Source organism: Candidatus Hydrogenedentota bacterium, assembly GCA_016791475.1.
Taxonomy (GTDB): Bacteria; Hydrogenedentota; Hydrogenedentia; order Hydrogenedentales; family JAEUWI01; genus JAEUWI01.
The window spans coordinates 1-57,671 of the sequence record JAEUWI010000023.1 but is presented as its reverse complement, the minus strand read 5'-3'; the positions used below and the strand labels follow the sequence as shown (position 1 = coordinate 57,671).

Sequence of the window (57,671 nt, the reverse complement as noted above, 5' to 3'; positions counted from 1 at the left end):
TCGCGCCGGCGTGGATTTGAATCGCAAAGCGGAAGACTGGCGTTTGAATCTCTACGTCAAAGGACAGTACGCCGAGACCAACAGCGAGCAGTCGGCCAATGAGGTGCTGGGCGGCACGCGGGCGGAGTGGGACATCAGCGAGCGCACCTATGTATTTGGAAAGCTCGATCTGGAGCACGATGAGTTCGAAGATCTCGATGTTCGGGCAACGGCCACGACGGGTCTCGGACATTTTTTCGTGAAGCGTGAAAAGCTCGAACTGAAAGGCTGGCTGGGCGCGGGTTACGAGCACGAAACCTTCAAGAAGGATCCGGAACCCGTGCCGGAGGACCTGCCCACGCCCACCACGCTGGAAGAGTCCATCCGCCAGATCCTACTGATCACACGGCAGAACGAGACCATCACGACCACGACGGACGAGGTGGTGGCCGAAGCCGGCTACAGTTACCAGCAGGAGCTCCGAAAAAATTTCCGATTGAAGCACGGGATCACCTACTATCCTTCCGTGGACGATCCCTTCGAGCAGTACCGCGTCACGGCGGACACCTCGATGGAGTTCCCGGTGGGGAAGGAACCCGACTGGTCCGTTCGCGCGGGGGTGCGCAACGAGTTTGACGCCGCGCCCCAGGAAGACGTGGACAAGCTCGACACGACGTATTATCTGAATCTCGGTTACAACTTCTAGGCGTAGCGCCTTCGGAGAAGACATCATGGATACGACCGATCCCCTTTTCGGCATTCTGCAGACCCTTATCGACATCCTCATCGAGCTTATCCGCGCCCAGTTCGCTGACTTCGTCGCGCTCTTCGAGATTCTTCAGGAACTGGGTATCATCATGCCGCTATGATGGATCCGGCGGCCCGATTTTCCAACCGGGTCTCGGATTATGTGCGGTTTCGGCCGCGCTATCCCGAATCCCTCATCGACGTGCTGCGTGGCCGCTGCGGATTGAAACCGGGCCACGTCATCGCCGATGTGGGTTCGGGCACCGGCTTCCTGGCGGAGCTTTTTCTGCGCCACGGCAACACCGTCTTCGCCGTGGAGCCCAACGGCCCCATGCGCGAAGCCGCCGAGTCCCTCTACGGCGCCGCGCCGGGCTTCTACAGCGTGGCGGGCAGCGCCGAGGCCACAGGACTGGCCGAAGCGTCGGTGGATCTGGTCACGGCGGGCCAGGCCTTTCACTGGTTCGACGCCGAGGCCGCGCGGCGGGAATTCGCGCGTATCCTCCGCCCTGGGGGATGGGTGGCGCTCGTTTGGAATGAACGCACTGCCGCCGAATCGGGCTTTCTCGCCGACTACGAAGCCCTCCTTCAACGCCACGGCACCGACTACGCCCTCGTAGATCACCGGAATGTGGACGAGACGAGACTGGTCGCCTTCTACGGCGGGAAATTCGAACGCGCGGTGCTCGACAACGTCCAGTGGCTCGACCGCGAAGGTCTCGCGGGCCGGGTCCGCTCCTGCTCCTACGTGCCCGCACCGGGCGAGGCGGGCTACGACGCGATGATGGCCGAGTTGGAAGGGGTTTTCGACATGCACCAGAAAGACGGGCGCGTCGCCATGACCTACGATACCAAGATCTATTTCGGGAGGCTGGGGAGCTGAGATTCAGTCTGAGAAGCGTCCGTTCCGTGGGTAGTGCCGCCTTGGTGCCGCCACCCGTCAGGGGCAGATTGGTTTGTCAAGACAGTTCAGCTTTGCCTGTCACTCGGGCAATGCTTCAAGCGTCGAAACCCACTCGTTGAATAGCGGGCACTCCTTCCGGATGACATCCAATCCCATCTCCATCGCAGCCAGTGAGCCGAACAAAGGCTTGTCATATGCCGGATACAATCTCGAAATTCGTTTGCTGGGAGCTGTTTCATCACCGTCATTGATATCTTCTGGCGTATCAAACAACTTGCGAATGTTCTGGAGACCCGACACGAGTTGAGGCTGGCCTATTCCCGTAGCGAACGCAACGGGACTGCTGAACAGAATTCCCTCGAACTCGTGCATTTGAACATAGGGGACAAAACGGCGCACGGCATCCTCCCCCAAGGCTTGTCGAAGGTATTCAGTCAAACCGCTGCATATACACCGCGCTCTGTCTCGAGTATTCTGTCCCCGCAATGCCTCCTCCCTGCCTGGAAATCCTTTTGGCAACCGGTAATAGTCAAAAAGCGTCGTACAGTATGCAGTCGTATCTCCGAGGAGTCGTGTTCGAATATCCCCCAGAAGGCGTTGCGGCGTCAGCGCTCCTCCCTTATGGCCGGGTTTACCCACGAGTGCCGGCAATAGGTGAATGGCTCTTCCACGAAGCCCCCTGGACAAGACCTCCTTGATAAAAGTCTCCTCGGTTTGCCCTTCACAGATTACATGCACCCGAACCATTGGCCCGGCCTTCCGCCAAGTACATTCTTCTCCCAGAGTTCTCCGAGCGAATACTTCTCCAGCCATGCGTCCAATTCAGTCCCTTCCAGACGATTGAATACCGTTGCATCGTTCTCGCGCTCAACTATTACGAGGTCCTCGGGTGCGAATTCATTGACCAAAGGAACCGACTGCGTGGAAACAATAACCTGCATTCGCTTAGACGCCGATCGGAGCAGGGACCCGAGCAACGTGATGGCGAACGGATGAAGGCCGAGTTCCGGCTCGTCTATTATTATCGTCGATGGTGGATCAGGCTGCAGGAGAGCGGCGGTCAGGCAGATGAAACGTAGAGAGCCATCCGACAACTGGCTGGGCCAGAAGGGATAGTCGCTATCCTTCTGGCGCCACAAGAGGGCAATCTGATCCTCACCAGACTCAAGCCGCTGTGGCCGCAAATCAAAATCGTCGAAAAACGGTATGGCAAGCTGCACGGTTTTTCGCACCTGCGCGTATGACTCGGGATATTCAGTTCTAAGGCGATACAAGAACGCCGCAAGATTCGATGCGTCGGTTCTCAGGCTCTGGTTATCGTGTACGGCCCCGGGCCGCTTTACCCCCGCCGTCGTACTGGTATCGTGAAAGTGATAGACTTTCCAACCGGAAATCGATTGGTAACAGTAGCCATGAATGCTCTCGTTCCCGATTGAAAGCACACTTTCCTTGAGTCGGGACTCCGCTTGGCCGGAACCCAGAAACGGATTAGAGTTTCGATAATCTCCACGATAAAATAACGATTCAGATGCGAAGCTGAATCCCCCTTCAACGGTAGGCTCCAGGACGAATCGATAACCGTTTCTTCCGAAATCAATGGAAGATTCAAGTTGTAGAGTTGACTTTACGCCAAAACTTAGGATCCTGTCGGCAGAACCCTGGTTTCGGGTCCAGAGCTGCAAGCGCCCCTCGACTAACTCCCCAAGCATTCGAAAATAGCTGACCAGATTGCTTTTTCCTGTGCCGTTCGCACCAATCAATACGTTGAGCTCACGGAGGGGGAAATCGACTATGTTTCGTAGCGATTTGAATCCTCGAATCGTCAATGTATCAACTTTTCGCATCGGGCCTGTTCCTGTCACGCTGTGGGGCGACCGTCTTGGTCACACGAAGATTGTAATACAAATGGCCCCGTGGTTGTAAGCAGTCGAATCACCCCGGCGAAGCCGGGAGATTATCCAGGCTGGCGAGACTTAGGTGCGGGATCAGGACCCGGATAAAACTTTTCCAGCTCCGGAGTCCGGTGAGAAGTTCCCGCTTGATGATGGTCATCGTTAGGGAGGGTGCGCGTTCCTTCATTCGGGCTTGTGCTCCCATCCCTCTGGCCGGTAGGGCACATAGCCGGTATCGAAGACTTCATCGAAGCGCGTCTGGGCGAACAGCAGGGGAACCAGTGAGAAGAGCAGGACTATGCCGGTGACGCCCAGACTGGTATAAAGCGTTTCCATGGCCGCCAGCTCCCCCGTAGAATCCATCACGAATCGAAGCACGACATCGCCCACGGCAATCATCACGTAGATGGCGGTCAGCGATACGGCGAAGTCCGTCGTGCTTGGCTCCCGAAAGCGAACGCACATGAGGCTGATTACAATGACGAAAATCGTTCTGGGAGCCAGAAGCACGACCTTGTAGATGACGGCATCTGGATCGGCGCCTCGCGCAAGGACTGCGGTGAATGCCTCCTGGCCCGGGAGCATGCGGGGAAGTCCGCCGCCCACCATGAACCCGACTATGACCGGTAACAGCGAGACAAACATGGCCGCCGCAAGGCCATTCAAGACTCTATCCGATCCCTCGATGGTCATCCTGAGGTGGCGGAGCGTCTCCGGGTCCATTTCCCGGCCACAACGTTCCACCACGATAAGGGGAACAAGCAGATAGAGCAAGGCCGCGCCAGCGTCGAAGGAATCCACAGTCCAGCCCATTCGGACGAGTGACCACCGGTCAAAACATGCGGCGAAGGCGGCGCAGAGAAAGAAAGCGGCCAGCGCCGAAGCGGGACGGTTCAGCCGGGCGCGGCGGCGTTCGCGATGATACATGGGGCTTCCCCAGTCTGGGATCGGGCCGTGGGTCAGGCGATTCTTTCCCCTGGCAGCGGCCATTTTGAACACGGGCAGCCGCGCAAGCCTTCCTGCGACGAGACTGGCGACGACAACAAGAAGGACGCCCGTCGTCTGGAACCTGGCGAGGGCCAGGCAGTCCCACCAGTCGGCGTCGCTGGAGACTATCCCCATCAGCAGGGTGACGGGATTGGCGGGCGGCACGGGGACGCCGGTCCACACGTAGCGTAGCGCGGGTACCGCATAGATCAGCGCGACGCAGGTGTAGGATGCCACGATGGTGCGGCTGGGACTTTCCATGACATGGGAGAGGGAGATACCAATCAGGGCGTGGGCTAGAGCGGTTCCATAGAGCATCAGCGTGGACTGATAGATGCTGCGCAGCTCGATGCCCGCGAAGAAGTACACAAACGCGCCCAGAGGCAGCAGGGCGACGTGAAAGAACACGAAGACGGCGAGGACGGCCAGGAGCTTTCCCGCGACCACCGTGGCGGGGTGGAAAAGGGCGGTGCGGAGGAGGTCATCGGTCTGCTGGTGCCGTTCCGCGGCCAGGCTCATGGCGGCCAGGGCGGGGACAACCAGGAAGACCACGAGCAGCAGCGTGCTGAATTGAACGGTAAGCACGGTGGCGATGGCGACGACCGGTGTCGATTTGTGTTCCGCCAACGAAAGCAGGGCGCCGAAGGCAACCATGAGCTCAGTTGCCGCGGCGGTGATCAGCAGGTAACCGTAACGCCGCTGGCGAAGCGTCGTCAGAAGCTCGCGCCACACAATCGCGGTCATGGGCGTAGTCGCCCAGTCCAACAGGGAAAATTGGATGACGGGACGGCCCATGAAGCTTATCCGACTCCCTTCTGGAGGTGCCGCGCGAGGCGGCGTCCGGCGAAGCGGAAGAGCGCCAGGGTCACGAGGGCGAAGAAGAGGCTGTTCGCGAGCCAGTACAGGCTGAACATCGAGTTGTTGTTGTAGTAGCCGGTGTTTTCCAGATTGGCGAGCTGTGCCGAGAGTGGCGAGGTGAAGGAAATCAAGTGCTCTTCGAAATCTCCGATGACATTGAAATTTCGCGTGTAGGTCCGACCCGCATAGAGAAACACCAGCAGCGTCAGGGGAAGGAGCACCAGCGCGCCGATGCTGGCGCCATAGCCCAGCAGCAGCGCCGTCACGCCGCGCTTGCAGGTTGCCGTGGCCGTGAGCGTGATGGCGAGAACGTACAACACACAGATGATCATCGTGCCGAAACCCGTTATGCCGGCGGCCCAGGCCTCGCCCGAGTGCCAACCGAATACCCCCAGCGGGATGCTCCCGAGCACGGCGGCCGTCACGGGAATCAGCGCGGTATACATGCCCGTGCGAAATTTTCCATTGATGATCTGCCGCGGTTCCAGCAGCGTCATACGGAGCATGTCCAGATTGCCCCACTCGTGCTCCTTCGACATGCCCATGGCGACGAGCGACGGGGTCAGGATGAGGATGAGGAGGGTGTCGATCAGTATGGGCCACCCGATGAAGGCGGAAATATCGCGAATGCCGAAATCGCCGCCGACGACGGCAAAGATCGACACGACGAGACAGAAGATGGTAAAGCCATAGAAGATGCGCACACTGAAGGTGCCCTTGCCCAGGAGGCCGGTCTGCAGTTCCTTGTGGTAGAGCGGATTGGCGCCATCGGGGATCATCGCACGGCGTCGGCGCGGATCGATGAGGTAGTACGGGAAACTCTTACGCCGCGCCTGAAGCACCGCCTGATCGTCGATGGGCTTTTCCTGGTCCACCTTCATGGGTTCGGCGGGTCTGCGCAGGATGCTCAGGGCGATCCTCAGGCCGACGACGATGATGGCGAACTGATAGAAGATACTCGCCCCAAGAATTACGACGGATAGTCGACCCTCCGCCAGGACGACGAGCGCGAACATGGGGCAGAGCGTGGCCACAATCTCCTCCCCGAAGCGATTGAAAAGGGAACTGAGCCAGGTATAGGGCCAGAGCACCTCGGTCACGAGGGCAAAGAGCAGAAGAATGCCGCCCTGGAGCAGAAATCCGATGGCGTAGGTCGTCATGATGGCGGGCAGGGTGCGATAGAACTTCGCGGAGCAGGCGAGCCCGATGACGGCGGAGGACAGGGCCGAAAGGGCGATAATCAGCGCCGATTGGACGAACTGGGGCCAGTCGATGCCCACGAGAAAGAAGAAAACGCCGACCAGGGGCAGGGTGGCGATGGCGACCAGGCTGTAGATGCCGAGGACGTTGAAGAGCTTGGCCAGGGCCAGGGCAAAGGGGCTGATATAGGTCATCCGCAGCAGGTCGTAGCTGTCCTGCTGCTTCTCCACGCAGATGGACACGGCGGCCATGGGCGGCACCAGCAGCATGGCGCTAAAATAGAGGCCGAAGGAGAAGACCATGAAAAGGCTGCGGACATCCCGGATGGAAATGCTTCCCCCATAGCGGACCATTTCCTGCGCCACGATGCCGAGCATGAAAACGAGGGCCGAGATCATGATCAGCAGCAGCACCGCCAGGAAGAGAAAAGGCTTGGGACTGCGCAGGCCCGTGAGGAGTTCGCGCTTGATTACGGCCAGGGCGGGGGAAGCGGTCATGCTCAGATCCCGCCCTTGGTCACATGGAGGAAGACATCTTCCAGCGTTCCCTCCTGCTCGCTGAAGGACAGCACGCGCACGCCTTCCTGCACCAGCTTCGTGAGGACGCCTGCGAGCTCTTCGTTGCTCATGGCGGTCTCCATCTGGAATTCGTTCCCCGCGTGCTCTACGTTGTCGATGCCGGGAAACTCCGCGAGGACGGCCGCGGCCTTGTCCGCGCCGTCGAGAACCTGAAGGCGCACCTCCTTGTTCTGGCGCATGCTGCGAAGAATCTCTTTGTGATTGCCGAAGGCCAGAAGTGTTCCCCGCTCGATGATGCCGATCTTCGTGCACATGTCGCCCAGTTCCGAGAGGATATGGGAGGAGATGAGGATGGTTTTGCCCATGTCGCGCAGGGCCTTGAGGAGTTCCTTGATCTCGATGCGGGCGCGGGGGTCGAGGCCGCTCGCGGGTTCATCGAGGAGGAGCACCTGGGGATCGTGAATCAGCGTCTTCGCCAGGCAGCAACGCTGCTTCATGCCCCGGGAGAAGGCGCTCACGTAGTCGTCGGCGCGGCTCGTCATGTCGGTGAGGGTAAGCACGTCGTCAATAATCGCGCGGCGCTGCTTGCTCGGAATCTTGTAGGCCGCACCGAAGAAATCAAGGTATTCGCGGAGACGCATGCCGTCGTATACGCCGAAGGAATCGGGCATATAGCCGATGATCTTCTTGATCTCATACGGGTTCCGCATCACGTCGATGCCGTTAATCGTGGCCCGGCCCGCCGTGGGCGTTAACAGCGTGGAGAGGATGCGGATGGTCGTCGTTTTTCCCGCCCCGTTGGGCCCGATGAAGCCGAAGATGTCGCCCTTTTCGATCTGCAGATTGAGGCCCTTGAGCGCCTCAAACTTGTTGTAGTTTTTGGTCAGGTTGATGGTTTCAATCATGGCCATGGGTATTATTCTCCAACCGTTGAGGGTGTGCGCTTGACAAGGCGGGCGGCGATGTAGGCGTGATAGTGTGCGTTCTGAGCCGTCGCGCGCGTCCGGGTGAGCTCAACCGGATCGGTGCCGCCGTCCAGGGTGGTGGCCTGGGCTTTCAGGGCGATGGTTGACGAACGGGGCTGTAACCACGCCTTCCAATCGTCGACCGTATAGGTCTCTCTCGTCAGAACAACGTTGTTCTCCAGCGGGGTTGTGGTGGCCGCCGGACCGGGCATTTCCAGCTCCTGATTTTCCATATCGCTCAGACGCAGCGTCACCGTGCGCTGGCCGGAGGTGGTTGTCGTCGCTTCGCAGGCTGCGTGGGGGTATTCCTCAATCCCCAGGTTGGAGCGGCGACGCCCTCCGGTCTCCGAAGCATACGAGGCATTCGCCGTCACGATTTCGAATTGGAGCAGGTAGTCGTCCGACGCGCGGACCCAGGTGGGAAGGGTAACGTTGACCGTCCAGAATTCGCCGAGGTTGATGGCCCGGGCCTTCCGACTCCAGTCGTCGGGCGTAAGGGGCAATCCGTCGGGAAAAGCGGTATCCGTCATTCCCCGCCCGCCCATCGTCTGCATCATGGGATAATAATTCGCCTGCGCGAACTGCGGGTCCCGCAATTCCACGGCCAGACTCACTTCCCCATTCGCGCTTTCCGGCCGCACATTGAGCCACATCACGGCCAGGGTCGCGCCGAGGTCATCGTCGGCGGACGTGCCGAGATCGATGCTCCCCACGGGTGGGGCGTTCACCCACGCGACCAGACAGGGAGGCGGGGACGAGCCATTGCCGGAGAAGAGCCATTGGGGTATCTCAGAGAGAAACTGGGAGAATTGGCTGCGCTCCTGAAGCTCGAAAAGAGCCGGGACGGTCATCGCATCGTTGGGGGAGAGCTGCCAAACTGCAGATCGAGGACCGCGAAACTCCTTCAGATTGAAATCGACGTTCTTCGTGCCGTCCGGCAATGTGAGGGCCATTCCCCGACCATTGTAGACCAGCATGGCGGGGCCGAGGAGCAGTCCCGTCTTGTTCTGAATCGTGCCCCTGAGCTTGCCATCCGCCTCTTCGAGGTCCGCCTCCAGCGTTCCGGACAGGTCGAGGGGCGCCTGGGTCTGGAGGAAGCGCATTTCACTCGCGCCCACGGCGACATTCTGAACCGTGCCCGGTTCTCCCTGAACAAATTGAAAGGGCGACTGGCTCTGAGAGCCAAAGGTGACGCCGTCGGGCGTGTACACGGTGGACACGACGTCGGACGCGAGGGTCTGGGGATGTATGAGGGTACCTTCAAAGCGTCCACTGCCCTTGGCGAGGAGGCCCGTGACGCCATGGAGAGTCGCGCGGGTGGAATTGGCGCTGACTTCGAGAATCTCCAGTTGCTCCAGTTTCGTGCTCCGCGCGCGGCCCTGGGTGCCGAAGATCATCGCGTAGCTCGTGAACGCGAGCGAGAAGAAGACCAGGCAGACCCAGGCCATCTCGCGACGCTTCATCCAGTTCCAGAAGAACCAATTGCCGACGATGGCGATGAAGAAATACAGGAGGAGGTAGGTGATGACCGAGGAAACGGGAAAGAGCTTCACACCGGCGAGGGCGGGGAGGCGTTGTACCGCGGCATCAATCACTGCGGGAAGGTTCAGTGGCCGGTCCATGATGCTTCGGCTCAGGAGGTCATTCCAGACGCGGAGGAAGTCCGGATCATTGTGCATCAGTCCGCTGACGGTATCGATGGTGAAGGTGGCGACGCGTCCGTTACCCACCGGGTTCAAGGCGCCGAGGGTGAAGTTGCTTCCGATGGCTTGAACCTTTTCCCCCGCGGGCGAGAGGGCGGTGACCATGCCTTCGCGCTTTGCCACGCCCGCTCTGCCGAAGGCCTGGCTGGCCAGCGTATCCTCGGGGGTGAAAGTGTTCTCGCCGATGACGACGCCCATGAGCGGCTCAAGCCACGAGCCCTTGTAGCGCGCGGCGTTCTCCCCCAGGCTGATGGCCAGGGTGCCGCCCAGTTCCACGTACTGCTGGAGCAGCGCGCGGTGCTCCGGGGCGATGCGCTCCGGGTCGATATCGCCCATCACGATCAGATCGAAGGCCGTGTAGCAGGGCAGGCGATCCGCCAGCAGGCCAAGCTGATCGGTGTTCAACCCCTCACGGTGAAAGCGCACCTCGGTCTTGCCAATAACCTGCTCGCTGCTGAGAAACCCGTAATCGTGGTGGTTGTTGTCGAGCACCAGGCCCAGATAGTCCCTTCGCTCGATGGGCGCCACATTGACCCAGGTGGGCACGGGAACCGCCGCGCGGTTGCCGTGGTAAAGCTGGACCTCGACGCGGCTGGCCTGTTGGAGCTTGCAGTAGAGCCGGAAATGTTTGCGGGAGCCCTTCGGAGAAAGGGCCGGAACGCGGTAGACGGGGCTGAGGCGCTCGCTGCTGAAGTCGTAGGTGGTGACTTCGACGAAGCCCTCGATATCGCGCTCGGTGTTGTTGATGAACACATCCACCGGCACCCAGGTGCCCTCGCGGTAGGCCACGCCATGGTTGATCGTAAGGTCGATGAGGATGGTCTCGTCCGGCGTGTCGTCCTGGGCCGCGGCGGGCACGAGGGCGAGGAGGGGAGTGAGGAAGAGAATAGCTTGAAGCAGGGAAAATCCGACAGGGCAGGGAGAAATTGATTTGACCACGGAGCACACGGAGGCACGGAGAAGAGAAGAGAGAGGGGGGGTACCCGGCGACACGGAGTTCCATGGCGACTTGGCAGCGGACTCCGAGAGGAGACCTTCATGTGGGAGATTGTTGGGAGGTTGCTGCATTGTTGTCTGGCTCCACGGGACGTTTCTGGTGCTGTATGGGTATGGAATGTGCTGCATTGCTTGTGTCTAGAGTACGAAGCGCCTGATGCCGTCCTTCAGTACCGCCACATTGAAATTGATAAGGAGGCCCACACGACATTTTGTGAGCCGCATATACGACAATATTTGTGCATCATGTTTGGGCATGAGCTCCGTCACGACCTTCAGTTCAAGAATGACTCGCCGCTCAACCCAGAGGTCGAGCTTGAGTTCGTCTCCCACCGTCTCCCCTTTGTATACCAGGGGACAATGAAGTTGCTGTTCGTACTTCAATCCGCGAAGCTGCAACTCCCGGCAAAGACTTCTTTCGTAGATCTGCTCGTAAAGTCCAGGCCCCCAGTACTTGTGAACCTCAATGGCACCGCCGATAATGTTTTCCGTAAGTTCCTCTTCCAACATGTCATCGCTCCTCTGTTCGATGGTCACTCTCCAGTACTACCTGACTTACTTTAGGGGTTGTTCCTATTGTGCACACACACACACACTCTCTCTCTCTCTCTCTCTCTCTCTCTCTCTCCTTCTTCTCCGTGCTTCCGTGTCTCCGTGGTCAAATCCGTTCTGTCCAGCTCATCATCAAAACTCCGCGCGGCGGGTGTACACCCACCATTCGAGTGCGAGTACGGCGAGGGCTCCCAGGAGCAGCCAGCGCCACAGTTCTTTGTTGAAGGTAACAGGTCCCTCGGCGACGGCAACTTGGAGGTCGCCCAGTGCGAGAGTTTCGGCGGGGTGAATGGTGGATTCTTCGCGGCTGAGTAGGTTCAGGGCGTAATGTCGGTGGTTCTCGCCGCGCTCCACCTCATAGGGTCCTGCGGTGTTGGTGGCGGCGAAGTAGACCGGACGGAGCGGGTCGAGGGCGATGGACTGTTCGGTACCGCCCGGTGTGTGGACGTGGGCCTCGGCCACTTCGGGCAATGCGTGGATTTCGATGGCGCTGCCCGTCGCCAGCGTGGGTTCGCCACCGCTTCCGGTCGCGGGCACCCACGCGAGTACGTTCTGCATGAAGAGGGGAAAGGAGAGATGCAGCGGCCAGTTGGAGTCGCCGATGTCGAAGGCAATGAACAGCATGGGTTGGAGGGCCTGGCTGATGTCCGCCACCAGTGGGCCGCCGTCCGTAGAGACCAGGGTCCGCGCGCCTTCCGGCAGGGTGACTTTGAGCGCTTTGCCGATGGATACGTTGCTGGGATTGGTGAATCGCATCACGGGGTGGTCTTTGTCCAGGGCCATGATGGGCGGATTGGTGAGCTCGCCCACGGAGACGAGACCCGGAAGCGACGGCAGAGTATTGATAAATATCAGGGCGCCCGCCGGAAGGGTGGGGGGCGACCAGCCGTCGAAAACATACAGATCGAAGGAATCGGTGAGGCCCGCGTATTGATCCGGCGTGGTGACGGAAAGGCGTACGCGCGGCTCGAGCGAGAATACATGACGCAGCATGGCGCCGCCGATGCTGTCCGCGCCGCCCGCGATGAGCACATCGATGTAGGTGTCCTGCTGGAGGGCGAGCCAGGCCCGATTGTCCACCGCCAGCGCGTCCTCGTGATCCAGCTCCGCGCGGAGGATTCCATCTTGCAACTCGGGCAGGACGAACACGGCCTCATCGGTGTCGCCGGGCGGGATGGACAATTCGTCGACCCCGAGAATCTCTTCGCCGAAATAGAGCGTGAGGGTGGTGTCCAGTGGGGTGCCCGCATCGTTGTACACCTGCACGAAGCATTGGCGCCCTTCGCCCTCACCGTCCGCGTCGCGGGTGCTGAAATTGATGATGCCCGCGTTGTATCGGGTTTCGCCAATGCGGATGTACTGGATGGGCACGCTCAGGGCCGCCAGGCGGTCGCCTTCGGTGATGTTGCCATCGCTGAACATCAGGACTTCCAGGTTGGATACGACAGCGGTCACATCGGGGTTGATGGGGGCGATGGAGCGAATGATTTGGGCCGCATCCTCCACGTTGCTCCGGGTGTCGTGGGCCGTCAGGCTTTTGATCGCGTTGCGGAGGTGAAAACGGTCGTTCGTGAGTTCGGCCTGGACGCTGGCGGACTCGGCGAAGCCGATGACCATGGCGCGGTCGCCGCTCTCCATGGACTCCACAATCTTGAGCGCTTCCTCTTTGGCCAGATCGAGACGACTCTTGTCGTTTTCTCTGGTTTGCATGCTCGCGGAGTGGTCGACTAGAAGGCAGAGGTTGCGTCCTTCGATGCCGCTGGTCTGAATAAAGGGTCGGGTCAAGGCGAATACGATCAGGAGCAGGATGATAATCTGCAGCAGCAGCAGGAGATTGCGCCGGAGCTTCTGAAAGGGCGCGTTGGCCGTGAGGTCCTGGAGGCTCTTCATCCACAGCATGGTGCTGGGGATGATCACCTCGGATCGGCGCAGCTTGAGAATGTAGAGCAGCACGAGCAGGGGAATCAGCCCCAGAAACCAGAAGGCCTGGGGCGCAATGAAGCTGTTCGCGATGGCGTTGATCCAGTTCATCGGATGAGGCCTCCACGGCGCAGCACGTCGAGGAGAACATTCTCCACCGGCGTCTGACTGGACACGAGAAAGTGACTCATGCCGTGGCCCAGGCAATAGGTGCGCACTTGCTCGATGAAGGCATCGCGGTTCTGGAAGTAACGCTTCATGAGCGCGCGGCTGACGGAAATCTCCGTGGCGCTTTCGGACTCGCTGTCGATGAGTTTGAGATCGCCGCTGAGCTGGGGCGTAATCTCCTCCGGTGCGAGGACCTGGATCACATAGATGTCCGAGCGTGTTGCGCAGAGCCGCCTTAAGGGGCCCTCGAAACCCTGTTCGTCCATGAAATCGGAGATGATGACGTAGACGCCGCGACTGCGCTGGCGCAGGGCATAAGTGCGCACCGCTTCGTCGAGGCTGGTGCTTCCTTCCGGGGCGATATCCTGAAGGAAGGCGAGCATTTTATTGGCCGAGGCCTTGCCGCGCACGGGCGTCAGCGCTTCCACGCGCCCGCCCATCAACAGGCCGATGGACACCCGGTCGTAGCCCGCGAGTCCGATATATCCCAGGGCCGCGAGGAGCTTGCGGCCGAACTCGAATTTTCGCGGCGTGCCAAAATTCATGGAAAGGCTTGCGTCGAGCAGCAGGTGCAGCGTGATATCTTCGAATTCCTGAAACAGCTTCAGACAGAGTTCGTCGAGGCGGCTATAGATATTCCAGTCCACATGGCGCAGGTCGTCGCCCTGAACATAGCCCCGATAGTCGGCAAACTCCATGCTCGTGCCCTTGCGCTTGCTCCGGCGCTCGCCCTTGGCCGCGCCCAGGTGCACTTTTTTCACGGAAATGGCCATGCGCTCGAGGCGACGCAGAAAAGCCGCATCGAGGATGGGGCCCGTATCGGGGGCGACGAGACTCACGCAACGAGCTCCGCGGTCTTTACGCCGTCCAGGATGCCTTTGACGATCTGATCCGAGGTGATGCCTTCCGCGTCGGCCTCGAAATTGACCAGCACACGATGGCGCAGGGCATGAAGCGCCACCTGCTGGATGTCTTTGAAACTCACGTTGAAGCGCCCCGCGCGGAGGGCCTGCACCTTTGCGGCGAGGAGGAGGGCCTGGGCGCCGCGGGGGCTGGATCCGTAGCGCGCGTACTTGTTCACCATTTCGGTGGCATAGGCGCTGCCCGGCTGCGTGGCCAGCACGAGGCGCACGGCATAGTCCGTCACTTGCGGCGCGGCGACCACATCGCGAACAAAGCCCTGCCACTTCAGAATCTCCGTGCCATCCATGACGATATTGCCTGTGGCGATATCGCGGTTGGTCGTGCGGTCGAGGATCTTCGTGAGTTCCTCGCGACTGGGGTAGTCCACCGTGACCTTGAGCAGGAAACGGTCGAGCTGGGCCTCCGGCAGGGGATAGGTACCGTCCATTTCGATGGGGTTCTGCGTGGCCAGCACGAAGAAGGGCTCCTGCAGCTTGTGGACGGTACGCGCCACCGAAACCGTATGCTCCTGCATCGCTTCCAGCAGGGCCGACTGGGTCTTCGGCGTGGCGCGGTTAATCTCGTCCGCCAGAATGATATTGGCAAAGATGGGGCCGGCGCGGAATTCCATTTGCCGGTGCCCGTGGGCATCCTCCACGAGCATGTTGGTGCCGATGATATCGGCCGGCATCAGATCGGGCGTGAACTGGATGCGGCTGAAGTGGAGGTGGAGCGCTTCGCTGATAGTGCGCACGAGCATCGTCTTGCCCAGGCCCGGCACGCCTTCGAGGAGGCAGTGGCCGCCTGCGAAGATGCACGTGAGCACAGCCTCGACCGTGCCGGTGCTGCCAACGATGACCCTTCCGATCTCGTCCTTCAGCTTGTCGAAGACCTCGCGGAATTCGGCGGCCTGTTTTTCGACGTCCATGGTTTACTCTCCTTTGTTCTTGTCGGTCTTCTTCTGCGCCCGGTCCTTGGCGGCGAGAAGGCGGCTGGTGTAGTCGGTCTTACCCCGCGATTCTTCCTGCAGCACGGCGTCGGGCACCGTGCGGATCGCGGTAGGGGCAACAGTCTCCGTCGGCGCGCTGATGGTGCCGAAGGATTGAATTTCTGTCGGAGCTCCGAAGTCGTGTTCCTGCGCCGCCGCGCGATAGGTTCCCGTGACGGGTTGAGCCCGCTTCGGCGGCTTTGGGATGAATCGTTTGAGCCCGGGCAGGGCATGGACAAGGCGCCAGGCGGGGGCGATCACCATCAAGGGCGAAATCATCACGCGCCGGAGGAACACTTCGACAAGCAACAGGCACGCCGCGATCGCCGCGAGCCAGTGCCAGATGGGGAAGATGTTGGCCGACGCCGCCAGGTTGTGCTCGAAGGGATTCATCGTTTCGTCGAGAATGCGCCCGTTCCCGGCCAGTGCAAGATTCTCCAGCAGGGGCATGTTCGTGGTGTTGTACTCATACTCCGCCGAGTAGTCCACGGCCAGCCCGGTTGGGATCATGCGCTGTGTGCCATCGGCGTCGGCGTAAGCGAGGTTCACCATGTAGACCCCCGTGTCCGCGATGGGAAAGCGGCCTTCGTAGATGCCGGGTCCCTCCTGGGTCAACGTGATGTTCTGGGACTTGAAGTCGGGCGACGTCACCACACCGGTGGGCCGGAGGAAATTGACAAACTTGCCCTCGCTATCCACCGCGTCGATTCGGACCACGCCGTAGCCGTCCTCGCGGCGGGTTTCCACGCGGAACTCGGAAGGCGTGATCTCGCGGAGGCTCCAGCGGACCGCCTGGGACCAGAAGCGGTCGTAGCCCTCCCAGTTCATCCAGTTTGCGCCCCAGCGGCTTGTGGAATCGGAGGTAAAGGCCACCGCCTTGCCCAGCCCATAGCGCCAGTGGGCCAGCACCGGATCACCCTCATCCGAAACGAGGGGCACCGTGGCCGTATCTTTGGGGAAGGTGACTACATAGCCCTTGAGCGACGGGAGCGCCGCTGTCGCCACACCGGCGAGCACTTCCGAACTGTGGAGCGTCTGAGGCACGAACTCAACCTCGCGGAAGACGCCCATCTTCACCACGGACGCCTCTTTGGTAAAAATCTGGGGCAGCTTGCGGGGATCGTTGACGAAGTAATACTCGCCGCCGGTCGCCCTGGCGATGTCGCGCAGCATGTTCTGGTCGCTGTTGCTGTGGGGGTTAATGCAGATCGTGCTGATGGAGATGCCCGCGCTGGCGTAGGCAGCGAGTAGGCTCGCGGCGGGGGCGGCCGGGTCGCCGTCGGATATGAGGATGGCGCGCTTCACGCCGGCATCGGCATTCTTCAGGGCGTTGAAGGCCATTTGAAGGGTGGGTCCGGTATCGGGCATGTCGCCCAGTTTCCGGCTCTGGGCGTCGATGGTATTGCGCATCATGGACTTGTCGCCCACGGGCTGGAGATCGAAGATCCAGGAATCGCCCCCCTGAAGGTAGCCCAGGGTCCCCATGAGATCGCGGGAGGACAGCACCTCCAGGGAGGCTTTGGCGATCTCGGCGGCCCAGGCGTTACCGTCGGCGAATTCGCAGGTATGGAGAATGGCCGCAAGCGCGCCACGGGGCAGAACCTTCTTCTCTTTAATATCCATGGAGACGGGCAGGGCTTTCTCCACGGGCGTGTTGAGGTAGCCGCCCGCGCCGAAGCTGTTCGGCCCGCCGATCATGGTGAGCCCGATGCCGTGATCGCGCACCATGGTCTCCAGCGTGTTGAGCTGCTCCGGGCTCAGTTCGGTGCTGCTGACGTTGGCGAGAATGACCCCGTCATAGCTCTGCATCTGGGCGAGGTCCGGTGGAACATTGCCGGGATGGGTGTATTCAACATGGATGCCCTCCCGGGCCAGGGCCTCGCGGAGGTTGGCGCCCTCGACTTCGTCGGAGTCCACGTACAGCACCCGGGGCTCGCCGTGGACCGTGGTGAAGGCGCGACCGACATTATTTTCCCGGATCGTGTCAGATTCACTCTCGAGGCTGACTTCGTATTCGAAGAAGCCCGCCTGATCCGCCTCCTGCGTAAGCAGGAAGACATTGTCGCCCGGCTGGAGCTGGACTTCCTGCGGCGCGAGCATCTGGCGCTGACTGCCCGAGCGGCGAAGGATGTTCAGCGTGGCTTTGCCGGCCTGATCCGCTTCGGCGACAATCCGAAGCTGGAAGGGTTCCTCCGTGCTCGCCTGCTGGGGCGTGCTCACTTCCTCGATGCGTACTTCACTTGGCCGTTCCATATGAACCGGCACCACATCCACCGCGATGCCGTCGGCCTGGGCCAGCTTGATCTCCTCAAGGGCTGCGCCCTGGGTTTCGTTGCCATCGCTGAAGATCACGATGCGCCGCATGTAGCCCTGGGGGAATGCCGCCATGGCCAGGCGAACGGCCCCGGCCACATCGGTCTGATCGCCTTCAACATAGGACTGGATGCTGCCGAGATTCAGGGTCGGGTCCACGTCCAGCTCGATGCTGGCGTCTTTCCCGAAGACGATGACGCCTGTTTCGTCCTTCTCGGTCATGAAGGTGTCGCAGTAGTTGCGGATCCATTGGGTGGATGCCAGGCGCACGGCATCGGGAATGCTGTTGGACTGATCGAGAAGGAAAAAGACGGCAAGGCGGTCGCGGCGGTGGACCCACTCGGCCCCCGCGAGCGCAAAGATAACGAGCAACAGCAATACCGTGCGGAGGATGATCGTAAGGTTGCGCCGTGCGGTGTTGAGCGATTTGATGCACAGGCCGCGATAGATGGCCCAGGGGATAAGCAAGAGCAGCAGCAACATCCAGGGTTCGGCGAAGCGCAGCGTGCTCATGCGACCGATCCCGCGTCGAAGGCCTGAATGCGGTGGTTGTCGGTATCGGCCACGTACACGCGGTTGTTTTCGGAAACCGCCACGCCGCGGGGTGCGTTGAATTGGCCCGGCTGCCGGCCCGCGCCGCCATAGGCCTGAATGAACTTGCCGTCCGCCGCAAAGCGCGAAATGCGGTGGGTGCCGTATTCCGCGACGTAGACGCAGTCATCCGGGCCGATGCAGAGGTCGTGGGGAAACTTCAACTGACCCGGCTCCGTGCCGGGCCCACTGATGGAGCGAATCCACGCGCCCTCGGGGGAAAAGCACTGAACCCGATGATTGGCCGTGTCCGCCACGACAATTTCAAAGGCGCTGTTGATACCGATGGCCATGGCGCGATTGAACTGACCCTGGTCTTCGCCGTGGTTGCCCCATTGCCGGAGAAACTTTCGGTTGGCATCGAAGACATGCACCCGCTCCGCGCCATCGCCATATTCCGAGAGGAAATATTCGCCGCCGGACCCCATGGCGAGTCCGGTGGGGTAGATGAACTGATCGGGGCCGTTGCCATAGCTGCCCCACTGATCGAGCAGTTCGCCTTCGGGGGTATATTCGAGCACGCGGCTGTTGTGCGTGTCGGGCACGAGCACCCGCCCGTTTTCATGAAAGGTGATTGCGGTGGGGGTGCCGTTGTCCGGCTTGGGTATGTCCCAACTGCGGCGGAAAATGCCGTCCTCGCCAAAGACCTGAAGGCGTCCCGTGGTGTCGATGACATAGACCTCGCCCGCCTTGACGGCGACGGCGCGGGGGCGCAGAAATTCGCCGAAGCGACGGCCCTGCTTGCCCCAGGTCTGGACGGGCCCGGCGATACCGCCCGGCTGCGCACCGCAGGCGGAAAGCAGACCGAGGCCCGAGAGGATCATGAAACGACGACGGTTCACCATGAAGCCGCCGCCCTGGACCGCTTCGTCCGACGCAAACCCCAACCTGACTTCGCACCTGGTTTCCGCAAACAACTCCCCTTCTGTACCGCTGAAGCACGATGATTCAGCCCCCTGAAGATATCGCACGCATGCTACCTAATCCGCCGGCTTTTCCCCCTCGAGGGTGCCGAAGTACTGGCGGACGAACTCCTCGGAGCCGCGGGGGATCTCCTCGCGGGTCAGGGCTTCTTCCGCCGCCTGCTGGGCCTGTACCACCGCGCCTGAAATGACCTCAACGCTGTTATCCGCATCGGTCTCCGGCGCCGTCTTCTGCATGATGCTGGCCAGCATTTTTCCTTCCTGCACCTGCCCCGGAAGCATGGTGGGGGTCAGGCTGACATTCACGTCGGGTAGTTCGCCCACTTGGCCGCCCTGGCCCTGACCGGGGCCTTTCATGCCGCCGCCTTTACCGCCGCCGCCGAGGGCCAGGCCCTTTTGAAAGGTCGCCGCCTTGCCGCCGCCCGAGCCGGAACCACTGCATTGTCCGGATCCGCATTGTCCGGAGCAGTCCTTGCCGGCGCAGTTGCCCTGGCACTTCGAGCCCAGGGTGCACTTGCCAAGCTTGGCGCCGCAACTGCGGCAGAAGGAACTCTTGCCCATCATGCTCTTCTCAAAAGCGCTCATGGAGGCCATGGCCGCGTCGAGCTGGGCAAGCTGCTGCATGACGGACTCCAGATCCTTCGCCGAAAGCGCCAAGGCCTCCGCAGCCTCTTTCATGCCATCGGGACTGCTGCTATCCAGCGCGGCCGCAGCCTTGGAGAGGGCCTCCGCCAGCGCGGCGTCGGTCTGGGTGCTGCCCGGCTTGCTCAACTCCTTCGCCATCTCCTTCAACTCGGTGGAAAGCTTTTTCTTATCTTCCAGGGACAGTTTATCCGCAGCCAGCTTCTTCTGGAGGCCTTCCAATTTCTTCTTGGCTTCGCCTACGTTGCCCTGCTGGAGATCTTTCGCGAGACCCTTGGTCAGGGGGGAGTCGGAGGCCTTGCCGAGACTCTTGTTCAACTGAGACTTGGACTCCAGCGCCTGCTTTTCCTGCTGGAGCGATTCCCGAAGATCCTGTACCTTGGCCAGGGCCTGCTTCTCAGAAATTTTGCCTTCCTGCAGTTTCTCGGAGAGGCTCTCCAGTTCCAGCGCCTTGGCATCCAACGCGCCGACGGGCATCTTTTCCGGCGCCTTCAGTGCCTTGGCCACCTTTTCCAGGCGCTCCGCCTTTTCCTGGCGGTCGGCGGCCTGAACTTTCGCCTCCAGGGCCCGCTCCTGATACCCGAAGAGGTCAAATTCCGGCAGGAGCACATACCCCACGCCGAAAAGGAGGATCGGGACGATAGCCAGCTTCGTGCGACGGGTAGGGAAGAGGGGGAAATCCCGTCCCGCTTCCAGCAGGCCCAGATGTTTCAGCGCGTCCTTGTGCACCGCCTCCACCATGGGATGGTGCTGATCAGCAAGTTCGAGGGACGAAGTGAGTCGCTCGCGGAGGCCAAGGCGTTCGTCTGCGGCCAGGGCCGCCGTGCGGATATCGGGGCGCTGCCGCCAGGCCAGAACCAGCGCCGCAGCCACGCCAATAAACACGATAACCCCCGCGCCTTCAAGGGTATAGGGGAGCACAGGAAAGAGCCGGCATACCAGAAGCCACACGCAGGCGAGGGACGCGGTCCATAAAAGCGCGGTAGACAGACAGGCCACCCCCGTCTGGGCCCAGATACGCTTGCGCACCCGGTTGAGTTGTACGTGTAACGGAGACATGATCCCTACCTCCATGAACTTAAGCTGCCGCGCGGTTATGCGCCACTGTGACTCAGTATAGTATAACGGCCCCGGGACTGCAATGGGTGACTTCGAGGGACGTACCGCCGCCAAGCTCCTTTGTGTCGTGATCTCATGAACGCAGGAGTCTACTCCGTCACCCCAAAATCCCGCCCCGTCACCCGCGTCGTGGCGGCCTCCTGGGTCGTTGAGAAAATCTTCACTTCATAAGGCCGCATCCGCGTTACAAAGGCGCCATCCACCACTTGGACTTTTTCGTTGCCGTAGAGCAGGTGGAGGCTTCGATCTTTGAGGGCGTCGAGGCCCTGGACTTCGGTGCCGAAGTGGGTGACTTCGTCTTCATTGACGAGCACAACCAGCGCCTCGCCATCGACGTATCGGGCGATTCTGCTCACGCCGCGTCGTGGCGCCTGGACGGGCTCTTCGATCAGATTGATGCTGACCCCGGGCTCGTCCGGGGCGGTGAGGAAGGGCTGAAGGGCGGCGAGTTCGCTGGTGACGGCGTAGAGGGATTGGCGGAAGGCCTCGTTCTTCGTGTAGGCCGAACCCCAGTAGAGGATGGCTTCGGCGCCGTGGGTAATGGCGTTCCAGGCCATGAAGCGCGACTCCGCGAAGGTGGGGTAGGCGTCGGGCAGGTTTTCACCGGCTTTCTCCTGGAGCTCGTGCCAGGAGAAGCCCTGAAGCACCATCCAGACCGGCTTGCCCTTGCCCACCTTGTTGAAGCGCTCGGTGAAGTCGCCCACCTCGGCGATATTGCGCGAGGCCGCTTTGACGGGATACAGATCGCAGCCGGTGATATCCACGGAACTCAGATACTGGCGGACATAAATGGTGTCGCTGGTATAGGCCTCGTTGAACCAGATGGGCCGCTGCTTCGTGTCCAGCTCGCGGATGCGCGCGGCCCAGCGATGGACGTTCGGCATTATGATCGCCGCCTGTTCGTCGGCGTGCTTCGTGGCGCGCGGCGTCTGATCCCACCATTCGCCCTTGCGTTCGTGGACGCCGCTGCGGACGAGGCCGCTGTAGGTGGTGAAGTTCCACACCATCTCATCGGGCCCTTCCCACACGGCCAGGGCCGGGTGATCGAGGATATCGGTAATCTGTTTCTCCCCTTCGGGCGTCAACTCGGCATGCATCGGCAGGGAAACCCAGCCGTACATGCCATAGCCGTGGGCACGATCCAGATCGGCGGCGTTCCCGCAGCGGACCAGATTGACGCCCGCCGCCGCCATGTCGGCATAGGCGGTCTCATCCTCGGGTGTCGAATAGAAGCCGATGGGGAAGAGGTCCTGGCCGTGGGACTGGATAAAGCCATTCTGCTCGGTAGCTACGGCGGTCAGCGCGAACAGGAACGAAGTCATAGCACAAGTCTGAACTACACAGCGAAACATTCCCGACTCCTTTTGATGGTTAGTAAAATTGCAACCACAAAAAACGCAAAGAGCACAAAGGTGTTCTTTTCTTAATCGACAAAACCTCACATATCGGCGTTACACGATGCGAGTTTGAACAAATCGGACCAGGTGAGCATCTTCACTATCGGTCCAGCCCCCGTTTGAAGGCCCAAATCTTACCGTCCCGATAATAAATGATCTGCTCGTGCGACTCTTCACCGCTAATACCCACAGCTGCGCCAACCGACAGTGGTACTTTTATACCACCTTCTTCAAATATGTACTGCCAATATCTGGGCTTGTCGTCCTCGTTAACAAACTTCACTGCTGCCTCACCAAATGTAATCACACGATCTTTGCCCACACTGACAAGTATTCCGGTATGTCGTGCTCCACTATGTACTAAGCTAAATTCGCCGGTGCCGGGAGCCACAATCCACAAGAAATCAGAGGGCTTTTGCGAGTCCTGTCGTGGCATGAAGACACTTCTTCCCGCAATTTGCACTGCCCATCCGACACAATTAGCAGGCGCGTCCTTTTTTCCTTCGCTCAATTCACGTGCGATTACGGTCCCCGGAGCAAAAACCGACGTGGCGACCTTGGCATTTGCGAGAGTCACGGTTGTGGGAAACTGCGTCATATTCGTTACGCCATGGGGAACGGTTTTCGAAAGAGTAACTTCACCGCTGTTCTTGATACCGGCTATGTGTGCGCTACTTTCCCAGTCTGAAAGTACAACGCCATCGTCATTTCTTACAACAGCCAATGCACTCCCAAGCGGACGTGCGGTGTTTGGCAACGGGACAATTAGTTCGCCCTGCTCTCCCAAATACACAAACTCTTGATCCGGCGGCGGCGCAAGCTGTGCAGTTGAATGCAGCGTGAACGCGACGGCGAGGGCCAACGTACAAAACATTCTAGACATGGTGAACACCCCTATTGACTCATGGCACCAATACGATCCAACCCTCCGACGTCTGATTTGGTCGGTTCAAACAGAATTTAATTCCCCTTTGCGCCTTAGCGTCTTTGCGTGAGCTACTAAAATTGGGTCACGCAGAGACGCGAAGGCACAAAGGAAGTCAAACAGACCTAAACAATTCTACTTTGTGCTCTTTGCGTTCTTTCGCGGCTGAACCTTCCTCTTGAATACTACTCAGAACACCGGCACCGCCGCATTCGTCACTGTAAGCTTCTCCGCAGGCAACAGAGCGTGCAAATCATCCAGGTCATAAAACGACAGCGCATTGTGCACCGTGTTGATCAATTGGTCCTTTGGATTGGCCACTTCCACCACGGCCTGCCATGTGGGGATGCCGCCGTCGAGCGTTACGTGGGCAAACAAATCCGGCTTCAGCGCGGCGGCGTGGAGCGCGGGCACCGTGGCTTCGCCGGTGGCCAGCAGCGCGACCGGTGCTCCGGCGGTCTGCGCCCACCAGGCAGTGGTTTGCGCGATATCTTCCGCGCGCATACCCACGAAAGACAGACCATTCAGATACGCACGCATATAGGTGCTGAAATCATTCCCCACGTTGAGCCAGGTGCCGCCCCACTGGTGCGATTCCGTGGGACCGATGCCGCGCAAGTAAATAACGAGGAACGCGTCGTTGGGCGGTAGACCTTCATCGACGGCCGGTATTGTGTTATCCAAATCTTTACCGGGTGCGGAGAGGTGGGCCTTCACAGCAGGGCCAGATTTGGGCAACCACGCGCGCGCGGGGAGGAGCACGCCGGGCTCGATGGTCAGCAGCAAATCCTGCGTGCGGTGCGTGTCCGTTTCGCCTTCGGCAATTACCTGCGCCGTGGTTGCGGGCAGCGTGCCTTCGGGTCGAATGCCGGTGAGCTCCCGCACTTTGTTCAGCGCATCGGGTGCCGGTGTGCTTTGCCAGAAGGCCGCGCGGCCCGCTTTCAGCCCTTCGGCGCGTTCACGATTCAAATCGATGACCGTACGCGCACCAGCTATCCACAGCACCTGGCCCTTCGGCGATGCTTGCAACTCCTTGTCCGTCAGCACGCCCACGGCCACTTCGTCCACGGGCCGATCCACATCCAGCAGCCAGCGCTGCATCCAGTGGGCCATGCCCTCGCGATGGGGCTCTAGATAGCCGTGGCCCTCGTCGGCCTCCAGCAGTGCCACACGCTCGGGCGCGCCCAGGCGCGTGTAGGTGCGCTTCGCTTCGCGGTAGGTGTCCCAGCTTCCCTGTATATCGAAAAAGTCTTTTGTGGCCGACATGATCAACGTGGGCTTCGGCGCGCGGAGGTGGATAAAGTCGGCGTGCTCCAGGCCCTGCCGCAACTGGCCGAAGATGTTCTGCTCGCCGTCCTGCGGTCCGATGGTTTCCAGCAGGCGCTTCCAGGAAGTGATATAGCAGCTCGGCGCAGCGGCGGTGATGCGCGGGTCGAGCGCCATGAGATAACTGGAGAGGGTGCCACCGCCCGAGCAGCCCGTGACGCCGATCTTGTCGCCCTTCACATCGGGCCGGCTTTGAAGATAGTCAATCGCGCGCATGCCATCCCAGATGCGGTATTGGGCGATGCTCGTTCCTGTCAGAATCGCGCCCACGTCAAAGAGCGTGTGCTCCGCCGTGGCGCCCATGGTGGGCTCACCCGCCTCAGTCATATAAAACACCCGCTCGCCCTGTCCGATGGGGTCGTAGCAAAAAGCCGCGATGCCGAGGCGCGCCAGCAGTATGCAGCCGCGCTGATAGTCCGGCGCGGCCTTGCCATTCTGATCGTGGCCGCAGGGCATCAGCACTGCGGGCCATGGGCCGGGCGTGAGGGGACGGTAGAAAACACCCGTGACGTAAAACTGGGGACGGCTCTCGAAGATCACTTTTTCATAGGCGAAACCTTCCCCCTCGCCGCCACCCACGACTTGCGCATTCAGCGGGGTGCGCTCGGGAAAGCCGCCAAGGGCGCTGACGAAGTAGTCGTACTGAGTGCGTTGCCAGGCTTGGATGTCTTCGGGGGTCTTGAGGGCCTCGTAGCGCTCCGCACGCTTCGCGAGATTCTCGAAGGAGACCTTATCGAGCGCGGCAGACATCATGGTATCGGGCTTTACCCCGAGGGCCTTTTCAAGGGCATCGGCGAAGGGATCGGCGGGTGCGGTTGCAGCGGCAGTAACGGCGAGCAAAAAGAGCATCATGATGCGCATACGTGAATCCTCCGAAAAATGAAGCCTGCAAGCCCCCAGTTTGCCACGAACGAAGGGGCGCTGTCGAGGTGCATAGGGACTGACGCGGACCCGAGATGACGAACACGAAAGTCTCCTGGAATGGGCCTCGCCACTTTTCCGAGGGGCGGTCGCCACAACGTCCGTGGCTGTCCCGTTGTAGGGGAAGTGAACGCAAGATGCCAACACGTACCCAGTCCGCGACACGGCCCCTGAATACGGGCGTTGTGATAGTCCCGAGTTCGCCCGGACCACGATGGAACAGCCACGGACTTGGCAGTCATGGCGCCTGGAGAGGTAGCCCTGCGTGATTTGTCGAACTCGTCGCGAATCAAATTCGTGGGTCCGTGTCGGTCCCTAAAAGACCGGCACCGCCGCATCCACAATTTCTACCTTTCCCTCAGGCAGCGAACGCACCAGATCCGGCAAGTCGTAATACGCCAGCGCATTGTGTACGCCATTGATGAGCTGGTCTTTTGCTTGAGGCTCGGCAACCACGGCGCTCCAACTGGGGATGCCGCTCTTGAGCGTCGTGTGATCGATGAATTCCGGCGCCAGGGCGGCCGCATGCAGCGCGGGCACCGTGGCTTCGCCCGTGGCGTAGAGGTGCAGTTTGCCCTCGGGGCCGAGAATTCGGACGCTGCTCTCCTTGCCAAACAGCTTGATCTGAAATTCCTGCTTGAACAATCGGGCCATCTGGAGGATATCTTCCACGCGCATGCCCACGAAAGAATCGGCGTTGAGATAGGCGCGGAAGAAATCCTGAAAATCGGAGCCCGCGAGGGGCCAGGTTCCGCTGTTGTACTTCTGCGATTGGGTCATGCCCGTTCCGCGTAACTCCAGCAGAACAAACAGGTGGGAAGGATTGTCGCGCTCGGGGTGCGTCGCGAAGATTGACTGGGCCTCGGCCAGACCATCGCCCGCGACGATAATATGGGCGGCCTCAATGGCGGAGCCGTTGCGCTCGGAATAGAGAATCGCGGGAATTGCGATGCCTTCTTCCGGATGAAACAATTCATAGCTTACTTTCCGACCCTCGACTTCGACTTCACCCAGCGAAGTGCCCGTCGGATCCGGCAAGTCCGCCACCGGGCGCGTCGCCGTCAGTGCCCGCACCTTCGCCAGCGCCGCTTCGCGCGTGCTGTCCTTCCAGAATTTCGCGCGCCCTTCGGCGAGTCCGTTATTGCGCTCCACATTAAAATCGGTGACCGTGCGCGCGCCGGGGATCTTCACCACCTGGCCCTCGGGCGAGCAGCGGATTTGCTCCAGCGACAGCAGGGGCGTTTCCACTTCAACTACGGGACCGTCCACATCCAGCAGCCAGCGCCGCATCCACTGCACCATGCCCACGCGCAGGGGATTGCTGTAGGCGTGGTCGTTGTCCGCCTCCACCAGGCTGACGCGCTCGGAAAGGCCCAGCCGCGCGTAGATTCGCTTCGCCTCGCGGAAGGTATCCCAGCTTCCTTCGATGCTGAAGGCGTCGTGGGTCGCGGTCAGCAGTAGCGTGGGCTTCGGCGCGCGCATGTGGATGTAATCCGCGTGGTTGATGCCCTGCTTCAACTGGCCAAAGGTGTTCTGTTCGCCGTCCTGCGGGCCCATTTCGGATATGAGCTTCTCGTACGATGTAATGAAGCAGCAGGGGGCCGCCGCGGTTACGCGCGGATCCAGCGCCATGAGGTAGCTTGTGAGCGTCCCACCGCCCGAGTGGCCCGTGACGCCGATTTTGTCCGGGAGGATGTCCGGTCTGCTCTGGAGATAGTCGATGCCGCGCATACCGTCCCAGATGCGGTATTGGGCGAAGCTCGTGCCCACGAGCATCGCGCTGGCGGCGAAGAGGGTGTGCTCCACCGTGGAGTAGACGGCGGGGGTGTTGTCGTCTTTCAGGTAGGTCACGCGCTCGCCCTGGCCGATGGGGTCATACATCAGCGCGGCGATGCCGTAGCGCGCGAGGAGGATGCACGCGCGCTGGTAGGTGTCCATGCCCCGGGGTGGATCGTCGTGGCCGCAGGGGAAGAGCACGGCAGGGTGGGGCCCGGGTGTCGTGGGCAGGAAGAGGGTCCCGGTGACGTAGAACTGGGGACGGCTCTCGTAGATCAGGTTCTCATAGCGGAAGCCCTCGCCCGTGCCGCTGCTCACGACCTGCGCATTCAACGGCGTGCGCTCGGGAAAGCCGCCCAGGGCCTGGATGAAATAGTCACGGTTAGCCTCCTGCCATGCGCGGATTTCGTCCGGCGTCTTCAGGGCTTCGTAGCGTTCCTTCCGTGCCGTCAGGTGTGCGTTGCAGGTCTTGTCGAGGAAAACCGACATCATCTGCTGGGGGGGCGTGCCGCCGAGGGCCTTGGTGATCTCGGCTTCAAAGTCGGGGGCTTCCGCGCCCAGGAGGGCGGCGGAGAGGAGAAGCAGGGTGCCTGTTATGCTCATGGTGGATTTCTTTCAAGTTGGCTTTTACATCACGCAAGGGCAAAGTTTCGCACGCTCGGGGGGACGCTGTCGAATTCTGTTTTCCGCAGCCGGTGTTGTTGTGTACTATGCGGCGTCACCTCTACCGAAAGGATCCCGTCGTGCGTTTCGTCCTCACCTTATTGCTCTTGCCCGTCACCGTTCCATCCTTCGCCGAACCCTGCGCCTTCGGCGGCACAGCATCCGACTTCCACGGCTACCAGCAGTTCGACTTTGAGATCGAGGGGCGCGCATGCAAGGTGGCCTGTCCAAAGGAATCGGCACCGGGCAAGCCCTGGGTATGGCGGGCCCTCTTCTGGGGACACGAGCCTCAGGCGGACGTGGCGTTGCTGGGCAAAGGCTTCCATGTGGCCTACATCGACGTTTTTGAGTTTCACGGCAACGACACTGCCGTGAAAATATTCGACAGCCTCTACGCTTTCCTCACCGAGCAACACGGATTCGGCAAGCGGCCCGCATTGGAAGGGCTGAGCCGGGGCGGCCTCATCGCCTACAACTGGGCCTCTGAGCATCCCGACCAGGTTTCCTGCATATACGGCGACGCGCCCGTGTGCGACATCCGGAGCTGGCCCGGCGGCCTCGGCAAGGGCCTGGGCAGCCCCGAGGACTGGAAAGTCTGCCTCGCCGCCTGGGGCCTCGACGAATCCACCGCGAAGGATTTCAAGCGCAACCCCATCGACCGTCTCGCCCCCCTGGCCAAAGCGGGGATTCCGCTGCTCCACGTCGTGGGCGATGCCGACGATGTTGTTCCCGTCGCGGAGAACACCGACGTCCTGGCGGAGCGCTACCGCGCCCTCGGCGGGGCCATCGAGATCATCAACAAGCCCGGCGTCGGCCACCATCCCCACAGCCTCGTGGACCCCGCGCCGATTGTGGAGTTTATCGTGAAGCACGCAACCGCGGATTGATGATTGGGGCAGGTTCCCTGCGTGTGACGGAAGTTCGCGAAAAAGAGCGGAGCAAAGGGGCTTGGGCATTCCTGCCCGAGACAAGGCACACTCAATCGCCGAAACGTTCTCCAATCATGGACGCGCGCCTCGTATGCCAGAGTTCGCGATATTGAGTTTCCTGGGCGGTCGCACAAACCGGAAGGGCCTGTCCAAATAGACGCAGGCTTTGCCTCGGGCAGGAATGCCCAAGCCCCTTTGCGCCGCATTCTCTTGAGTTGTTGAGGGGAAGTCGGACTATTCCGATTCCCGCACGGCTTCCACGATCAACTCCCCAGCGGCCCAGCGCAACACCACGACCGGCCTACCCGCGTCGATGAATTCGCCCTTGGTGCGGGCGGTGTGTTGCTCTCCGTCAATCAATACGCTTCCAACGGGGCGGAGCGGGGTGTGCGCCTCTCCAACTTTGCCGAGGAATGACAGGTCCGGCGGTGGCGCTCCCGGAGGCCGGTAGGGTTCGGGATACTCCGGTTTCTTACCCCAGAGCACAAAGTCGGTCGGGGTCCAAAGCCATAGCAGAACCCACAGGACAGCGAACGCGACACCAGCGATGGTTTCCATCATGAGGTTCCGGCGGGAGGATGGTCCACCTGGAGAAGCGATCTAGGCATCCGTTGCTTCCACAGCCGCAGCAGATACAGCGGGTCGCCGGTGAAATTGTAGTAGCGCATGTGGCCGCTGTCGTGTTCCAGCAGCAAGTATTCGCGCTGGAGAAGGCGATCCCAATGAAGGGTAGCTGTCCGTACTCGGTCGTAGGGAACGCGGTCGCTGTCGTCGGGCGGTTCGCCCCGGCCTTCATATTCATTGCGCGGACGGCTCGGAGCGATGTGATTGTACTTTCGTACCAGGAGAATGGTGGTAGCCACGAGGATAGCCATGTTAAAGAGCCAGTTACTGTTCACACCTTCAACCGGCCCCCCAAGTACCCCAAGCGCAACCAATCCTGCGCAAAACACAATACTGACCTTGCCGTATAGCGCGGACCAAACGAGGCCTGCCGGTGTCCTTCGCCAGTCGCTTTCTCCAAGATGTTCCATCAATTGCGGATCGGATGCGATACGTGTCAGGACGGTAAAGCGATGGACGGGTTTTCGCGAGACGAAGGCTTTCGTTACACCGTCAAAGATGTAGTAGCGGGATAGGGCGGACGGGATCAGGTTGTTGAAAAAAGTCCACCATGCGACAATAAACGCGGGAAACGTCGCGATATAGAGCCATGGATCGAAGAGTTCCGGTGCAAGATGGTGGAGCATTATGAGCACGAGAAAGTGGAGAGAGAGCATCTCGCTCGTAATTTCAAATCGTGGCTTCAGTCGCAGCCCCTGTCTCGGTCGCGGCGCAGGTTTCCAATGCCAGCAATCGGGAGGCGACGTTGGTTGAGGGTGTTTCTCCCAGAATGTGTCCTCTTTCCAAGCCATCACGCCTCCTCCGTCACGGGCACCACGATGATGTGCGGTCCCTCGATGCGGTCCACGCGCACGGGCGTGCCGGGGTCGATGTATTCGCCTTCGGACTTGACCACGTAGGTGCGCCCGTCGAGCTTCACATTGCCCATGGGGCGGAGGGGGGCCTGGACCACGCCCTCGCGGCCGACGAGCACCTGGGCGGTGATGGGGTTGAGGTCGTCGTTGAAGAGGAGGGGGGCGGGCTCGACGGGCTCGGGCTTTCCGAAGATGACCCAGAGAAGCGGTTCGCTGAAGCGTATGATTATCAACGCGATGAGTCCCAATACCGCACAGCCTATGAGGATCTGAACGGTTCCAACAGTAATACCTGCCATAACGGATAATCGGTTTATCAGGCCATTTATGGAGAGCTGGAAGACTACGTCACTGAGGCTTACGGTTTGCTGCATGGGCTGACCCTCGTGTACTGCCGGAATAGCGTTATGCTAGAGGAATTCTCGGCAGGGGTCAAGGGAAAAGTGCGCCGCTCGCTCAGGGCGGGTGTCGTAGGCTGGCGTCACTGCCGCGACGGATCGGGACAGGCACGCCGGTTGGAGTGCATTGCTTTGATTCGGATCATTGGGTTTGACCGATAGTCGGATCCGCTATTGCGAGTTGTGTGGCGTGCCAGTCCCTTAGAGGCCGCCTATTTTGAGGAGGCCGGAGAAGGGGAGGTCTTCGGGTCGGCTCGTGGGTTCGGTGGTCTCTCCCGTGTAGAGATCGACCAGGGTCTTGAACGCGCTCTGGAAGTCGCGGGTGCTCATGTAGCGGCGGGCGGCGGCGCCCATGCGCTGGCGGAGCGCCGCGTCGGCGCAAAGGGTGCGCATGGCTGCGGCGAAGCCGTCGGCCAGGCTGGCCTGGACGACGAAGCCCGTTTCGCCGTCGATGAGGTTCTCCTTTGGTCCGCCCTGATCGCTGACGATGATGGGGATGCCGCTGGCCTGGGCTTCGAGCACGACGTTGCCGAAGGTGTCGGTGGTGCTGGGGAAGACCATGAAATCGGCGGAGGCGTAGATCCGCGCCAGTTCCTCACCCTCCACATAGCCGGTGAAGTGGGCCGGGGCATCCACCAGCGCGGCGGTCATTTCCGCGCGATAGGGGCCATCGCCCACGACGATGAGGCGCGCGTTGATGCCCTCGGTGTAGAGCTGCCAGAAGGCCTCCACGAGTAGGGCCAGATTTTTTTCATGGGACACGCGCCCCACATAGAGGATCTTGACCGCGCCGTCGTCGGGCACGCCAAAGCGCTCGTGGAGAATGTTGCAGCGCTTGTCCGGGTGGAACTGCACGATGTCGCAGCCCCGGGGGTAGGTCTTGATTTTTTCGCTTTTGATGCCGTGTTCCATGAGTTCTTTTCCAAATACTTCGGACGGGACGAAGACGGCGTCCATTTGATCGTAATACCAGATCATGGCCTTCCAGAGCATATCCTCCACGTAGCGGTCTTCCGTGAGGTTCTTGCCGTATTGCGGAAAGGCGGTGTGATAGGTGCCGCTGATGGGGAGGTGGAGGATCCGGGCGATGCCGAGGGCGGCGAGGCCCATGGGGCCGGGGGTGGCCGAATGGATGTGAGTGTAGCCCGCTTCGTAGCAGTGGTGGAGCATTTCGAGGAAGGGCGGCGTCAGCAGCTTGATCTCGGGGTACTCCGGAAAGGCGAAGCTGCCCACGGCGTTGAAGTGGCGCACGCCCCGCTGGGCCGCGTGCTTCTCGGCGACACAGGTGATGATCTCATAATCCATTTCGAGGTGCTGGGCCATGTCGCGGTGCTGCTGGAGCGTGCGGGCCACACCATTCACCTCGAAATAGGTGTCGGTGAAGTGGGCGACGCGGGGCTTGGCTTCCTCGGCTCTAAACCAGGGTTTGTCGCCGTGGAAATGTTCCAGCACCTCGCGGCTCCACGTCTGCTCTTTCCGATGGAGGGAGTAGGACACGAAGTAGGGCGCGAGGAGGGTGTAGAGCGCGCCAGCGGCACCGGCGGTGTGGAAAATATCGAAGAACTGGCCCTTGAGGATGCGCTCAAAGAAGTGCTTCTCCACATGGTGCAGCACGCGGCCGGTCACCTGGGTCACGAAGTCGTACCACTGCCAGTCCAGGGTTTCCGGCGTGTTGTGGGCGCCCTTCACGATGGTCATGAGCTTGGGGTCGCTCAGGATGAGCCGCTCGGCTTCGTGGCGCGCGATTCGGAAGATGGAGTTTTCGTCCTTCAGATTGCGCGCGGCGCGGCGGCGCGACCGGAGCACGTGATACCACGGCGGCGCCTGGGGGGTGGCGTCCTGCGGTGTGGTCAGCGTGCGATCCAGGAAATTCAGGAATACATCCTTCTCGACATAAGGATCGAGGTTGAAGCGGGACTTATAGAATTGGAACGCGATGCTGTAGATCCGGCGGGCGAAGGCGTTGGGCGTGGCGACGCCGCAGGTGATGGCCGTCTGCCCTTCATCGATGCCGGCGAAGAAATCGTCGATGTCCGCGGCCCGGGCCACCTCCGTGTAGGAGGTCGCCAAACCGAGGCAACTGTGGTCGTCGCTGCCGCTGGTGAAGTTCTTTTCCCAGGGGCGCTCAAAGTTCGGCGCGAAGCCGTGCTTGTTGCTCAGCCGCTCGATGTCGGCCCGGTTCAGGTGCCGCACCAGGGTGCTCACCGCGTCGTTCATGGCGGGGTTCATGTCGCCGTTGAGTTCCCAGTTTTTGAAGAGGAGCACGAGCTGCTCCACGTGCTCCAGCGTGAGACGGTCGTTGATCCAGAAGAAGGGGTGGGCGCAGACATGGGGGAGTCCGCTCTGCTGCAAATAACTCACCAGGTCGAAGATGTTCTTTCGGGCTTCGGTGAGTTCGCGGTGCTGGCGCTCCGACTGGCGGTAGACGAGAATGTGCACTTTGCAGTTGTCGGCGGGGAAGTAGGTGGTGTACTCGCAGCCGACAAAAGTATTGGGGAGGTGTGCGATCTCCAATGCCCCGTCGATCACGTTGTGGTCGGTGATGGTGACGGCGTCCATACCCTTCTCCCGCAGGATCCGGTACATGGCCAGCGGTTCGGAGAAGCTTTCGGGGCAGTTGATCTTCTGCATCAGCCACAGGGACGGACGCTTCGACCATTTGGAGTGACAGTGCAGATCCACGCGCATATTCAGGAGCATCCTCTCTCTTGGTAGCCGCCAATTTCTTTTCGCGTCTGTACTGATAATACCGGTGCGCGGTTAGCGGAGCGCTAAGGGGGCATTCAAAATGCGTGTGCCATTCCGTCAATTCGAAGGGGGACCATCGGTCCGCGTATACTGGCTTCGGTAATAGAGGAGCAAGTCGCATGCACGAGAATGACGCGAAAGCCGATGTCTACTCGGCGGGGGAGCGTGCCTGGATGGTGCGTACGCAGCAGATGCGCGCGCGGTGGTTCGGACCGCTGCTTCGACTGCTGGCGGCATGCCGCGTGACGCCGGACCACCTGACGGTCCTGTCGTTGCTGGCGGGGCTGGCCTTTTGCCCGCTCTATCCTGTCAGTCCGGCGTGGGCGTTGTTTGCGCTGGTGCTGCACGTGGTCATCGACGGGTTGGACGGCCCGCTGGCGCGTCACCTGGGGACGGATTCGCGGAAGGGCTCGTTTACCGACAGCATGGCCGATCAGACTGTAATCGCAGCCTCGACCATCATGCTCATGTGGGCGGGGACCGTGGGCATGCTGCCGGGCGTGTTGTACATCGTGACCTACACGGTGGTGGTGCTCTTCGCCATGGCGCGAAATGCGATGAAGGACCCCTACACGTGGCTATTTCGTCCACGCTTCTATGTGTACGCGTGGATCGCCGTGGAGAGGTGGTGGTGGCCCGGAAGCCTGGATTGGGTGCTGTGGATCTGCGTGGCGGTGTTGACGGTCAAGGTGCTGACCGGATTCCGGGGGATACGGCGGAATATTTAGGCGGGAGCGCGGGTTTTCAACCCGCGTATCGTGCATCAAAGTTGCACGCTTAAACGGACAGGAAAGTCCGTTCTCCCGCTTTTCTACACGTTAAACCGGAAGTGCATCACGTCGCCGTCCTTCACCACGTACTCCTTGCCTTCCACGCGCATGACGCCGGCGGCCTTGGCCCCGGCTTCACCGTTGTGCTGGCAATACGCGTCGTAGGCGATGACTTCCGCGCGGATGAAGCCGCGCTCGAAGTCGGTGTGGATCACGCCGGCCGCCTGGGGGGCGGTGTCCCCATTGTGGATCGTCCAGGCGCGCACTTCCTTCACGCCCGCGGTGAAATAGGCGATGAGCCCCAGCGCCTTGAAGCCTTTGTGAATCACCTGGTCCAGGCCGCTCTCTTCCGCGCCGAGATCGGTCAGGAATTCCTGGCGCTCCTCGTCGCTCATGTCGACCATTTCTTCTTCCATCTTCGCGCAGAGCTTCACCACTTCGGCATTTTCCCGCGCAGCGATCTCGCGAACGACGGCCACGTAGGCGTTGTCTTCGCCGAGGCCCGCCTCATCCACGTTGGCGGCGTAAATCACGGTCTTTGCCGTGATGAACTTCATCTCCTGCTCCAGGGTCAGGTAGGCGTCTGAATTGCGGTCGGCGAAGTTGCTCGCGGGCTCGCCGCTCTCGAGGTGTTTTGCCAGCGACTCGGCCACATCGAGCTGGGACTGGAGCTTTTTGTCGCCTTTGGCCTGCTTCTTTAGTTTGTCGATCTTCTTCTCAAGCTGCTGAAGATCGGCCAGGAGCAGCTCGGTCTGGATCGTCTCAATGTCGTCCTTCGGGTCGGGCTGGGCGTTCACATGGATGACGTTGGCATCCTCAAAGCAGCGCACAACGTGAACGATGGCCTGAGTTTCGCGGATGTTGCCGAGGAACTGGTTGCCCAGGCCTTCGCCCTTGCTCGCGCCCTTCACAAGGCCGGCAATATCGACGAATTCGACCGTGGCATACTGCACGCGCTGGGGCTTCACAATCTCCACCAGCTTCGCGATTCGGGGATCCGGCACCGGCACGATGGCCTTGTTCGGCTCAATCGTGCAGAAGGGATAGTTGGCCGCCTCCGCGTTCTGCGCCTTGGTGAGGGCGTTGAAAGTGGTGCTCTTGCCTACGTTGGGCAGGCCGACGATGCCGATGCTCAGTGCCATGGTATTCCTCATGCGGGGGTTGGTTTTCGGACTCCGGGGCACACGCGGGGCGGCATCGAAGTGAAGGGGAAGCAGCCGAGAGTGTAGCACGGCGGCGGAAATGGGGGCAAACCAGTTGACAATCCAGATTCCCCATACGCCCCATGCCCCATACGCCCCATACGCCCCATACGCCCCATAAGACCCATAAGACCCATAAGACCCATAAGACCCATAAGACCCATAAGACCCATAAGACCCATAAGACCCATAAGACCCATAAGACCCATAAGACTCATAAGACTCATAGGCTTCTCCGTCGTCAATTGTCAATTGTCAATTGTCAATTGCTATAGTGGTCGCGGAGGCCCCTATGGATGAACATCTGGCGCGATATATCGTAGACGCGCCGTCCGAGCGCCTGCTCGCGTTGACACTGGAAGATATCGCCCTCGCACAGGCCTGGTACAACTCCTGGCTGGACGAGCCCGGCGCGATCGGACCCTTTGCAGAGCTGCCCGTACGGATCGCGGAGTGGTCGGCGGACAAGGTTCGCCTGCAACGCGTCACCGAGGGCGCTCGTCAACAGCCGGTGCTCCGGCTCAGCATCGATGCCCTGCTCACCCAGGGGCCGGATGGCCTCTTGCGCGATGAGCTGGACTTTCTTTTCTTTGTCCATGGCCTCATCCTTCGCGCCAAGGTGAGAAGTCAGTTCCAGCGGCCCCTCGATCAGATCGGGCCCCATATCGAGGCCATCGAAAAGCGACGGGAGACCCTGGCCCCGCTACGGGGACTGCCCAATCTTTCGCGGCGCATTCTCATCGCCACGGAAGCGACGATTCGCGAGGCGCCCCACCGGGAAATCCGCAGCTTTGGCGGCCTCCCGGAAGTCTTTCGCGGCCCGGTGCTGGTTCACGGAGGCGGCATCAAGATTGTGGGTGACGTGCCCGACGGTACGGCGGTCGTGGCCGAACGGGGCACCTGCTATGTGAGTGGCTATGTGCTGGGGCGCCTGCTGGTCAGCGAGCATGCCGAGGTGCAGGAGAATATCGCGGGACTACTCATCGCGCAACATGGAAGTATCCGCGCCCGGGGCATCGTAAACCGCGCGACGGTGATCGCCAAGCTCGGGCGTATCGCCTGCGCGGTTTCCCAGTCGCCCGATCTGGTCTACGCCGGAACCCAGTTGCGGGTTCGCGAGTCCGCCATCCAGGGCACCTACTTTTCCCCGCGAATTCGCGTAGATCAGTCCGTGAACGGGGGGTGTTGGCACGTCACAAACCTGCTCAAGGCGGAGGCGTTCGTCCACACGGAGCAGCGCCCCGTCGATATCGTGCTCAGGACCACCATCGGATATGAAGATTTTGGTGAGTCGCTGCCCAAGGACGCGGTGACGCTTCTGCGCGCCGCAAACCGCCTGCAGGCCCGAATCGCCTATCTTGATCAGTTGCGGGACCGCCAGGCCGATGAAGCGGAGCACTACGCGAGTACCGCGCTCCTGTACATCTGCAGCGGAACCGGAGCGCCGGAAGATCTGCTGCAGGTCGATTCCCTCAAGCGCCGCCGCGCCTTTTTATTGCGCCTCATGATGGGCTTGCACCTGCTGACGAAATCACTGACGGGTATCCTGCGCGACCGCAAAACCAACGGGTCGGAAGATCCCGCCAGCCGGCACTCCGTGCAGCGCGCGATTCAGCGCAGCCTGGCCGAGGTCACAAAAGAGCTGGGCGAGCTGAAGATGGAGGGCAGCTATCCCGAGGAACTCGACCGAGAGTGGGAAGAACTGGTGGCCCTCCACGCCCAATCCTCGGGCGCCGGCGCGGACGATGCCCTGTCGCGAGCGATTCTCCGTTTCCACGAGTCGCGAAAATCCTGGCAGGAGGAAGTGTTTCAATTGGAGGAAAAGGTCAGTGCGCTCCAGCTTCGCGTGGCGGGGGACGAGAGCCGCAAGGCCCTTATCCAGCGGACCCAGGCCGCCGGCACCAGCCAGCCCGTGCTTCTGCAACTGGCCCGGGCGGCCCGGCAGCGGGGCCCGGAAGACCCGGTGGTCAAGCGGATGGAGACGCCCTTTGTGCGGCGGATGCTCGGCCTGCTCAAGAAGCGCAACGAGTGGGTTCAACGCTATCGGGAAGAGGCCGCCGAGCGGGAGGCGGAACTGGCCCAGGCCCAGAAGAAGCTCCGGGAATCGTACCACCTCGATCTGACGGCCCAGAAGCCGGATCCCCGCGCCGAGGGTATATTTCGCGGGCAAGTCCGAATCCACGTGGAGGAACTCGTGCTGCAGAGCGGCGCGGGCGCGGGGGGCGTGCTCTTCACGACGGGGGACAACTCCGAAGAGGCGGCGGCCTATGGCATACGAAACGGGGTCGTCGTGCGATTGCCCCAGCGATAGCAGAAATGGTGCCCCGAACAGGAATCGAACCTGTATCGCTCGCTTAGGAGGCGAACGTTCTATCCGTTGAACTATCGGGGCGGGGAGCGAAGTCTACTTAAAAGGCGGGTGAGGATACAAATTTTTGGGTGTTTTGGACCCGACGGGGCGGCTTCGCGTATGCTGGGAAGCCTGAGCAACCACACAATCCGAAAGGCGACAGGGTTTCAATGACGATCTTCTTTGTCAGCGTAGGTTCCGCGCTTGTGCTGTCCTTCCTGTGTTCTCTACTTGAGGCCACCCTGCTGAGCTACACGCCGAGCCAGGTGGCCGCGCTGGAGGCGAAGCGGCCGGGCATCGCGAAAATCTGGCGGCACTTCAAAGGCAACATCGAAAAGCCGATTGCGGTAATCCTCATCGTAAACACCTCGGCGCACACCGTGGGAGCCACTATCGCGGGTGCCCAGTTCGAGACCAGCTTCGGGCCCAAGGGACTGGTGATCTTTTCCGTCGTCTTTACCTACCTCATGCTACAGTTCACCGAGATCCTCCCCAAGACCATCGGCGTCCGCTACAATGGCGTGCTCGCGCCCCTCATCGCCCCCCCGCTGGAGGTCCTTGTTCGACTCTTGAGTCCGGTACTGTGGTTTATTCAGCTCATCAACCGGCCCTTCTCCGGCTCCGAGGATACGGGCAAAGACACCACCCTCCAGGAAATCGCCGCGCTGGCCGCCAGTTCGCCCCTCATGGACCCCCATCAGTCCCGCATGATCCAGGCCGCCTCCGAACTCGAAAGCATCCGCGTGCGCCAGATCATGACCCCGCGCACCGAAGTCATGTATCTCCTCGTCAGCCAGCCCATCGAAGAAATACTTTCGATTGTAAAACGCTGCCCCTATACCCGCCTGCCCTTGTGCGATGGCGACATCGATCATGTTGTCGGCATGGTTCACGGCAAAGACCTGATGAAAGTCATGGATCTCACACCGGGGCGCTTCAATATCGAGTCCGTGGCGCCGAAGCCCGGTCCGGAGAAGGTGGCCGCCGTTCCCGGAACGGCCCTCCACGTCTTCGGCACCGCCGAGATTGACCTCATGAAGATCAAGCGCGATGTCGTCTTTCTGCCCGACCACCTCAACGTGCTGGAGGCCCTCCGACACTTCCAGCGCGCCCGGCTCCATCTCGCCGTCGTGGTCGACGAATACGGCGCCACCATCGGCATTGTCACCCTGGAAGATGTCATCGAAGAAATGGTGGGGGACATCAAGGACGAATTCGACCTCTTCGCCGCCGACATGGTCAAGCCCGAAGGGGACGGCTATCGGGTCAACGGACGGCTTCCGCTCCACGAATTTGTACAGTATGTGCCCGGTCTCGATATCGACCCGGCGGAGGAAGACGTGGACACCGTGGGCGGCTATGTTTCTCAGGTGATCGGGCGACTGCCCGTGGTCGGCGAGGCAATCGAAGTGGGCCCCTATACCTGGACGGTCTCTCTGGCGGACGTGCGCCGGGTTCGAGAAGTCCTGCTGACCCCCCTGCACCCGACAATTGAAGCGGGGCCGGAGGACTGAAACCGGGCCCCGCAGACATCACTTTTTTCCCGCGCCCCCCTTGGCCAGCCGTGCTATGATGGACGCGAGGCCTGCCGTGGCCCGAAGAGGATTTACCAACATGTCACGCGCCACCATGGGGCTGAAAGAGCTCCTCTCGAATCACACCGCACCCAGTGCGGAGGCGCTCGTGCGCTCCGAGAAGGACGGTGCCGTGCGGTGCCTGGCCTGCGGCCACCACTGCCTGGTGCGCGAAGGTAAAGCCGGCGTCTGCCGCGTGCGCTTCAACCAGGGCGGCACCCTGCGCGTGCCCTGGGGCTACGTGGCCGGAGTGCAGGTCGATCCCATCGAAAAAAAGCCCTTTTATCACGCCTACCCCGGCCGCGATGCCCTCTCCTTCGGCATGCTCGGCTGCGACCTCCACTGCGCCTACTGCCAGAACTGGGTCACCAGCCAGACCCTCCGCGACGAGTCCGCCGTCGCCATGCCCCGCTTCGTCACCCCCAAGCAATTGATCGCCCGCGCCGTGGAGCTGGAAGCCCCCGTCGTAGTCAGCACCTACAACGAACCCCTGATCACCGCCGACTGGGCCGCCGCAGTCTTCGAGGAAGCCCTGAAGGCCGAGTTGGCCTGCGGCTTCGTGAGCAATGGCAATGCCACCCCGGAAGTGCTGTCCTATCTCCAGCCCTGGGTCTCGCTCTACAAGGTGGACCTCAAGGGCTTTCAGGAAAAATCCTACCGCGAACTCGGCTGCAAACTGGGCACCGTCCTCGACACCATCGGACGGCTCCACGCCATGGGCTTCTGGATCGAAATCGTCACCCTCGTTATCCCCGACTTCAACGACTCCGACGACGAACTGCACGGCATTGCCGAATTTCTGGCCGACATCTCATGCGATATCCCGTGGCACGTCACCGCTTTTCATCCGGACTACAAGATGACCGACACCGGCCGTACCCCCCGCGAGTCGCTCATTCGCGCATGGAACATCGGCAGAGAAGCGGGCCTGCGCTACGTCTACCCCGGAAACCTCCCCGGTCAGGTAGGGGAGCGGGAGCACACCGATTGCCCCGACTGCGGCGATGTACTGATCCGGCGCCACGGCTTCTACGTCGTCGAAAACCGCATGACGGGCTCGTGTTGCCCGTCCTGCAAAGCCGAAATCCCCGGCGTCTGGGAGCGCAACCCGCCCCGCGAAAGCACCGGCACGGGAACACCGAGGGCGCTGAATTTCTAATTGCTCAGCAGCAAACTGAAGGAATCTGAATAGCCCATTCCACCATCCATCATCTGCTCGCCACACGCCCTGTAACTGAGGTGTACTTCAAGTCCCTTAAGTCCTTCAAGTCCCTTAAGTCCTTCTCCACCTACGCCATCACAATCCCTGGCGCAATCTCCGGATTGCACGCCGGGCAATAGCCCCGGAAGATAACCTGCGCCTCATCCACAGAGAATCCATCTCCTGGTAATCTGGGCGTCAGGCAGGGCTTGCGCCCCGTCGCGCAAGGCACGTCAAAGATCTCCCCGCACCCTCGACACACAAAGTGGTGGTGCCACTTGTCGGATGCTTCGTAAAAGGCCCGGCCTGGGCCCGCATCGCTCAGCATGATCAGGCCCGCGCTCGACAGATCGTTGAGCACGTTGAACACCGAAGCGCGCGACATGCCCGTGCCCTCCGCCTCCAGGCGCTGGGCAAGGTCGTCCGCGCTATGGTGGCCGCCCAGCGACTTCAGCAGGTTGTACACCGCCGTGCGGGGGCCGGTCACCCGGAGACCGGCCTCCCGAAGGCGAGATTCTATCGATTCCGTCGTCACGAGTTTTCCGCCTGAAGCATCCACAACGTCTTCTCCAGACCCGCCGCCGCCGTAATGAGCAGGTCGGCACTGACCGGGTCAATTTTTTCCACCACCCCAATGCGGATGCGGATGCGCTTCACCACTTCGGCGATGCGCTCGCTCAACGCGGGTACCAGATCCTTTTTCTGAACGAAATCCGCCGGCAGGGGCTCCACCTGAGAATGGCGCGCCACATAGTCCACCTGGCCCAGGGGTAATTCACCCACGGCCAGCATCCGCTCCGCCGTCGTATCAATCAGCAGGTCCAGCTCCGCGCCCAGCTCATCCATATACGCATGGAACGAGCGGAATTCCCGCTCCACCACCGCCCAGTGCGCCTGCCGCGCCACCGAGGCCAGGCTGATATAATCCACCACCGTCTCCTGCAGCGGCTGTGCAATTTGCTTACAGACATCTTCCGGTAATGTTTGCGAGTGAAGTTTCATGGTCAGGTACTCCTTTGGGTTGTTTGTACTGAATCCAATATAACATAAAGATTGGACTTTGTCAAAATAAAAGATGAACATTCGAGCAAGGCCGGGAGGTCCGAACTCCCGAATACACTCTTGTAACTGGGTCATTGCAACCGACGAAGATGCGTGCTATCTTGAGAATACTCACGGCAGTACGAATCCAATCATCGCAGAGAGAGTCACTATGATTCAGTTGGTCATTCGCACCACCCGCCACGCCACACTTTTGTACCTGATGCTCCTGTCATTGCTTGTTTCTGACGTTTCGGCGGAAGAGGCCAGGAGCGACCAAGGGGGGCTGGGTCGGGTGGAAGTACCTGAGGAACAGCGCGCTTTACTCGAAAAGGTCCTCGTCAACAATCGTCAATCGTATGAGTCCGTAAAGGATACGCAGTACTATGTTGATTTCACGTGGAGTCAGCGGGCAACCGAGCAGCCCACCCAACTCCGAGGATTCTCGATGCCTGGCGGTACCCGGCAGACGGAGGGGAACACCAGAATCTGGCGCAAAGGAAGCTGGTATCACCAGGACTTGAATCTCGTTCACACATACCTGAATGGTACTTCGGATGACGCGAGTTGCGAAATGGTGCTGAATGATCGATATTTTGCCCGGTATTTCAAGTTTCTTAAGTACATAGAACTTTACCGATTCGAGAGTTTCAGTAGTATGCCGGAGTCCGTTCGCTCTATGACCAAGATGTTCCCGCAGCCAGAGATAATGAAATTCGGATTCAAGGCGGGGTCTTCGTTTCTTCAACAGAAATTCGAGAATCAATCAGGTTTCTCACCGCCGGCTTTTCGCTGGACTGTGGCGAGCGACGACACTCTGGGCAGGTCGCGCTTAATGGTTCGGTCAGAGCGGCTTGGTGAAGATTCCACCTGGCTCCGCGAAGAAAGCGTTGTCGAGCCGGACCGTGACTACCTTGTTTCGGAGCATCGCTGGTATGACTCGGATGGTAGTCTGCGCATGGAGACCAAAGTAGACCTCATTGAGCTTCCCGACGGCCAGTGGTTTCCACGTTCGGCCAATCAGCTTCGCCGCGCGAAAGGAGAGAATTCGAAGTATGAAGTGCGAGAGGTTCGAATCGGAGACACGCTTCCAGACTCCCAGTTCACGTTGGAATCCATGACGTTTGATCGAGACTCGGTGACCATCTTGGAGACCCCGGTAGACGGAACGGGCATCGTATCCAAAGGTTACCTGAACGGGGAATGGGTGGCGCTTGAATCGTTACCTGCAGAGCGACGAGAGCACCTCATGCATGTTCGTGAGGAAGCTTCGAAAGCATCGAGACGACAGCGAGGATCTCTCTGAGGGACTGTCCCGTCCCGCCTATTCCGCCAAATGTTTCGGGCTGCTGCCGCGCCTGCTGTGGAGGGCTTTCTCGCGCTCGGCCAGGATTCGGTTGGCAATCTTCTTAACGTGGAGGCGGAGCCACATGGCCGTGGTGCTGCCCGTGGTGTAGTCTGCGGGACCATAGGCGTCGACGCGGTCGGCGTGGAGGAGTTCGTCCACCTGGGCGAACTGGGCCTCGGAATCCTGCTGGAAGACGGCATAGGCCAGGCCGCCGTGCTTGCGGATGACGGAGAAGCTGGGGATGTCGCTGGGGCCGTCGGCGACGTAGATCATGTTTTTCATGGGGACGCGGCGATCTTCCTCGGGGATGAGATCGTTCACGGAGACCCCTTCGAGTTTGTGGACGCCCTTGTTAATCTCGAAGATGGCGCGGGTTTTCGTGGTGTTGTCCAGAAAACCGGCGATCTGGGAGATGGGTCCGGCGCCGGGCGTGCCGCTGAGGTCGTCGCCGGGCAGGGCGGGGACTTCGATGAATTCCGACGCCCACACGCCGCTGAGGTGGCTGGCGATCTTGGAGCCCCGGATCATCTCGGTGAGTCCCGTACTGACGACATAGTGCTCCAGGCGCAGATCGCCCTCGCGGTATTCCGGCGCATCGAGGATGCTCTGGAGTTCGCCGAAGAGCTGGGGGATGCCGGGAAAGAAGCCGATTTCCGCGCCGAGTTCGCGGAGGCGGGCATTGGTGAGATCGGGCATCCGGCCTTCCTTCACATAGGTGAGGAGATGGCCCAGATAGCTCGTGTCCGGTTGAACCTGGACACCCGCACGCTTGTAGTACGCGGCAAGGCCGTTGACCTCTTTCCAGAACGTCTTCTCATCCACGCCATAGGCCTCGAAGAGGGGCGTCTGCATATAGCGCGGTGTCAGGGTCTTGTCGAAGTCCCAGATAATGGCGATGATGTTCTGGAGAAAGAGGCCTTTGTCGCTCATCGCGTTCATGCCTCCGTGGGATCCACCGCGCGGAGAATCTCCAGCACGCGCTCGGGCTTCAAGGCGCTGTCGATCATCTCAATCGCCACGATATCCGGGTAGAGCACGTCGCGGCCCACCTCGGCATAGAATTCGTTCTTCGCCGCAACCGAGTCAAAGTTCCGCTTCGCCCAGTCGCTCAGATAGCCCAGGCCCGCCGCGCTCTGCAGGATGGTGTGGGCGTGGAGGATGAAGGCGCCCTTCTGAAAAGTCTCAAAGAGCGGGGCCATCTCCGGTACATCGAAATTATCGACAAAGGGCTGGCCGTAGGCATTCAGTTCCGTGCCCACCATGACCGGCAGGTCCAGGCGATTGGCGATCTCGACGACTTCGTGAAGCTTCTTCACCTTCAGTTCGCGCGTCGCCGCATCGCTGATGTTCCAGTTGCGATCAGGGATGATGTTCAGCGCCGCCGAGCCCTGGCGCATGGAGAGGGCCAGCAATTCTTCCATGGCCGTTTCACCCTCGGAGGTGCCGTCCAGCCACGTGTGCATGGGGAAGCCGCCCGCATCAATCGCGAACTGGTTCACCGCCTCCATCTTCGGGAAATCCTCGCCGTCGGGCTGGACATAGCCCACGCCGCCGGACTTCATCGTCTTCGCGCGAATCAGCCCCTGAAGCGTGGGGCCGTCATCCAGAATCGCCGCGATCTTGTCCGCCGGCGTGCCCAGCTTCTCCGCCCAGAAGGCCGCGCGGGCGCCCGCATCCGGGAAGACCGATTTCGCTTTCGCGTCATACGCCGCGCACACGTGGCGCTCGGTCGCATTGCCTTTCGGCGTGAGCGGAAGGACTTCTGCTTCAAAATCCAGAGCGATGGCGTCCAATAGCGTGTTCACCCGCTCCACCAGGCCCCGCGTACGCTCCGCGGAAATTCGTTTCAACTCGTGGACAATCGCGTCCGCCGGCACATCCGAAGTCGTCAGGCCCGTGGCCATGTGATAGCAGATGCCGGGCTCGCCGGGGGAGTTGATGACGCGGTCACCGAATTCGGGGATATAAATGCGCGTTTCCATGCCCGCGCCCGCCCGAATGCCGAGTTGCTTGCAGGCCTGGAGGAATTCATCCACGCCCTCCACCACATCGAAATCCACAATGCTCAGCGCGCTCAATCCCTGGCAGCGCGCGATCCACGCCAGCGCGGTGGGGGAGTAGCCATAGCCGTTGAAGGAGAAAAAAGAGTGACAGTGAAGGTTAAAGGCTTTCGTAGGCTCCGGCAATTCAATCTCGCCCTCGGCCGCAAGGTCCAGCAGCCCATCCAGGGCCTCCTCGCGGACGGCGGGGTCAAAATCATTCAACTGGGCTTCAAGAGCGGCGCGTACATCGGACATTTCGGAACACTTCCTAAGCGTTGGCATCGAAAGATGCGGAGTGTGTAATAAGCAGGGGAGAACCCCTATTGTAGCGCGTGGCAGGGGGCGGGATCACCCCGCTGGCGGTTTTCATGGGACGCGGGATTCACATTCCCCATGATCGTTTGATTCAACTTTAGGGCGGCTGGTAAACTCTGTACTGGTTCAATCAATCAGGGGAAGCAACCATCGACACGACGGAACCTTCAGGAACCGAATGAGCATACTTTCTGAGTTCGAATGGAAAGGGCCACTCTACGGTTCAATCTGCCTGCTGGCAAGCGTCTATCTTTTCTTCGCTTTTCGACGTTATTTTGCCGCACGGGCCCGAGGCAAGAACCACTTCCGCATCTCCTTTTCCGCCGGGGCCTATCTTATCGCCGCCTTCACCGTGACGGCCATCGCTTCTCAACAGGCTGCCAGTACAACCACCTATGTTGAAGTCGTCAAGTGGTCCCAGATGGCCTCACTCGTCGGGCAAGTAAGCCTCGTTCTGCTGGTAACGCGCCTTACCAATGCAGTTCCGCGGAGCGCACTGGTGGCCCTGACAGGATCGTACGCGGCGGCGGCGTTGATGCACGTCGTGTCGGTTTCCGGGACTTTTGTCTCTTACTTCGGCGAAATCCACATTCACCCGCTCCCCATTCTCCGGGACTTGCTCGTTTCCCGCGTGCCCTATGCCGTGTGGAAAGCTCCGGTAGACCTGACCAACAGCGTTGCCTTCATCGCCATCGCCTGGGCCTGCTGGCGCCTCCACCGGCGCGCCGAGACCGCCCTCGCCATGCGCTGCGCGCTCCTGGCATCCGTTGTATTCCTCGAAAACATGCACGACATGTATTTCGCCGACGACATCTACCTCGCGCCCTTCGGGCTGGTGCTCATGTTGATCGTGTTCTTGCTCTGCCCCGAGGGATTGCACCCGCCGGACAGGGCGAACAGCCGCACGGCGGCCCGGAGCGCGACACGTCGCGTTTATCCCCCGCCCGATATCCGGGTGGCCCGAGAAACCTCCTGGGAACACAACCCGCTTATCGGCCTGATCATGGCCATGTTTCTCGTCTCGGCGGCCCAGGCCCTCGCCTGGAATGGATTCGAGAGCGCGGTTATTCTGCTGGCGCTCCTTGGTATGGGCCAGGCCACCATCTCGGTCCTGAATCGCGCGGGCAGTGGCGTCGAAATGCGCATCCTCGCCGTGGGAGCCCTCGCAATCATCGCCCTGCCCCAACTCGCGGATATCATCTATGCCGTGCCAAATTTTTCGGGCTCCTTCATCCAGGCCACGCGAGGCATGCTTCATAGTCCCATGCGCGATCTCCTCTGGATTCTCGGCCTGCTGCTCCTGCTCACCGCCTTCTCACTGTCGGGCATTGAGGCGGGGGAGGTCCGCAGACGGCTCCTCCTGGAGCACCGCCAGCTTGTCGAACAAATCGCCGAACGGAAGCACGCCGAGCGGGAACTCCAGGCGAGCGAACGGCGCTTCCGCCGGCTGGTGGAGAACAGCACCGACCTGGTAGTCATTCTGGGACATGACGGCATAGTCCTCGATGTCGGCGCCTCCGTCGCGCGAATCCTGGGCTATGGACCGGGGGAACTTGTGGGAAGGACGGTCGCCAGTTTCTGCCACCCGGAAGATCACTTCAAGTTGGCCCACGCCCTCAAGCACATTTCTCCGCTGGCTACCCCCGTACAGTCCGTCGAGATCAGCGTGCGAGTTCCCGATGGCTCCTGGAGAGTCCTCGAGTGTATCAGTGACTTGCAGTTCGACCCCGTCTTGAACGGCGTAATTGTGAACGCCCGCGACATCACCGAGCGAAAAGCGATGGAAGAACGGCTGCGCTCCGCCCGAACGGACGAAAGACAACTCATTCGCTATAATCTGCACGATACCGTGGGACAAGACCTGGCGGGATTGCTCTGTATGACCGGGAGTCTGGCAATGGAACTGCAATCAGTCTCGGCGCCCCTGGCCACCCAGGCCGACGCCATCGTCGAAGGCGTCCAGCGCACCATGGACGATGTGCGCAAGGCCATTCTCGGCATTGCGCCCATCGAGCTTCATCCCCGTGGACTCGAAGTGGCGCTGCAGCAACTCGTCGAAAGACTCGTGGACTGCCACCGGGTCGATATCCGATTCGTATGCACGACCGCGATCGACATCGAAGACTACGGCGTCGCCACCCAACTCTTCCAGATAGCCCAGGAGGCCCTCACGAATGCTATCAAGCATGCCCGGGCCGAACACATCGTGGTCACCCTCGCTTCGGCCGGGGACCGCGTCGCCCTCACCATAGCCGACGACGGCGTGGGGCTTGAAGCGCGGGCAAAGTCTCCCGATGGACTCGGCCTGCAGACGATGCGTTCCCGGGCGGCCGCCATCGGTGCCTGGTTGCGGATCTCCGGCGCAAATGGAAAAGGCACCCAGGTGAAGTGCGTTCTCAGCCGGGAACTGCACGGCGACCTTCGGTCCGAAAGTGGAGTCCACTGGCATGCCGAGTAGTCCCAGGGCCGTTTCGACTGTGCTCATCGTTGATGACCACCCCATGATACGCGCGGGCCTCGCCCAGCTCCTGAGCGCCCAGCCCGACCTTGAAGTGTGCGGAGAGTGCGAGGAAGCCGGTGGCGTCCTGCCGTTTATCGAAACGCACCGCCCGGACCTCGTGGTCGTGGATATATCCCTCGAAAACAGCAGCGGGCTGACCCTTATCCAGGATATAAAAAAGAAGTTCAAGGCCCAGAAGATGCTCGTCTATTCCATGCACGACGAAGAGCTGTTTGCCGTTCGGGCCATTCAGGCCGGCGCCATGGGGTATATCGAAAAGAGCGCTCACCCCCGCGACACGATCGACGCCATCCGAAAAGTGCTCCGGGGGCACCTGGCCGTCAGCCAGCGGGTGACCGATTCCCTGATGGCGGCCATGGTGGGGGCCGGGGGGGAAGCGCCGAGGACCTGCCTGGAGGCCCTCTCCACCCGCGAACTCGAAGTGTTCGAACTGCTGGGCCGTGGATTGACCATCCGGGAGATAGCCGAACGCCTGAACCGGAGTGTGAAAACCATCGAGTCCCATCGCGAACGCATGTTGACCAAGCTCCGACTTGATTCCAGCGCCCGGCTGGTCCGACAGGCCGTGGAGTGGGTAACCCGACAGGACCATGCATTGGGTGGGAAGCCCGTGGGAAGCGACGAATAAACTGGGCTGGAGCACCACGGCCCTCGCCTGCGGAAGATATGAAAAATGCGCGGGGTGTATGCTAGATTAATAAGGCGAAACACGGGAGGGCGGGCCCGACAAGAAGATGTCTTCTGGCCAACTGAGGGTGGAAATTATGAGAGCACGCGGTTTCAGTCTCGTCGAACTGTTGATTACCATCGCGATTATGGGCATTCTCGCCGCTATCCTTCTGCCCACCCTCGCGCGGGTCCGGGAATCGGCCCGCAGGGCCACCTGCGCCAATAATCTGCGCCAGTGGGGCATCGTCTTCAAAATGTACGCCAGCGAGTCGGAGCGGGGGCGATTCCCCAATCACCAGCCGGATGAAGGCGCCCCCATCGCGCCCCTGTCCCCCGCCTGGCCCAAGGTTTCCGGACCCGCGGGTATCGAAGTGTTTGCGGACTACATGTCCGATCCCGAGATCGGTATTTGCCCCACCTCGGTCGCCGATCATCCCACCTGCTGGTCGCCGGGCTGCGGGCCTTTCGAGGCATCCTTCTTCGCGCCCCTCGGCAATTTCACCTCCGCCGGACACTTTGTGCCCCTGAGTGTCGAGGACTGCGCCACCTGGGGGGGCGTCACCGAAACCCCATTCTTCGGCACGCGGCGGTATATGCGGGGCCCCGCCGATACGACGCGGCGTGTCTTCTGCAGTTTCGACTACGGTTACCTGAACCGGCTGGTCAAGGCCGATTGGATAACCAACATCCAGGACAACGCCCTGATGGCCCGGGCGCTTGTGTCCGATTCCACCAGCAAGCCCATGGGGGGCATTCTGAATCTCGGTGACGATCAGGCCGATTCTATTCGGGTCGCGCTTTCCTTTGGCCAGGTTGAATCACTGTTTATCCGTGAGGGCATAGAGCGCATGCTCATCACCGACATCAACAATCCGGGGGCCTCGGCACAGGCCCAGTCCGTCATTCCTGTCGTGTGGGACACCACAAAGCAGGACGGAGAATGGGCCAGCCAGGACCCCATCACCATGTACAACCACGTTCCCGGCGGCGCAAACATCCTCTACATGGACGGGCACGTCCAGTTCGTCAAATATCCCGCCCCCATGACCCAGGACACCTGGCCACTCGCCACCATCTCGGTCGACCGACGCTCCATCCCCAAGAGCCCGGGCTGGGCCTGGTAGCACCGCACCGTCCCCTCCCGGCGAATGTGCCCGGGCGTGCTGCGCCCCCCTGCATGTGGCTATGGCGCGTTATTCCTGTGGGTAACTTACCCACAGGAAAATCAGGCATCTCCCCGTAGTCAGACGCGCCCGCCACTGCTACCCTGATGCAAAGAGGCTGAAGTTCGCGCCGGGCGCAGGTTCCCACCGCTCAAAGAAAGGAGGAACACGTGCCCCCGAAAACGGGGTGGCCAGCGACTGCGGGGAACAATGCACCGGAACTCGGCCGCTTCATGGTGTCATTCAAAACTGGACTCTAACAGAGGAACTGTCATGAAAAGAAAAGGCTTTACCCTGATCGAACTGCTGGTGGTCATCGCGATCATCGGCATTCTCGCCGCCATCCTGCTCCCCGCCCTCGCACGCGCCCGCGAGGCCGCCCGACGCGCAAGCTGCCAGAACAATCTGAAGCAGTGGGGACTCGTGTTCAAAATGTATGCCAACGAGTCGAAGGGCAACGTGTTCCCCCACCACGAACTCGACACGGGCGCATTCTACACCGACACGGCAAACCTGTGGATCCAGGCCGCCGGCCCCTGCGGCGCGCTGGTCTATCCCGAGTACCTCTCCGACTACCAGATCGGCAAGTGCCCCTCCTCCGGTCAGATGGGCGCCGCCAGTCTCAACGGCCCCGAACTGCCCACCTTCATGTACCCGCTGGGCGCCGGCAGCAGCACCTTCCCTCAGGTGCCCCTCGCCCCCCAGAGCGCGAGCTGGTGCTCCGCCATCGGCGTTTGCGGCGGTTACACCCCCTTCTTCGGAACCCGCCGCTTCGTCCCGTCCGCCGGCGCCTCGCGCCTCGTGTCCAGCACGATGGACTACACCTACCTCAATCGCATCATCAAGGTCGACTGGGTTACGACCACGGTTGACTACAATACCCTCGCCACCCAGCTCGGCGCGGACGGTAACCCCGCCGCCGCCGTGCGCGACCTCGGCACCGACAAGGCCGCCACGGTCTCCGTGACCCTGCCCACCGCCGGCACCGTGACCGTGCCCCTCATGCGTGAAGGCGCGGAACGCTTCCTCATCACCGACATCAACAACGCCGGCGCCTCCGCCAACGCCCAGTCCGACGTGGTCGTAATGTACGACGCCAACCGCATCGACGGCCTCTTCTCCCAGACCTCCGGCAGCCTGGCTCCGAACTTCAACCACGCCCCCGGCGGCGTGAACGCCCTCTACATGGACGGCCACGTCGAATTCGTCAAGTACCCCGCGCCCCTGTCGCAGCGCACCTGGTTCTGCAGCAAGGTCGCTGTGGACACCCAGACCGACAACGGCCAGTTCTAAGCCACACGGAAGACCGGCGGATCGAAAAACCGACCGTCATTTGAAGCAGGTAGTACCCAAATCATGCCGCCTGACGCACACCGTGCGTCAGGCGGAAAGTCTCTATGCCGTCGGGCATGGCGCGGTTAGGGCGCCATGCCCGATTTTACTTTTTACGGGCAATTCGTGATATTGACAACAATACCCACTCATGCGATACTCAATTCATGGCAACCGAAACCCTACATCTCACCGACGAACAAGCCGAAGTCATCCGCCAGATGGTGGCGAACGGCAGTTACGGCGATGCAAGTCACGTCGTGGACGAAGCTTTGCGCCTTCTTGTGGCCAGGCAGGACGACGAAGAGGCGGAACTGGACGTGTTGCGGGCCGAGTTGCAGCGGGGCTTCGATGATATTGAGGCCGGGCGGTATATCGAATTAAATAGCCGAGAAGATATTGATGCGCTTGGCCAACGGGTGATACGTCGCGGCTTGGAGAGGCTGGCTGCTTTGAAAAATGTCGCGTTCATTCAATGAGACAGGTAGCTGCGCTCGACGTGCTTGATGACTACAAGCTCGCGTTGACCTTCGATACCGGTGAGCAAGGTGTCGTCGATCTCGCCCATCTTGCGGGAAAAGGTGTCTTCGCAGCGTGGAACGACATGGATGTGTTTCGTTCGGTACAGATCGGCCCCTATGGGGAGCTTGCCTGGGGCGAGGAGATCGACCTCTGCCCAGATGCCCTCTATTTGGAAGCGACCGGGAAGCAGCCGGAAGATCTGTTTCCCGCGCTCGACCGGACGGGCGCGCATGCCTGAGATATCCCGTTTCTACGGTATTGTCATCCGCATGTATTTCAACGATAACAACCCGCAGTATTTTCGAGGCAACTCCGAAGTATAAGCGATCCAGCATCCGCTGTTGACGACTAGTTGGTCCAGTCGTTTGATCGTCATTCCTTTACTCTCCTACGCGACTTAACGCTGCGTTGAGCACGTCTCGCGAGAGGTACATTCCGCCTTGGATGAGGTCCTCCATTACTGCTCGTGCGGATGGGACGATACCCCGCTGGCGGGCTGCAAGCACAATCCCTAGAGTGCCACGCACGGGAATGCTCAGTGCATCCGCACAACGCCTTGCCGCCAGATCATCGATGATGACTTCTGCTTCATCATGAAGATAGGCGACCGAGAGAACGGAAGATTCCCCAGACCCCAATCCCCATTCGAGAATTGCGGCTGGAATGGGTGGCGGTGTGATGATTTCGAGCCAGGGAGTATTGGCAAGTGCGGCTGCGGAGGTGTCAACTGGCCCCTTGCGAAATACCTCGTTCGCTACCGGCTGAGGTACGACGACACGATCCGCAAAATGCTGAAGCAGATCCAAGTGATGCCCCCGGCTCAGGAAGATGAGCGGGGAGGCATTCACGATCACCGTGCTAGCCACGTGCCAGTTCTCGGTCCAGATCGTTCAAGTCTACTCGAAAGGAATTCTGTCCCATGCGGGCCAAAGCCAACAGGAAATCAGTCCTGCAAAGTCCCGCAATCTCGGCGGCGACCTCTTGAGATACTTTGCCAGCTTCGTACCAGGTCATAGCTGCGGCGAGGCGCAACTCACCCGAAAACTCCGAAGGAGAAAGCCGCAATGCGGAGAGGACGCCATCGGGAAGCTCCACTGTAAGTGTTGTCATGGGATTGGACTCCTTGAACGATCCGAGACCCTATTGTACCAGTGTGGAGGCGGATGCTGAAAGACTAACTTTGCGGTTGCTGCCCAGTGAGAACTACTTCCCCGCCAGCACCCGAATGCTGTACGGCGCCATTTCCTCATCCAACCGTCCCTCCAGCTTCACGTGCGCCGCGTCCTCCCGGTAGTTCAGGAACACGAGTTTTCCCGTCTCCAGCGCGCTGACGAAGACCCGTTCCGGTCGCTCCACCGTCAAGGCCTGCTTCGTCAGTGGGTGGAGGTTGTCGAGACCGCGCAATATGCCTTCGATGTAATCGCCATAGAGCGCGATGGGTTCCATGTCGCCCTGGAAGCGGTGGAAGGTGCCCTGGCCGGTGTCGCCGCTCTCCCACGCGCGAAAAACGGTCTGATCACCCTCGGTGGTTTCCTGGGGCACGCGGGGATAGGTGGGGTAGATGGCGACGCCTCCTTTGCGGATCCATTCGTCGATTTTTTGCTGCACGTCGGGCTCGATGACGTTGCCCCAGCAGAAGACAAGGACCTTGTAGCGGTCGAGGTAGCCCTGGCGGATCAGGCGTTCGTCGAGGAAGTCGTTGTCGATGCGGCGACGGACTTCGGCCGCGCGGGTGTTGAAGCCCCAGGCATAGAGGTGGCGGAAGGTGCCGTCGTCGAGCTGGTTCATGGTCTCGGGGTAGTAGACCGCCACGTCGATGATGGGATCGGCGCGTTCATCGAGGAGGTGGAAGTCGCGCTGCCACTGCGCCACCGCGTAGGGCGGCTCGAAAAGCACATTGTGGCGCGTGTAGATGTTGTCGCCGTTCGTGGTGAGGGTGCTGAAGAAGCGCCCGGCCACGCCCCGCGCGCTGTGGTAGCCCGCGGGCTCATAGCCCAGGTCGATGCCGTAGAGCCGGGCGGCCGTCGCGGCCAGGCGCGTGGCGTAGAAATTCTGCTCGAAGCTGTCGGTTTCATTGGTCAGTCGGATGCCGCCGTTGCCAATGGTCTTCATGGACTCCGCCTGCCCCGTGAAATCCGTACCCGCTTCGCGGAATCCCCAGCCGCCCGAAGACTCGTAGATGAGCGTCTTCGGTAAGGCGGCCCGCGTCGCATGGGCCCAATGGTCGCACCATTCCGTCATCGAATCCGTGTACCACGCCGTCATGTCCAGGCGGCCGCGAGGCGTGCGATAGGTCTCGGGCAGTTGCGGCGCGATGGCGTCAAAGCTTGCGAAGTCCTCGTCCCACGCCGCGTTCAGCGCTTCGAGCGTGGGGTAGCGTTCCCGCAGCCACGCTTGAAAATCGGCCCTCGCCAGGTCATCCCCGGCCCACCAGCCGATGTGGGCATGCATCTTTTGTCCCCGCGCCCCCAGCGCGCCGCCCGCACCCGCCGGATACTGGGCCTCGCCAAAATTGCCGCTCGGCCCGAGGCGCACCGCTTCCAACACGCCCATGGGCTCATAGTGATCGCCAAAGGCCTTCAGCACCCGCTCCACATGACGCAGATTGCCCCCATTCCAAATCGAGGGCACGGCGTTCTCGTCGCCATGCTCCAGGCACTTGAAGCCCACATTTTCCGCCGACTCCAGATACCACACGGGCAAAGCAAAGGCGGACGTGACCACCAGATTGGGGAACCACTTAAGGCCCCGCGCCGTAAGCGCGTCTACGATGGTGTCGTAGTGGGTAAATTCGAATTTACCCGGCGCGGGCTCGATAAGGTTCCAGCGCACGAAGCACTCCGCCGAGGTAAAGCCCATGAGCCGCGCCAGGGGCGCATACTCGCGGATATTGTTCAGCGCCGTCTCCAGCGAAGGCGGATCGCCCGTGTCGGGAATGCCAACGGTGCAGTTAAGCTGCATCGGCCGCTGAAGGGTCAGCATCGGCTCCACCAGCAGCGGCACCTCCGCCGCCAGTGCCGTCCACCGCGCCTCGTCCACCGTCGCAAATGCCCGTATCGCAATCAGCCCCTGCAGGCCCGCGATCTTCAATTGTGGGTGGACAGTCCCCGCCGGCAGCTTCGGATTCGCGAACTCAAACAGCGCCGTCCGCACCCGCTGCTGGTTCAATCGCGTGAACGAAACCGCCCGAAGCGGCAAGCCGTAGGTCCCCTTGAAGGCATCGTCCGTCAGCAACGTCGGCTGGATTACGCCGGCGTTATCATCGAAGAACTCGATTTCCACAAATACCTTTTCCGACTCGGGAAAAAGTGGTCCGGCAAACCGAAAGTCCCAGGTCACCTTGCTGTACGCGTCGCGGTCCGGAGCAATATCCAGCGTCCCCACGCCCCCGCGCTGCAGGCTATGGGTCAACGCGCGATTCGCCAGTGTCGCAAGCGCAGGTTCGGCGGACGAAGCGTGGAACAGAAGCGTGGCTGGAGATTCGGCGGGAGATGGGCATAAGACGAGGAGTGAAAGGAACAAGGCAATGATGCGACAAGACATTAGGAATCTCCCGGTTGAAACAGCGCTATCCTATTGCACCCGATCGAAGTTGGGGGAGTCAAGAACAATGGCGCCATAGTGCGAACAAAACCGTGGTCTCGAATCAAGGTTTGCGGTCCCTGAGGCGAACCGCCGCGTTGTTTTCTTGCTGGAGAGCAGCACCATCTCGGCGATGCGCCCCATATCAGAGTATCGCCAAGTGTTGGCAGGCCAAAGGAGAATGGGCGCTGGGTTATGCTGGGCCTGTTTCGTCGCGAATGCTCGGCCCCGTCGTGCCTTGCCCGCTCCTGCCCATACCCGTGGTCGGATCGCCCGATGGTGAAAGGTTTACCGCAATGGGGAAGCGTATACATGGTGAGGTTCAGCATACACCGGAGCCAATTTGAATATGCACCGCGTGATTTCGTCCCATAGTCGTAACAAGCAAGACAAATGTGGCGCGGTCGGAACCATTAGGAAAGGGCATGGGCATGGGCAAACGGTTCTATCTTATTGTGGCTGCGGTACTTGCACCGGCAGTTGTACCGGCGGATTCCATTCGCGTGGGGGATCGGCACTTTACCGAGGTCTACATCCGCGAGGGCAAAGACGCTTACTATGTTTATCACCCGGAAGAAGGGCGAATGGAGCGGGTGAACAAGGGGGCGGGCGTCTCGGAAGTGGAGATCAGCGAGGATACGGCGTATCGAGAGGCCCTGCTCGCACGCTACAATTCAAACCCCGGCGTGGCCCGAGCGGAATCGCCCACCCACAGGGCCGAAAACAAGCCCACCCCAGCAGGCTCACCGTCCGAAGCCCCGGTTTCGATCAAGGCCTCGAAGCCTGCTCAGACCGCGATATTGGACGGTGATCTGGTCAAGCACCGGCGGCAGATGAAGGGGCTGGCCGAGTTCGAGGCCCAGCTTGCCCACTGGAAGACCCTTCCCGAAGCGCTGCGCGAAGATATTCAGGCCGGCCTGTATGAGACGCTGGCCGAGCGCACGGCGCGTCGCGCGGCCGACCATGATCGGGCCCTTGCCAGGATGGGGCAGCTCGATGACACCCGCTCGGCGGTACAGCAGCAAATGTACTCCGCCGCCCAGGCGCGGGCATCGGCCGTGGAACAGGCCCGCGCGGAAGACAGCTCCGACTTTTATCTCAACGCCTACGAAAGTTCGAAAGGCTACTACCGAACCTACGCCTACTATCATGACGAATGCGAGGGGCTGCGCACTGTGCCGATCTGGTGGTACACCGAAGATGCGTCCCTCTACGATGCGGCCATGGCCGAGCGCTCTCGGACGCGGAACAGGATTGGCGCGGCGGAGCAGGCCTATGCCCGCCAGGCTTCCGCCTACGGCAATCAATTGAATTCCGTCGAGCGGGCCATGAGCCGGCAGGAGCGCGCGGCCAAGGCCGCCGTGGCCAAGAGCAACGACGAACAGCGACGCTTCGGCAACCGGCAGACGCGCGCTGCGGCCCTCGCCGAGGCGACCGAGACGGGCTACGTGCCGCAACTGCGGGCACTGACGATCAACGCGTGGCAGGGTTTGGCGGCGACCCAACTGCCCGAGTTCATCGCAGGTCCCGGAATCTGGCAGATCGAGTGCCGTCTCGTTGGTCCGGGCTCGGAGGAAGGCTTCGCGGTGACCCTTTACGATGCGGAATCCGGGAAGCCCTTCACCCGCATCGCCGATCCGGATTTTCTCGGCATGCGGACACAGGTCTTCGATAAGCCCGGGCGCTACTATATCGTCGTGGAGCAGGGCCTCGTGCCCGTGGCCTACGAGATCGAGGCCAGCGCGCTGGAAATGCGGTAACGGAGATACCGCTTCGAACAACGTGCAATTGCGCCGGCCGCGAGCCTGTCTTGAGCAGCCTCCGGCGGCAGCCCGATCTTTCACCACGAAGGCCATCAGGAGCACGAGCAAGAAAGAGGGAAGCATGCGTTCTGAGTTGCAATTATCCCCGCGGTCCGGGCAAGAGCAAATCGAGCTCATCTCCCCAATCATCTTTGCCCCTTCGCGCCATTGCGTGCGATCCAACAGGAAGGGTGGATGGCGAGCGCGACTGAACGACCGCCGAAATCCTGCAACGCCACAACCTCGTTTCTCTTCGAGTTCTAAGTGCCTTCGTGGTAAATAGGCTCTTTCCGCGAGTTCCCGTTCTTAAGTGCGGGGCGTGTGGGAATGGAGGATAGATTGCTCGAAACTACCTGCGAAGAACGCAAGGCAATGACGCAGGGAAGTACGGAATCTCACGAAAACGAAGTTGCTTGAGCAAGATTGCGTAACACCCTGTGCGCTCCAACAATGACCGACTGTTCACATTCTATCTTCGGTCAAGACGCTTTGGGCTTTGATCGAATTTAAGTTGCCAACTTCGAGTTCCTGTGCGATTTTGAAATCGCTCTCGGCGTTATATTGGCAAGCGAAAAGCAATCTACGAGGCATCAGATCGGAACAAAGCTTGGCAAGTCTAAATCCAAGCTAATCCACCGGCTTTGCCGGTGAGAATTCATCAGGCTCCGTCGTTCCACCGTCAATCTTTGTGACGATAATGGGGGAGACTAACCGCCGTTGACAGTACGTACTTTCGCCGTATTAGCTCCGAAGGAGCGGCATATCGTAGCCCAGGTCGAAGACCCGCCGTGGTGGGCGCGAGCGAAGCGAG

At 60.8% G+C, this 57,671-nt stretch carries 44 protein-coding genes, 1 tRNA gene and 1 pseudogene (1 of these 46 running past the window's edge); 16 read left to right on the top strand and 30 right to left on the bottom strand.

Features of this window, described 5'->3' with window-relative positions:
* The 3 genes in view from JNK74_13925 to JNK74_13915 are tightly spaced (at most 25 nt apart) and all read left to right on the top strand, a layout consistent with a single transcriptional unit that may run on beyond the window.
* Positions 1-685: the 3' portion of a DUF481 domain-containing protein gene (locus tag JNK74_13925; protein ID MBL7647280.1), read on the top strand. The gene continues 479 nt to the left of window position 1, outside the view; the window shows 685 of its 1,164 coding nt (coding positions 480-1,164); its start codon lies beyond the left edge, outside the window; its stop codon occupies positions 683-685.
* A 25-nt stretch (positions 686-710) separates the two neighbouring features.
* Entirely contained in the window at positions 711-848 is a 138-nt protein-coding gene (locus tag JNK74_13920; GenBank protein ID MBL7647279.1) for a hypothetical protein, read from the top strand.
* Complete coding sequence (locus JNK74_13915; GenBank protein MBL7647278.1) at positions 845-1,606, top strand: class I SAM-dependent methyltransferase; 762 nt, start codon at positions 845-847, stop codon at positions 1,604-1,606. Before JNK74_13920 ends, JNK74_13915 begins: the two co-directional genes overlap by 4 nt.
* A 99-nt stretch (positions 1,607-1,705) precedes the next feature.
* Here the strand turns inward: JNK74_13915 and JNK74_13910 are convergent, their stop codons facing one another.
* The 17 genes from JNK74_13910 to JNK74_13830 all read right to left on the bottom strand — a co-directional run bounded on the left by JNK74_13910 (position 1,706) and on the right by JNK74_13830 (position 27,813).
* Positions 1,706-2,374, bottom strand: coding sequence for a DUF4276 family protein (locus JNK74_13910; protein ID MBL7647277.1), 669 nt, complete (start codon positions 2,372-2,374; stop codon positions 1,706-1,708).
* On the bottom strand, positions 2,356-3,471 hold the full coding sequence (locus tag JNK74_13905) for an AAA family ATPase (GenBank protein MBL7647276.1): 1,116 nt from the start codon (positions 3,469-3,471) through the stop codon (positions 2,356-2,358). Before JNK74_13905 ends, JNK74_13910 begins: the two co-directional genes overlap by 19 nt.
* 231 nt (positions 3,472-3,702) lie before the next feature.
* Positions 3,703-5,301 carry a hypothetical protein gene (locus JNK74_13900; protein MBL7647275.1) on the bottom strand — a complete coding sequence of 533 codons (1,599 nt, stop codon included), beginning with the start codon at positions 5,299-5,301 and terminating at the stop codon, positions 3,703-3,705.
* 5 nt (positions 5,302-5,306) lie between these two features.
* The gene (locus JNK74_13895) at positions 5,307-7,061 is read right to left on the bottom strand and encodes a hypothetical protein (protein MBL7647274.1); all 1,755 of its coding nucleotides are present in this window, start codon (positions 7,059-7,061) and stop codon (positions 5,307-5,309) included.
* 2 nt (positions 7,062-7,063) lie between these two features.
* Positions 7,064-7,987 carry an ABC transporter ATP-binding protein gene (locus tag JNK74_13890; GenBank protein ID MBL7647273.1) on the bottom strand — a complete coding sequence of 308 codons (924 nt, stop codon included), beginning with the start codon at positions 7,985-7,987 and terminating at the stop codon, positions 7,064-7,066.
* 11 nt (positions 7,988-7,998) lie between these two features.
* Positions 7,999-10,689, bottom strand: a complete 2,691-nt coding sequence (locus JNK74_13885) for a hypothetical protein (protein MBL7647272.1) — start codon at positions 10,687-10,689, stop codon at positions 7,999-8,001.
* A gap of 195 nt (positions 10,690-10,884) precedes the next feature.
* Complete coding sequence (locus tag JNK74_13880) at positions 10,885-11,256, bottom strand: GxxExxY protein (GenBank protein ID MBL7647271.1); 372 nt, start codon at positions 11,254-11,256, stop codon at positions 10,885-10,887.
* Between the two features lie 174 nt (positions 11,257-11,430).
* Positions 11,431-13,329 carry a VWA domain-containing protein gene (locus JNK74_13875; GenBank protein MBL7647270.1) on the bottom strand — a complete coding sequence of 633 codons (1,899 nt, stop codon included), beginning with the start codon at positions 13,327-13,329 and terminating at the stop codon, positions 11,431-11,433.
* Complete coding sequence (locus JNK74_13870) at positions 13,326-14,225, bottom strand: DUF58 domain-containing protein (GenBank protein ID MBL7647269.1); 900 nt, start codon at positions 14,223-14,225, stop codon at positions 13,326-13,328. Before JNK74_13870 ends, JNK74_13875 begins: the two co-directional genes overlap by 4 nt.
* A complete protein-coding gene (locus JNK74_13865) occupies positions 14,222-15,217 on the bottom strand; it encodes a MoxR family ATPase (protein ID MBL7647268.1) in 996 nt (331 codons plus the stop codon). The genes JNK74_13870 and JNK74_13865 overlap by 4 nt, the downstream gene beginning before the upstream one ends.
* Positions 15,218-15,220: 3 nt before the next feature.
* A complete protein-coding gene (locus tag JNK74_13860; GenBank protein MBL7647267.1) occupies positions 15,221-18,103 on the bottom strand; it encodes a VWA domain-containing protein in 2,883 nt (960 codons plus the stop codon).
* The gene (locus JNK74_13855) at positions 18,100-19,068 is read right to left on the bottom strand and encodes a hypothetical protein (protein ID MBL7647266.1); all 969 of its coding nucleotides are present in this window, start codon (positions 19,066-19,068) and stop codon (positions 18,100-18,102) included. The genes JNK74_13860 and JNK74_13855 overlap by 4 nt, the downstream gene beginning before the upstream one ends.
* Before the next feature lie 93 nt (positions 19,069-19,161).
* The gene (locus tag JNK74_13850; protein ID MBL7647265.1) at positions 19,162-20,805 is read right to left on the bottom strand and encodes a hypothetical protein; all 1,644 of its coding nucleotides are present in this window, start codon (positions 20,803-20,805) and stop codon (positions 19,162-19,164) included.
* Positions 20,806-20,954: 149 nt separating this feature from the next.
* Complete coding sequence (locus JNK74_13845) at positions 20,955-22,217, bottom strand: hypothetical protein (GenBank protein ID MBL7647264.1); 1,263 nt, start codon at positions 22,215-22,217, stop codon at positions 20,955-20,957.
* A gap of 145 nt (positions 22,218-22,362) precedes the next feature.
* Entirely contained in the window at positions 22,363-23,145 is a 783-nt protein-coding gene (locus JNK74_13840; protein ID MBL7647263.1) for a hypothetical protein, read from the bottom strand.
* 231 nt (positions 23,146-23,376) lie between these two features.
* Positions 23,377-25,374 carry an acetylxylan esterase gene (locus JNK74_13835; protein MBL7647262.1) on the bottom strand — a complete coding sequence of 666 codons (1,998 nt, stop codon included), beginning with the start codon at positions 25,372-25,374 and terminating at the stop codon, positions 23,377-23,379.
* A 375-nt stretch (positions 25,375-25,749) separates the two neighbouring features.
* On the bottom strand, positions 25,750-27,813 hold the full coding sequence (locus tag JNK74_13830) for a prolyl oligopeptidase family serine peptidase (GenBank protein MBL7647261.1): 2,064 nt from the start codon (positions 27,811-27,813) through the stop codon (positions 25,750-25,752).
* A 140-nt stretch (positions 27,814-27,953) separates the two neighbouring features.
* On the opposite strand from JNK74_13830, the gene JNK74_13825 reads away from it, so the two are divergent.
* The gene (locus tag JNK74_13825; protein ID MBL7647260.1) at positions 27,954-28,760 is read left to right on the top strand and encodes an alpha/beta hydrolase; all 807 of its coding nucleotides are present in this window, start codon (positions 27,954-27,956) and stop codon (positions 28,758-28,760) included.
* A gap of 276 nt (positions 28,761-29,036) precedes the next feature.
* Here JNK74_13825 and JNK74_13820 read toward each other — a convergent pair whose 3' ends face one another.
* From JNK74_13820 to JNK74_13805, 4 genes are all read right to left on the bottom strand, one after another.
* On the bottom strand, positions 29,037-29,363 hold the full coding sequence (locus tag JNK74_13820; protein ID MBL7647259.1) for a hypothetical protein: 327 nt from the start codon (positions 29,361-29,363) through the stop codon (positions 29,037-29,039).
* Positions 29,360-30,082 carry a hypothetical protein gene (locus JNK74_13815; GenBank protein ID MBL7647258.1) on the bottom strand — a complete coding sequence of 241 codons (723 nt, stop codon included), beginning with the start codon at positions 30,080-30,082 and terminating at the stop codon, positions 29,360-29,362. The genes JNK74_13820 and JNK74_13815 overlap by 4 nt, the downstream gene beginning before the upstream one ends.
* 134 nt (positions 30,083-30,216) lie before the next feature.
* Positions 30,217-30,513 carry an NfeD family protein gene (locus tag JNK74_13810; protein MBL7647257.1) on the bottom strand — a complete coding sequence of 99 codons (297 nt, stop codon included), beginning with the start codon at positions 30,511-30,513 and terminating at the stop codon, positions 30,217-30,219.
* Positions 30,514-30,879: 366 nt separating this feature from the next.
* Positions 30,880-33,366, bottom strand: a complete 2,487-nt coding sequence (locus tag JNK74_13805) for a glycosyltransferase (protein MBL7647256.1) — start codon at positions 33,364-33,366, stop codon at positions 30,880-30,882.
* A 179-nt stretch (positions 33,367-33,545) separates the two neighbouring features.
* Between JNK74_13805 and JNK74_13800 the strand changes: the two genes are divergently transcribed.
* On the top strand, positions 33,546-34,154 hold the full coding sequence (locus JNK74_13800; GenBank protein MBL7647255.1) for a CDP-alcohol phosphatidyltransferase family protein: 609 nt from the start codon (positions 33,546-33,548) through the stop codon (positions 34,152-34,154).
* An 83-nt stretch (positions 34,155-34,237) separates the two neighbouring features.
* Here JNK74_13800 and ychF read toward each other — a convergent pair whose 3' ends face one another.
* Positions 34,238-35,338 carry a redox-regulated ATPase YchF gene (gene ychF, locus JNK74_13795; GenBank protein ID MBL7647254.1) on the bottom strand — a complete coding sequence of 367 codons (1,101 nt, stop codon included), beginning with the start codon at positions 35,336-35,338 and terminating at the stop codon, positions 34,238-34,240.
* 352 nt (positions 35,339-35,690) lie between these two features.
* Here ychF and JNK74_13790 point away from each other — a divergent pair, with 352 nt between their 5' ends.
* Positions 35,691-37,709 carry a hypothetical protein gene (locus JNK74_13790; protein MBL7647253.1) on the top strand — a complete coding sequence of 673 codons (2,019 nt, stop codon included), beginning with the start codon at positions 35,691-35,693 and terminating at the stop codon, positions 37,707-37,709.
* A gap of 6 nt (positions 37,710-37,715) precedes the next feature.
* Here JNK74_13790 and JNK74_13785 read toward each other — a convergent pair.
* Positions 37,716-37,790 (bottom strand) — tRNA-Arg (locus JNK74_13785).
* A gap of 128 nt (positions 37,791-37,918) precedes the next feature.
* Here JNK74_13785 and JNK74_13780 point away from each other — a divergent pair.
* Both JNK74_13780 and amrS read left to right on the top strand, forming a co-directional pair.
* Positions 37,919-39,262, top strand: a complete 1,344-nt coding sequence (locus tag JNK74_13780; GenBank protein ID MBL7647252.1) for an HlyC/CorC family transporter — start codon at positions 37,919-37,921, stop codon at positions 39,260-39,262.
* A 100-nt stretch (positions 39,263-39,362) separates the two neighbouring features.
* Positions 39,363-40,481: an AmmeMemoRadiSam system radical SAM enzyme gene (gene amrS / locus JNK74_13775; protein MBL7647251.1), complete on the top strand. Its 1,119-nt coding sequence runs from the start codon at positions 39,363-39,365 to the stop codon at positions 40,479-40,481.
* Between the two features lie 130 nt (positions 40,482-40,611).
* Here amrS and JNK74_13770 read toward each other — a convergent pair whose 3' ends face one another.
* Together JNK74_13770 and JNK74_13765 are read right to left on the bottom strand one after the other, a co-directional pair.
* A complete protein-coding gene (locus JNK74_13770) occupies positions 40,612-41,058 on the bottom strand; it encodes a transcriptional repressor (protein ID MBL7647250.1) in 447 nt (148 codons plus the stop codon).
* Positions 41,055-41,525, bottom strand: coding sequence for a DNA starvation/stationary phase protection protein (locus JNK74_13765; protein MBL7647249.1), 471 nt, complete (start codon positions 41,523-41,525; stop codon positions 41,055-41,057). The genes JNK74_13770 and JNK74_13765 overlap by 4 nt, the downstream gene beginning before the upstream one ends.
* 211 nt (positions 41,526-41,736) lie before the next feature.
* On the opposite strand from JNK74_13765, the gene JNK74_13760 reads away from it, so the two are divergent.
* Positions 41,737-42,870, top strand: a complete 1,134-nt coding sequence (locus JNK74_13760) for a hypothetical protein (GenBank protein ID MBL7647248.1) — start codon at positions 41,737-41,739, stop codon at positions 42,868-42,870.
* An 18-nt stretch (positions 42,871-42,888) separates the two neighbouring features.
* Here the strand turns inward: JNK74_13760 and JNK74_13755 are convergent, their stop codons facing one another.
* Together JNK74_13755 and JNK74_13750 are read right to left on the bottom strand one after the other, a co-directional pair.
* The gene (locus tag JNK74_13755) at positions 42,889-43,842 is read right to left on the bottom strand and encodes a haloacid dehalogenase-like hydrolase (protein MBL7647247.1); all 954 of its coding nucleotides are present in this window, start codon (positions 43,840-43,842) and stop codon (positions 42,889-42,891) included.
* A gap of 5 nt (positions 43,843-43,847) precedes the next feature.
* Positions 43,848-45,209 (bottom strand): hypothetical protein, encoded by a 1,362-nt coding sequence (locus JNK74_13750; protein MBL7647246.1) that lies wholly within the window; start codon positions 45,207-45,209, stop codon positions 43,848-43,850.
* A gap of 238 nt (positions 45,210-45,447) precedes the next feature.
* Here JNK74_13750 and JNK74_13745 point away from each other — a divergent pair, with 238 nt between their 5' ends.
* The 6 genes and pseudogenes from JNK74_13745 (at position 45,448) to JNK74_13720 (ending at position 51,714) form a co-directional block, all read left to right on the top strand.
* Complete coding sequence (locus JNK74_13745; GenBank protein ID MBL7647245.1) at positions 45,448-47,727, top strand: PAS domain S-box protein; 2,280 nt, start codon at positions 45,448-45,450, stop codon at positions 47,725-47,727.
* On the top strand, positions 47,717-48,418 hold the full coding sequence (locus JNK74_13740) for a response regulator transcription factor (protein MBL7647244.1): 702 nt from the start codon (positions 47,717-47,719) through the stop codon (positions 48,416-48,418). The genes JNK74_13745 and JNK74_13740 overlap by 11 nt, the downstream gene beginning before the upstream one ends.
* Positions 48,419-48,554: 136 nt before the next feature.
* Positions 48,555-49,583 carry a DUF1559 domain-containing protein gene (locus JNK74_13735; protein MBL7647243.1) on the top strand — a complete coding sequence of 343 codons (1,029 nt, stop codon included), beginning with the start codon at positions 48,555-48,557 and terminating at the stop codon, positions 49,581-49,583.
* Positions 49,584-49,895: 312 nt separating this feature from the next.
* Positions 49,896-50,219, top strand: a pseudogene (locus tag JNK74_13730) (prepilin-type N-terminal cleavage/methylation domain-containing protein).
* A 902-nt stretch (positions 50,220-51,121) separates the two neighbouring features.
* The gene (locus tag JNK74_13725) at positions 51,122-51,433 is read left to right on the top strand and encodes a type II toxin-antitoxin system ParD family antitoxin (protein ID MBL7647242.1); all 312 of its coding nucleotides are present in this window, start codon (positions 51,122-51,124) and stop codon (positions 51,431-51,433) included.
* Positions 51,430-51,714, top strand: coding sequence for a DUF2442 domain-containing protein (locus JNK74_13720; GenBank protein MBL7647241.1), 285 nt, complete (start codon positions 51,430-51,432; stop codon positions 51,712-51,714). The genes JNK74_13725 and JNK74_13720 overlap by 4 nt, the downstream gene beginning before the upstream one ends.
* A gap of 142 nt (positions 51,715-51,856) precedes the next feature.
* Here JNK74_13720 and JNK74_13715 read toward each other — a convergent pair whose 3' ends face one another.
* The 3 genes from JNK74_13715 to JNK74_13705 all read right to left on the bottom strand — a co-directional run bounded on the left by JNK74_13715 (position 51,857) and on the right by JNK74_13705 (position 55,019).
* Entirely contained in the window at positions 51,857-52,342 is a 486-nt protein-coding gene (locus JNK74_13715) for a DUF3368 domain-containing protein (GenBank protein ID MBL7647240.1), read from the bottom strand.
* Positions 52,335-52,586, bottom strand: coding sequence for a UPF0175 family protein (locus tag JNK74_13710; GenBank protein ID MBL7647239.1), 252 nt, complete (start codon positions 52,584-52,586; stop codon positions 52,335-52,337). Before JNK74_13710 ends, JNK74_13715 begins: the two co-directional genes overlap by 8 nt.
* Before the next feature lie 93 nt (positions 52,587-52,679).
* The gene (locus JNK74_13705; GenBank protein MBL7647238.1) at positions 52,680-55,019 is read right to left on the bottom strand and encodes a beta-galactosidase; all 2,340 of its coding nucleotides are present in this window, start codon (positions 55,017-55,019) and stop codon (positions 52,680-52,682) included.
* A 470-nt stretch (positions 55,020-55,489) separates the two neighbouring features.
* Here JNK74_13705 and JNK74_13700 point away from each other — a divergent pair, with 470 nt between their 5' ends.
* The gene (locus JNK74_13700) at positions 55,490-56,818 is read left to right on the top strand and encodes a hypothetical protein (GenBank protein ID MBL7647237.1); all 1,329 of its coding nucleotides are present in this window, start codon (positions 55,490-55,492) and stop codon (positions 56,816-56,818) included.
* The last annotated feature ends 853 nt before the right edge of the window (positions 56,819-57,671 follow it).

Excerpts from the sequence above, each read along its gene's own strand:
- JNK74_13920 (MBL7647279.1), top strand. The coding sequence starts at position 711 with ATGGATACGACCGATCCCCTTTTCGGCATTCTGCAGACCCTTATCGAC.
- JNK74_13915 (MBL7647278.1), top strand. The coding sequence starts at position 845 with ATGATGGATCCGGCGGCCCGATTTTCCAACCGGGTCTCGGATTATGTG.
- JNK74_13910 (MBL7647277.1), bottom strand. The coding sequence starts at position 2,374 with ATGGTTCGGGTGCATGTAATCTGTGAAGGGCAAACCGAGGAGACTTTT.
- JNK74_13905 (MBL7647276.1), bottom strand. The coding sequence starts at position 3,471 with ATGCGAAAAGTTGATACATTGACGATTCGAGGATTCAAATCGCTACGA.
- JNK74_13900 (MBL7647275.1), bottom strand. The coding sequence starts at position 5,301 with ATGGGCCGTCCCGTCATCCAATTTTCCCTGTTGGACTGGGCGACTACG.
- JNK74_13895 (MBL7647274.1), bottom strand. The coding sequence starts at position 7,061 with ATGACCGCTTCCCCCGCCCTGGCCGTAATCAAGCGCGAACTCCTCACG.
- JNK74_13890 (MBL7647273.1), bottom strand. The coding sequence starts at position 7,987 with ATGATTGAAACCATCAACCTGACCAAAAACTACAACAAGTTTGAGGCG.
- JNK74_13880 (MBL7647271.1), bottom strand. The coding sequence starts at position 11,256 with ATGTTGGAAGAGGAACTTACGGAAAACATTATCGGCGGTGCCATTGAG.
- JNK74_13875 (MBL7647270.1), bottom strand. The coding sequence starts at position 13,329 with ATGAACTGGATCAACGCCATCGCGAACAGCTTCATTGCGCCCCAGGCC.
- JNK74_13865 (MBL7647268.1), bottom strand. The coding sequence starts at position 15,217 with ATGGACGTCGAAAAACAGGCCGCCGAATTCCGCGAGGTCTTCGACAAG.
- JNK74_13860 (MBL7647267.1), bottom strand. The coding sequence starts at position 18,103 with ATGAGCACGCTGCGCTTCGCCGAACCCTGGATGTTGCTGCTGCTCTTG.
- JNK74_13850 (MBL7647265.1), bottom strand. The coding sequence starts at position 20,805 with ATGTCTCCGTTACACGTACAACTCAACCGGGTGCGCAAGCGTATCTGG.
- JNK74_13845 (MBL7647264.1), bottom strand. The coding sequence starts at position 22,217 with ATGTTTCGCTGTGTAGTTCAGACTTGTGCTATGACTTCGTTCCTGTTC.
- JNK74_13840 (MBL7647263.1), bottom strand. The coding sequence starts at position 23,145 with ATGTCTAGAATGTTTTGTACGTTGGCCCTCGCCGTCGCGTTCACGCTG.
- JNK74_13835 (MBL7647262.1), bottom strand. The coding sequence starts at position 25,374 with ATGCGCATCATGATGCTCTTTTTGCTCGCCGTTACTGCCGCTGCAACC.
- JNK74_13830 (MBL7647261.1), bottom strand. The coding sequence starts at position 27,813 with ATGAGCATAACAGGCACCCTGCTTCTCCTCTCCGCCGCCCTCCTGGGC.
- JNK74_13820 (MBL7647259.1), bottom strand. The coding sequence starts at position 29,363 with ATGATGGAAACCATCGCTGGTGTCGCGTTCGCTGTCCTGTGGGTTCTG.
- JNK74_13815 (MBL7647258.1), bottom strand. The coding sequence starts at position 30,082 with ATGCTCTCTCTCCACTTTCTCGTGCTCATAATGCTCCACCATCTTGCA.
- JNK74_13805 (MBL7647256.1), bottom strand. The coding sequence starts at position 33,366 with ATGCGCGTGGATCTGCACTGTCACTCCAAATGGTCGAAGCGTCCGTCC.
- JNK74_13800 (MBL7647255.1), top strand. The coding sequence starts at position 33,546 with ATGCACGAGAATGACGCGAAAGCCGATGTCTACTCGGCGGGGGAGCGT.
- ychF (MBL7647254.1), bottom strand. The coding sequence starts at position 35,338 with ATGGCACTGAGCATCGGCATCGTCGGCCTGCCCAACGTAGGCAAGAGC.
- JNK74_13790 (MBL7647253.1), top strand. The coding sequence starts at position 35,691 with ATGGATGAACATCTGGCGCGATATATCGTAGACGCGCCGTCCGAGCGC.
- JNK74_13780 (MBL7647252.1), top strand. The coding sequence starts at position 37,919 with ATGACGATCTTCTTTGTCAGCGTAGGTTCCGCGCTTGTGCTGTCCTTC.
- amrS (MBL7647251.1), top strand. The coding sequence starts at position 39,363 with ATGTCACGCGCCACCATGGGGCTGAAAGAGCTCCTCTCGAATCACACC.
- JNK74_13765 (MBL7647249.1), bottom strand. The coding sequence starts at position 41,525 with ATGAAACTTCACTCGCAAACATTACCGGAAGATGTCTGTAAGCAAATT.
- JNK74_13760 (MBL7647248.1), top strand. The coding sequence starts at position 41,737 with ATGATTCAGTTGGTCATTCGCACCACCCGCCACGCCACACTTTTGTAC.
- JNK74_13755 (MBL7647247.1), bottom strand. The coding sequence starts at position 43,842 with ATGAGCGACAAAGGCCTCTTTCTCCAGAACATCATCGCCATTATCTGG.
- JNK74_13750 (MBL7647246.1), bottom strand. The coding sequence starts at position 45,209 with ATGTCCGATGTACGCGCCGCTCTTGAAGCCCAGTTGAATGATTTTGAC.
- JNK74_13745 (MBL7647245.1), top strand. The coding sequence starts at position 45,448 with ATGAGCATACTTTCTGAGTTCGAATGGAAAGGGCCACTCTACGGTTCA.
- JNK74_13740 (MBL7647244.1), top strand. The coding sequence starts at position 47,717 with ATGCCGAGTAGTCCCAGGGCCGTTTCGACTGTGCTCATCGTTGATGAC.
- JNK74_13735 (MBL7647243.1), top strand. The coding sequence starts at position 48,555 with ATGAGAGCACGCGGTTTCAGTCTCGTCGAACTGTTGATTACCATCGCG.
- JNK74_13725 (MBL7647242.1), top strand. The coding sequence starts at position 51,122 with ATGGCAACCGAAACCCTACATCTCACCGACGAACAAGCCGAAGTCATC.
- JNK74_13720 (MBL7647241.1), top strand. The coding sequence starts at position 51,430 with ATGAGACAGGTAGCTGCGCTCGACGTGCTTGATGACTACAAGCTCGCG.
- JNK74_13710 (MBL7647239.1), bottom strand. The coding sequence starts at position 52,586 with ATGACAACACTTACAGTGGAGCTTCCCGATGGCGTCCTCTCCGCATTG.
- JNK74_13705 (MBL7647238.1), bottom strand. The coding sequence starts at position 55,019 with ATGTCTTGTCGCATCATTGCCTTGTTCCTTTCACTCCTCGTCTTATGC.
- JNK74_13700 (MBL7647237.1), top strand. The coding sequence starts at position 55,490 with ATGGGCAAACGGTTCTATCTTATTGTGGCTGCGGTACTTGCACCGGCA.